We start from the raw sequence: 57,671 nt of genomic DNA on the forward strand, positions 1-57,671 counted from the left end.
CTGGGCGAGTGCACGTGCAGTTTCCGGCAGTTCGATGTCGTAGCAGATCAGAATGCCGATACGCACACCTTTGAAAACGACAGTGCCGAAACGGTCGCCGGGCGTGATGTCGCCCCGCTCTGATGGCCACAGGTGGGTCTTGCGGTAAGCCAATGAAAGCCCATCAGGTGTGATCAATACTGAAGTGTTGTAGAAGACGCCCGCGTCGGTCTCGACCAGGCCGATGACCACCGCAACACTGCGTTCGCGTACTGCCTGTTGCACCGCTTGCAGCGACGGGCCTTCAAGGGTTTCTGCAACCTGCGCCAACTGCTCGCCGGCGACGAAGCCCATCAAATGGGTTTCAGGGAAGACCAGCAGGTCGGTGTCTGCGTCGCAGTGGGCGATGGCTTCTAAGGCGCGCCTCAAGTTATAAGCGGTATCGCCATCGCGACCGGCTAACTGCATGAGTTCAATCTTCATGGCTGATCCTTGCGTATAGTTGAGGCCGTGCTGACACCGTGTGTACGCCGGCCTGAAACAAGTATGGGCGGTACCCACGGGGCAAAAAATCACTTCGATGGGGTACCCCCGAATGGGTAGTGAAACGAATCTGACGCTGCAGGATGTGGCGTGGCATGACGCGGTCGGCCGGTTGATCGAGACCCTGGACCGCCCGCATTTCTGGCGATCAATGGCCCGCCTGCTTGGCCGATATGTGCCGATGGACAACTGGGTGGTGCTGATTTTCGGCGCCGGCAGGCCCCAGGTGCTGGCTGAATCCCAAGATGAAGATGGCGGCAGCGATTCGCTGTTCCAGGACTACCTCAAGGGGCTCTACCTGCTTGATCCCTTTTACCTGGCCAATCGGGAGTCGCCCAAAAGTGGCCTGTTCCAACTCGATGATGTCGCTCCCGAATGTTTTGAGCAGACCGATTATTACCAACGCTACTTTCGCCTGAACGTGGTAGCCGACGAGATCCATATAAACGTACAACTGGACCTTGATCGGACCCTGAGCCTTTCACTGGGCAGCCACTGCCGATTCAGCCAGGAGCAAGTCGCCTTACTGCGGCTGATCCAACCATGGGTGGCCGGGTTGATGCGCCAGCGTTGTGTGTTTGAACAGGAAATCAAGCGCACACCGGAGCCGGCACCGGACTGGCAGGAGCGCCTGCAGTCACCCGCGCTGCAAATCAGCGCCGCGTTGTCGACCCGCGAAGCAGAGGTCGCTCAGTTAATGCTCAGTGGCTGCTCGAATAAAGAGATCGCGCGCAAGCTGGCGATCTCGGCCGAGACTGTGAAGGTGCATCGTCGGCACCTGTACAACAAGTTGGGGATCAAGTCTCAGTCTGAGCTATTCCTGTTGTTTCTTCAGGCTCAGGACTAGGCCTTCAAGGCTGGGGTGCCCAACCGACTTTCGCCATCGCCGCCAACAACTGCTCAGGCTTGAGTGCCAGGGCTTTTCTGCCGCGACCTTGCACGTCGTTGGCGGCCAACATCGCGTTGAGGATCGCTTCTTCGACAGCATCTGCGGCGGCCACGAACAAGGCCGTCATGTAGTCGTTGTTGACCATTTTCAATGGCGTCGTCGCCGGGCCGGGATGCCCCAGGTTGGCAACCGGCAGGCCGCTATTGCCGACCGAGAACGCAATGAAAATATCCCCACTGTCGTCTTCCGTGCCGCCGCCGACCCGCGCCAATCCGATGCTCGCTCGCTGGGCCAGGCGCGTGCACTGGTGAGGCAACAACGGTGCATCAGTAGCGATAGTGATCACGATGGAACCCATGCCAGGCACACCGACGTTCACCGGGCCGTCGTAAGGCGAAGGAATGTCTTTCAACACACTGCCCGCGGGGTAACCTGCAACGCGTAAAGCATCGCGTACACCATAGTTGGCCTGCACCAGTGCACCGACGGTCCAACCGCCCTCCTCGCTGCTCAGTACCCGCGATGAGGTGCCAATGCCGCCTTTGAACTCATGGCAGATCATGCCAGTGCCGCCGCCGACGCAACCTTCCTGCACCGGGCCGCTGCGGGCATCTTCCAGGGCGGCCTGAACATGTTCGGTACTGACGTGTTGGTCCCAGATATCGCTGAGGATGCCGTCGTAGGTTTCGAGCACCACCGGCATGCACCAGTAGGTGTGCTGCTTGCCCATCTCACGCTCGGCGGCCACCAACGCATCACGCACCACACCGACACTGTGAGTGTTGGTGTAGGCGATCGGCGTGGTCAGCAGCCCTGCCTCGCGAATCCATTCCAGGCCTGTGGCGTCACCGTTGCCGTTCAATACGTGAACGCCCGCAAAACACGGCGCCAAATGCGCCGCAACCGGACGCGGCTCGATAATGGTCACACCGGTATGCATCGAGCCATCAGCGCTTTCAGCATTGAGGGTGTGGTGGCCGACGCGTACGCCAGGCACGTCGGTGATGGCGTTGAACGCCCCAGGTGTGCCTGAACCGATTGTGATGCCAAGGTCTCGTAAGCGCATGTTTTAACTCTCATTAGTCGAGTGAAGAATGTGCAGGGAGTCTAGGTTGGAGGCTGGCCATTGGCGATAACCCCCTGTTGTTACCCCAGGGACGTTAGCCAGCTGTCGCTGCGACGATGGCGAGTGGGTCCTGGTGCCTGATGCCGCTGGCAGGTAAAGCGCCTATTTAAGCGTGAAATATGGATGATCTCTGGTATAAACTGCTGATTACTTTATTTTCCGTCCAGCCAGGTGATGCATGGATCCTCTGTCCGACGTCCTCTCATTGTTGAGAGTCCGTAATTACCACTCCGCCACACTCTCCTTGGGCGGCGATTGGGCCTTCACCTTTCCCGAGCGCGAAGGCATCAAGTTCACGGCGGTGGTCAAGGGCAGCTGCTGGCTGCAAGTGGAGGGCGAACAGCAGCCGCAGCGCCTGCAACAGGGCGATTGTTTTCTCATGACCCGCGGCATGCCTTTTTCTCTGTACAGCGATATGTCCCAACCGGTGATGGACTCCGACGGTCACTTTCAAACCCTGGCGGCGGACGAATTGGCCCTGCATTACGGCGGCGACGACATCCAGTTGGTCGGTGGCCGCTTTGACTTCAGCGGTGTCCCCACCCAGTTGTTGCTCAGCAGCCTGCCCTCACTGGTTCACGTGCACGCCAATGATCCGCAGGCATCGCTCCTGCGCTGGGCGCTGGAGCGGTTTACTTCGGAGCTGCAACAGAAGCGCCCCGGTAGGTCGCTGATGAATGAGCACTTGGCGCACCTGATGCTGGTCGAAGTCCTGCGGACCCACCTGGCGACCCTGGACAGCACTGGCATCGGTTGGTTTTACGGCTTGGCCGACCGCAACCTCAGCGTCGCCCTGAGCGCAATCCATGCTGACCCGGCCCATCGCTGGAGCGTCCAGGAACTGGCGCAGCTGGCAACCATGTCGCGCTCGGCATTCGCGTTGCGCTTCAAGCAGGTGGTCGGCGCGGCACCGATGGAGTACCTGACGCACTGGCGTATGTTGCTGGCCAGCGACCGGTTGAAAAACTCCGATGACGCCGTGTCCACCATCGCGTTTTCATTGGGCTATGAGTCCGAGAGCGCATTCAGCACGGCGTTCAAACGCGTCATGTCGCAGTCGCCCCGCCACTATGTGCGCGAGCACACCGCCCAGGCTTAATGCAGGCCGCCGCCGATTATCAGGGTTTCACCGGTAATCCAGCTTGCATCCATTACTTCCTCCGATCATCTCGCCGACGCCGCTTATCCCCATCCCTGGACGATGACGAATAAAGCCTGGGGTTTCGGGCATGGGTGCCAATCGCCCTGGCCCGTATCATTTGCCAATGGGCCAAGCCCACGAAAACCCATCAACATCCCTCTTGCAAACATTCACTCGGCAAAAGCCCTGAGCGCTGGGCTGGGAGACTCATGTCCGTCGATATCACTCAACACAGCTCAAAAGGCCTGTTGTTTTTTCTTGCGCTGTCGCTCACCGCAGCGCTCATGAACAGCAGCGCACCGACGCCGCTGTACCCGTTTTACCAAGACCATCTGCGGCTCAATGCCGTGGACTTGACGTTTATATTCGGTGCCTATGGTGCCGGTGTTTTGCTGGCTTTGATGACCCTGGCGCGCATCGCCGGCCATGTCAAAGACCAGCGTTTTCTGCTGCTTGCTGCCATTGTGCTGGTGCTGATCGGCGCCTGGCTGTGCGCTGCATGTGATTCGCTGTGGGCCCTGTGTGCAGCCCGTGCCATTTCCGGGCTCGGTGCGGGGATCATGACCACCGCGGTGAACGTGACGCTGGTCAGGTTCGGCCCACTCGACAACGGCAAGCTGGCGGCGACGCTGGCCACATTGGCAATGATCATAGGACTGGCTCTCGGCCCAGTGCTCAGCGGCGCCGCGTTGCAACTGAACCTGTACCCGGCCAGCCTGCCCTTCTGGTTGATCATGGCCCTGGTGACTGTCGCCGCCCTCGGCGTATTAATGCTCTGGCCGCGCAACGCGATCCAGGCGCACACCCGCGTGCGCCACGAACAGGCGTCGTTACGTGAAGGTTTGCGCGGTATCGGTCGGCCTTTCCACTTGTGTGCGTGGTCGGTGTTTTTCAGCTGGTCGTTCACGGCCTGCATCTTCGTGATCGGCCCCAGCGCTGCCGAACAGCAACTGGGCCTGAGTGATCGCGGAATCTTTGGCTACAGCATGGCCATTTACCTACTGATTGCCGGCGCCAGCCAGCTGTATTGCAAACGCCTGGATGCAGCGCGTGCGTTGCGTTCGGGATTGGTTGCCCAGTGTGCAGCCTTCCTGCTCCTGCTGACGGCCTTCTCGATCCATTCGCTGACGCTCGCCGCGCTGGCTCTGGTAATCGGTGGCTATGCCTATGGCGCCATTTTTGTCGGCAGTGCGCGACTGATCAATCAACTGGCACCTGCCAGCTGCCACGCCAAGTTGGTGGCGTATTTCTATATGACGATCTACCTGTTCAACGCGGTGCCCATTCCGCTTGGGCTGCTGGTGGACTCGATTGGGCTTGCCCCGAGCGTCCTCGCCGCCTTGATCTTTTTTCTGGGGCTCGGTGCCGTACTGGCGGTGCTCGCCACATGGGTCCGACTGCCTCACGCGCATCCATAACCGCGTTGAATGCTCGCCATCGTTGAGCCCTTCGGGCTCTTAATTTGTTGTCTTACGTTAGTACCGGAATCATGAATAAAAAACTCACAGTGTGCGTCACGATTGCCGCAGTGCTCGCCATTGGCGGCGCCGTCGGCCTGTACCGGCAGTCCACCTCCGCTCGACCTACCGAAGTGGCGCCGGCCGCAGCGGTACCGGCCATTCAGGTGGCCGTCGCCACCGCGACCCAGGCCGATATGCCCTACCTATTGGCAGGCATCGGCGAACTGGAAGCCACCCGGCAAGTGATGGTCACCGCCGAAACCGGAGGCCTGGTGCGTGCCATTCACTTCCAACCCGGCGAGCGGGTAAACGCCGGGCAAACCCTGGTACAGCTCAACGACGCGCCGGAACAAGGCGAGTTGACCCGGCTGCAGGCCCAGGCCACCAACGCCAAGACCCAACTGCAACGCACGCAGCGCCTGCTGCCGCAGCAGGCCGCCACGCAGGAGGAACTGGACCAAGTGCAGTCCACCTATTCCCAGGCGCTGGGCGAAATAATGCGGGTCAAGGCGCTGATCGATCAGAAACGCATCAAGGCCCCTTTCACTGGCGTGCTGGGCGTGCGCAAGGTCAACCTGGGCCAGTTTGTGCAGGCCGGCGATGCGATGGTGTCGCTGACCGACGCGCAGACGCTGTACGCCAATATCACCTTGCCCGAACGTGCATTAGCGCAGCTTAAACCCGGCCAGGAAATGAACGTGAGTGTCGATGCACACCCGCAACGCGTGTTCAAAGGCCGGGTCAGCTCCCTTGAGCCGCGCATCGACCCGGGCACCCGTACGGTGCTGGTCCAGGCCACGCTGCCAAATCCGGACAACCTGTTGACACCAGGCATGTACGCCCGTGGTGAAGTCCGCCTGCCGGACAAACACGACGTTATCAGCGTGCCTGAAACGGCCGTGAGCTACAGCGCCTACGGTGACTTCGTTTACGTGCTCGAGGGCGCCGACACCCAACTGACCAGCACGGTGCGCCAGGTCTACGTGAAGACCGGTGAACGCTGGGCGGGTCGAGTCGTATTGCTCGACGGCGTGAAAGCCGGTGAGCGCGTGGTCACCTCCGGACAACTGCGCCTGCGCAGCGGTGCATCGGTACAGGTCGCGTCCCACGACACCCTCGCGCTCGATCAGGCACCGAACCGCTGATACACCAAGGAACTCAACATGAAATTCACTGACTTGTTCGTACGGCGCCCGGTGTTGGCGCTGGTGGTCAGCACCCTGATTTTGTTAATGGGGCTGCTGGCCATAAACAACCTGCCGATTCGTCAGTACCCCCTGACGGAAAGCTCGACGCTGACCATCACCACGCAATACCCCGGTGCTTCGCCGCAACTGATGCAAGGCTTCGTCACCCAGGCCATCGCGCAATCTGTCGCCACCGTGGAAGACGTCGACTACATGAGCTCGACGTCGACCCAGGGCAAAAGCGTAATCACCGTGCGCATGAAGCTCAACGCCGACTCCAACAAGGCCATGACTCAGGTGATGGCCAAGGTCAACGAGGTCAAATACCGCTTGCCGGAGCAAGCCTACGACCCCGTCATCGTGAAATCCTCCGGCGAAGCCACCGCGGTGGCCTACGTCGGTTTTTCCAGCCCAACCCTGTCAACGGCGGCCCTCTCAGACTACTTGCAGCGCGTGGTTCAACCGCAGTTGTCGTCCATTGAAGGGGTTGGCAGCATCGACCTCAACGGCGGGCAGAAAATGGCTATGCGCATCTGGCTGGATGCCAATCGCATGGCCGCCCATGGCATTTCCGGCAGCGACGTGGCCCAGGCGTTGTTGAATAACAACGTGCAGGCCGCGCCTGGCCAGGCCAAGGGTTTGTATGTGGTATCGGATATCCAGATCAACACCGATCTGGTGGATGTCGCCGAGTTTCGCCAGTTGGTGGTCAAGTCCAGCGCTGCCGGTGTGGTGCACCTGAACGATATCGCCACCGTGGAACTGGGCGCGGCGTCCACCGACACCAGCGCCACCATGGACGGCGTGCAGGCAGTGTTTTTCGGCTTGAATGCTGCGCCCAATGCCAACCCACTGGTGATCGTCAAGAAGCTCAACGAACTGCTGCCGGGGATCCGCGCTAACCTGCCGCCGGACGTAAAAGTCGCCGTGCCGTTTGAGTTGGCGCGCTTTATCAGCGCATCGATCGATGAAGTGGTTGGCACGCTGGGCGAAGCCATCGCCATTGTGGTGCTGGTGATTTTCTTGAGCCTGGGTTCGGCGCGGGCGGTGATTATTCCGGTGGTGACCATTCCCCTGTCGATGCTGGGCGCGGCCGCTTTCATGTCGATGTTCGGGTTCAGCATCAACTTGCTGACCCTGTTGGCCATGGTATTGGCCATCGGCTTGGTGGTGGATGACGCGATCATTGTGGTGGAGAACGTCCACCGTCATATCGAAGAAGGCAAGTCACCCACCCACGCCGCGCTATTGGGTGCACGCGAAGTGGCGGCGCCCGTGATTGCGATGACCCTGACACTGGCTGCGGTGTATGCGCCCATTGGCCTGATGGGCGGGCTGACCGGGTCGCTGTTCAAGGAGTTCGCCTTTACCCTGGCCGGCTCGGTGGTGGTCTCCGGCATTATCGCGCTGACGCTGTCGCCGGTCATGAGCTCACTGCTGCTCAACAGCCAGATGAACGAAGGCTGGATGGCGCGCAAGGCCGAGAGCTTCTTCCATCGCCTCGGCAGCGCTTATGGCCGCGTGTTGGATCTGTCGCTGCATCACCGTTGGGTCACGTTCACGATTGCGATCATCGTACTGATCAGCGTGCCGTGGCTGTACAGCCGTGCCCAGACCGAACTGGCGCCGACCGAAGACCAGTCCACCGTCCTGACGGCCATCAAGTCACCACAGAACGCCAACATCGACTACGTCGAGAAGTTCGGCAAACAATGGAACGACGTCATGGTGACCTTGCCGGAACAGAGCAACCTGTGGCTGATCAATGGCAGCAATGGCGTATCCAACAGCATCGGCGGGGTCAATTTCGTCGACTGGGAACAGCGCAAGCGCAATGCCGACCAGATTCAGGGCGACATGCAAAACCGCGCCAACACCATCGAGGGCAGCAATGTCTTTGCCTTCCAACTGCCGTCTTTGCCCGGATCTACCGGTGGCTTGCCGGTGCAGATGGTGATCAAAAGTGCCGGCGACTACAGCGTGGTCTATGAAGCGATGGAAGCACTCAAGCACGCCGCACGCGCAAGCGGCCTGTTCATGGTGGTGGACAGCGACCTGGACTACAACAACTCGGTGATCAAGATCAAAGTCGACCGCACCAAGGCCAACAGCCTGGGCGTGACCATGAAGGACCTGGGTGACACCCTGGCGGTGCTGGTGGGCGAAAACTACGTCAACCGCTTTGCCATGGACGGCCGCTCCTACGATGTGATCCCGCAGAGTTTGCGCGGCGAGCGGCTGACGCCCGAAGCGTTGTCACGTTTTTATGTGACCAGCGCCACGGGCGGGCAAGTACCGCTTTCCAACCTGGTCAGCGTTTCGACAGGCGTCGAGCCCAATCAACTGACCCAGTTCGACCAACTCAACTCGGCGATCTTCCAGGCGATTCCTGCCCCGGGCGTGGCCATGGGCGACGCGGTGACGTTCCTCGAAGCGCGAGCCAAACTCCTCCCTCCCGGCTTCACCTACGACTGGCTTTCGGATGCGCGCCAGTATCATCAGGAAAGCGGCGCGCTGGTCATGGCGTTCCTGTTCGCGATCATCGTGATCTACCTGGTACTCGCCGCGCAGTATGAAAGCCTGCGCGACCCGTTGATCATCCTGATCAGCGTGCCGATGTCGATTTGCGGTGCCCTGATTCCGTTAGCCCTGGGCATGGCGACCATCAATATCTACACGCAGATCGGCCTGGTGACGCTGATCGGCCTGATCAGCAAGCACGGCATCCTGATGGTGGAGTTCGCCAATGAAATGCAGGTCAAGCAAGGCCTGGATCGTCGCGAGGCGATTTTGCATTCGGCGAAGATGCGCCTGCGGCCGATCCTGATGACCACGGCGGCGATGGTGGCGGGCTTGATTCCCCTACTGTTTGCGTCCGGTGCTGGTGCCCATAGCCGCTATGACCTGGGCCTGGTGATCGTCGTCGGCATGTTGGTGGGCACGCTGTTTACCTTGCTGGTTTTACCGACCATGTATTCGTTCATTGCCGTCGACCATCGTATGGCGGCCACCACACCCCGCGCCCGTGCGCTGGCCGCTGCCGATGCAGCCGACGCCGCCACGGCCCATCCGGTGTAAGGAGACACACATGCATCCCTTCAATACCTTCGTGCTTCGCCCGCTGGCGCTGCTGGCCTGCTTGGCCTGGATAAGCGGCTGCACCGTCGGCCCGGACTACCGGGCCAGCAACGAGCCTGCGGTACAACTGACTCAACGTCCCGACGCGGCGTTGTATAGCAACACACGCCTGCAACAGGACTGGTGGCGACAGTTCCAGGACCCGCAACTGGATGCGTTGATCGATCAAGCGCTGGCGCGCAACCACGACCTGCGCATCGCCCAGGCCCGGTTGCTGGAGGCGCGTGCGGTGCTAAACCAGCGTCAGCTGGACCAACTGCCCACGGTGACCGCGAGCGGGGCTTATTCCCGTAGTCTGTCCCAGGCCAACCCCGGCCCGAGCGGTGAACGCAACCTTGCCAAGACCTATCAAGCCGGACTGGATGCCCAGTGGGAACTGGACTTGTTCGGCAGGCTGCAGCGCCTGTCGCAAGCGTCTTCGGCACGCGCCGAAGCGGTCGCGGCAGACCTGGCACAGACGCGCATCGTGGTGACTGCCGAGGTGGCGCGTCACTACTTCGACATGCGTGGCGCACAACGCCAACTGGCAGTAGCCCGCGCCAACCTGCGCATTCAGGACAAAACCGTCGAACTGGTCCAGGGGCGAGTAGATGCCGGACGCGGCACCGCTGACGAACTGGCCAGCGCCCTGGCCGAGCACGCACGGGTGCAGGCCACATTGCCTGGTCTGGAAACCCGTCAAGCACTCAGCCGTTATCGACTCGCCGTATTGACCGGATCGCGGCCCAGCGACCTGCAAGCGTTGACCGAACTTGAAACCTTGCCGGCTCTGGTCACACGCTTGCCGATTGGCCAGGTCAGCGACTTGCTGCGCCAGCGCCCTGATGTCGCCAGCGCCGAACGTGCCTTGGCCGCCTCGAACGCGGACATTGGCGCGGTGACCGCCGAGCTTTACCCAAGGGTCGACCTCGGCGGTTTTCTCGGCTTCGTAGCCCTGCGCGGTGGGGATTTGGGCGACAGCGGCAGCCGCGCGTTCAGCGTGATGCCCTCGGTCAGTTGGCCGGCGTTGCACTTGGCGAGCGTCAAGGCCCGGCAGCGCGAAGCCCAGGCGCGAGAAGTGGGCAGTCGGGCGCGTTATGAGCAAGTGGTGCTGAATGCAATTGAAGAAACCGAGGGCGCGCTGACCACCTATAGCCTGTCGCAGCAAAGGGTTCGCAGCCTGGCTGAAGCAGCCGCGCAGAGTGAACGCGCAGCGCGCTTGGCATATGCGCGGTATGAGGCAGGTGGCGCGACGTATCTGGTAGAGCTGGACGCTCAGCGCACACAGCTGAACGCGCAGGATGCGCTGGCACAGGCTGAAACTGCGTCGTATCTCAATGTAGTGCTGGTGTATAAGGCACTGGGTGGCGGCTGGCGTGCGCCCTCGTACTCTCTAGATAAACAACCCTAGGGAGCACGAGGGAAAGTTACGGGAGAACCCATTCAAGGTTTTCCCTCCCGGCTCAGCGGCGCAGGAGACGGTCCAGCACCAGCAAAGCCACTGCACCGATCGCGATCGCGGCAACTGGCTTCTCTTTAACGAACGTAGATACGCTATCCAATGCGTCGCCGTAAGCTTGGGTCAGTTGACCAGCAGCTTGGCGACCTGCGCCTTCAGCTTCCAGCTTCGAATCGCCAAGCAGTTTCCCAACGGCGCTCTGCGCTTTACCGGCGACCTTTTCTACAACACCTTCTACTTGTTCACTCTTCATAATTCACCAGACCTTAACATGTGATTGGATAGCTCAGGTTCGACCTGAGCTTGGGGCTATCTGCGCAGTGTTAGGGGGTTGTGCATTATGGTTAGTTCAAACTTGTTTAGGCGCAGGAGCTGTCTGCATGACGACTGATCACAGGTTCAGCACTCGGCTTTGTAGCAGGACAGTCTCATGCATCAATGCCCACGGCGCCATCAATCGCCGCGGACTCTGGCAGGTTTTGCGCTTGAACACGAAGTTGCGGCACTTCTCGGCAAACTGTTGGCGGTTGTGCACCATGTCCAACTGCATCTGCGCCAGTTCGTGTTCGCGGCAGCGTTCAATCTCTTGAATATCCAGCGTGGCTTTACGTGTGCGTGCTGCCCGGTATTTGTCATCGGTCAGCGCGCCTTCGGCCTGCTGCGAGAGCCACAGGCCAAATGCGTCTGGGCAGCGTGGCCCGATGCCCTGAACCATCCCGTATTGTTCGGCCTGGATGGCACTGATTGGCAGGCACTCTTCGGTGAGTTTATGCGCGATTTCACTGCCAACGGCCCGTGGCAGGCTGTAGGTCCAGTATTCTGAGCCATAGAGCCCCATGGTTTTGTAATGCGGGTTGAGCACGACACCCTCCCGGGCCAATACAATGTCGGCAGCCAGTGCCAGCATGACGCCGCCTGCGCCCGCGCTGCCGGTCAGGCCGCTGACCACCAACTGTGTAGCCGTGAGCAGCTCCTGGCACACATCGTCGATGGCCTGGATGTTGGCCCAGGCTTCCAGCCCCGGCTCTTTGGCGGCCTGGATGACGTTGAGATGCACGCCATTGGAAAAGCTGCCGCGCCCGCCCTTGATCAACAACACTTGGGTGTCTTGGGCCTTGGCCCAGCGCAATGCCGCCACCAGCCGTCGGCATTGTTCGGTACTCATGGCGCCGTTGTAGAACTCGAACGTCAGTTCGCCGACTTGACCGCTTTCCCGGTAGCGAATCGGTTGATAGGCCTGCGCATTGAACGTTTGCCGGGCAATCGAGCTATCGAGCACCGGCACGCCGACCAGGCTCTCAGCCAGCACACGCCGTGCCGGCAGCTTGAAGGTGCCCTCCCCTGGCTGGGCTTTGCGCTTGAGCGAGCCGATCCACAGGCTGCAATCGCCGGCCGCAACCAGCACGGCGTCATCCTGTACCGCGAGAATGTCCCCCGGCGTGCCCTGGCGTGAATCCAGGTGTGCGTCATACAGGTAATACTGCCCGCCCTGCAGGCTTGCCAATACACCGGGCTGGCCATCGGCGGCGTCGATACTGCGTTTGATGAAGCTTGCGCAATCGAACCAACTGAAGGTGCGGTCGGCCTGGGTCATGTTCGGCTGCAAACGCCCGATAACACTGGGTTGTATGTAGTCGAGCGGAACCGGCACAAAGCCCTGGGCGAATTTTTCCACCACGTCGCGGATGCAAACGAGCGCGGCGTCACTCACCGGCCCGTTATACAACTCGGATTTACGCACATCGGCGGGCATGTCGAATTCACAGGTGGACCAGATCGGCCCGGCATCCATTTCCTCCACCGCCTGCAGGGCCGTGACACCCCAGCGGCGGGCCTGCAGGGTGATGGCCCAGTCCAGAGCACTGGCGCCACGGTCGCCGACGATGCCCGGATGGATGATCACCACCGGGCGCAGCGGGTTGCTCCACAGCTGCTGTGGCACACGGTCCTTCAGAAAGGGGCAGATCACCAGGTCGGCGCCGGAGTCCTCGATCTGCCGGCACACCGTGGCTTCATCCGTGAACACCACCACGCTGGGTTCGTGACCCGCCTGGCGCAAATCCAGCCAGGCGCGCTGGGTCAAACCGTTGAATGCCGAGGATAACAATAGGATCTTCAATGACCGCATGGTTGACTCTTCCTTGAGAATGCGCGGCCGGAGGCGCTCCTTGAGCCGTCCCTGGCCTTTGATGGAAGCTCAAGGTATAGGGCCGGGCAGCAAGGTCACCTGATCAGGATCAATCTTGCGTCAGCAAATCGGGCGATAAGGAAACCAATCCTCCTCGCTACGCAAATGAGACGCGCAGTTGATCGCTACGTGCCAAGGCGTGACTTGCGCTGCTGTCGGATTGTCTGTTGGCCCAAAGTATTATCAGAAAGCTCTCAGATACCAGTAGATGCTGACTCAAACCAAATAAAAGCCAGCATCTCCTTCAAACCTTACGCGTACGAGTATTGTGCTTCTTTGACCATTGCATACAACTGATCAATTTTCTTAATTTCGCTGTATTTATCATTGGCAAGAAGCTCGCAGATAGCCATTCGAACTAGGGCATTAACCACAATATAATCATCATTTAGTTTTTTATTGCCACCATGCACTAGCGCAGAGCGCATTTGATAAACCTTTTTCAATGTGGCGTTGACATGCAGCCTGGCCTCCTTTTCTTTAGCAACAATAAACGCCATTGTATCAGCCAGTCTGTCAGCTATGCTTTTTTGAAAAAGACTACCTTCATCAAACGAAAATAGTATTTCAAGAGCGATACATGAGTAAAGTATCGAGTTTTTTATATCGCCACTTTTTGCAGACTCGCCTACTGCGATTGCTGCATTTATAATTCTGTTTTCGAAATCTGTTATTTGTTCCCCTGCATGCCTCTTCGCATACAAACTCAAGAGCTTCTCAAACTGTATATTTTTGCAGAAAAACGGGTTGTCAACGGGGATTTTCTCAAGCGTTTTGTTACTTACACTTCCGCTTTCCAGCCGACCGTCAGCATCAGTTATTTGATAGGACGATGTCTGAACATTCATAAGCTCACGACTAATACTTGGAAATGCAGGCAGCCCCGTTTTTATTTGGATTGTTTTGTCATGCTTTCCCGATATAAATATGATTATTCGCACAAAGTCTAAAAAAGATTCCTCAGCAATCTCAATCACTCGCTGATGGTCATATGCTTCCACCACGTCTATTTTTATATACAACTCACCTGACTCAGGGGACGCATTAGAAAGTGGCAAAGCCAACCCTTTGGAAGGACCAATTTCAAAAGCCGAAATAGTGACTTTCTCAACACTATCCAACCTCACTCCTGATATTGGTGCAAACACACTTAAGCAGCGTGGGAGCACCTTCTTCTGCTCTGAAAAAATATTACAATCATCGTCGGATTCAAATGACTCCCCGCGGCGCTTATAGCTAACCAATCGATCTTCAATTATCTTGAAAATCGTTTTCCTACTAAATCTTTCAGAGATTTTTTTGTCTACCAAGTACAGCTCTTCAACTATCTGCGCAAATCTATCGGTATTAATTACTATAATAACGTCATTTGGTCCGACCCACATTTTCTGACTGCCAGGAGTATACCCCTTAGCATGCACCTCAAGTAAGCTCAATGCCTCAGCCAATAATTCCTTAACTACCTTGTTCATTAAATTACTCCAATATTTTCAATATAATTTTAAACTTTCATCCGCCAGCCAGTGAAAGCCAGCAATAATGGCACAATAACTCCTTCGGTAGCCATCTCCAGCAAACAAGTCATGTATCATCTGCCACTCCACGCGCTGCATAGCCGTAGCGGAGATCACGTATGGACTATTTCACCGCCCTCACCGCCTTCGTCGAAGCCGCCGAAGGCAATAACTTCTCCCGCGCCGCCGAGCGCCTGGGGATCAAGGCGTCCACGGTTTCGCGCTACGTGAAGGACCTTGAACAGGACCTGGGCATCGCGTTGTTCAACCGCTCCACACGCACGCTGCACCTGACTGAAGGCGGCCAGACGTTCCTGATGCACGCGCGCAGGGTGTTGGACGAACTGGAATACGCCAAGGCGGCCACCTCTGCACTGAACCAGCAGCCTCGGGGCGTATTGAAACTCAACCTGCCGCCGGCATTTGCCCGTCATCACATCCTCCCGGCCTTGAACGATTTCCGCGTGCAGTACCCGCAAATCAGCGTGGAACTGGTGCTGGATAACGCCCAGGTCAACCTGATTCATGCCGGCGTCGACCTAGCCATTCGTATTGGCGCCCTCGCCGATTCCACGCTCAAGGCACGCAAAATCAGTGACGGCCAGTACCGTGTGGTGGTCAGCCCAGCGTTCGCGATGCAGCACCCGCCGCCGTCAACGCCCACCGATCTGGGCGGTATACCTGCGGTAGTGGGTACGACGACTCCGAGTGCTATCACCTTCGTGAACGGTGACCGGGCATTACCTTTGATGCACGATGGCTGTATCCGCATAAACGATCTCGACGCGCAGCTGATTGCTGCGCGCCAAGGCTTGGGCTTTGCGCTGTTGCCGGATTGGCTGGTGGCCCGCAGTATCGATGCGGGCGAGCTGGTCGTGTGGTTGCCAGAGTGGCGCATCCACGATGTCGAGCGGGCGTTTGCCGTGTGGTTTGTCTACCCGCCCAAGCGCATCGTGTCGTCCAAGGTCAGGTGTTTTATCGACTTTATCGTCGAGCGACTGGGCGAAACACCTGACTGGAAATGACTCAACTGAAGCGAATATCCAAGGCGCGCAGATAGGTTTGCAGCCCGGCATCCTGAATCGGGATCAGGAACGCCTCGGTGTCTGACTCATTGAAGTGCGCATGCCAATACCCCGGCGGCGTGACAAAGGCCAGGCCGGGCGACCAGTCCACCCGCTGCGCATTGCGGATCTGCCCGTCCGCGTCCAACTCGGTGCCCACCAGGGAATAACACCCCACCGGACAATCAATGATGAAATCCAGCGCAATCGACTGATGCCGGTGGGGTTTCTGCACCGATCCCGCCGGCAAAATCCCGTACATCGCCCACAGCACATGGGTCACCGTACGGGTCTGCGGAAAATTGCGATTGCCCAGCAGGATACTGATGCGGCTGCGGTCCTGCGCACGGGGATCATCCGCGGCTTCACGCAGCTTCGCGTTGGCCAGTGCTGCGGGGTACAGGGTCGGTGCAAAGCGATCTGTGCTGCGTGTCACGCCCAGGTAACGCAACAGCGGTTCATCGTGCACATAGTAAAGACGCGCATCCTGGCTGGCGCTGAAGTGCGCCGCCTGCAAGCCTGGCAAGGCGATAAAACAGCCTTTGGACCATCGGATCTCATATTCCCCCTGAATCACGCTGCCCTCCCCGGCAATCACATAAAACACCTGGGACGTCGCGTCAGGTTGCAGGGTCAGCGCGTCACCACGGTTAAGGCGCATGAAGTTTGCGCACAACCCAGGCCCGGTCGCCGGGCCTTCGCAGCTCAAGGCTTCGCTGAGGTCCAGCGGTACCACGCGCGAGGGGCCGCTGGCACACAGCGAGGCGGGAAAGCTGTGGTAGGGAATGCGCGAGATGAGATTGGCACTGATGGGGTTGGCCGCCTTGCTGTACTCAAAGTACTCGGCGTCCAGTTGATTGATATCGGCCAGTGCAGGGTTGAATTCACGGTTCATCAGGCTCACCTCAGTCTTGGGCTGGATACCGCAGCGCTTTTTCGCGCTGCGCAGGTGAATGAACTATAGGCAGTGAGCGCCAGGGGATTAAGCCCTGGTGCTGCACAGCAGTTGTGCGCGATGGGGCAGTTAACGCAACTGAAACCAGGTGCTTTTCAACTGCGTGTACTTATCAAACGAATGCAGCGACAAATCCCGCCCAAAACCAGACTGTTTGCCGCCACCGAACGGCACCGTCACATCCAGCGCATCAATGGTGTTGACCGACACGGTACCGGCATTCAAGGCGCGAGCCACGCGGTGCGCACGGTTCAGGTCGTCGCTCCAGACCGAGGCTGCCAGGCCGTAGATGCTGGCGTTGGCTTGCTGCACAGCCTGCTCTTCGGTGTCGAAAGCGCTCACCGCCAGTACAGGGCCAAACACTTCATCACGGGCAAGGCTCATGTCGTGGGTGACGTTGCCGAATATCGTCGGCTGGATGAAGTTTGAAGAGCCATTGATGGTCAGTTGTTCACCACCGACCAACAGCGTAGCGCCGTCGGCGCGCGCCTGGCCGATGGCTTTCATGATGTGCGCGGTTTGCCCGCTGTCGACAATCGCACCGGCGGCGCTGCCGGGGTTCAGCGGATTACCCGGCATCCAGGCATGGGATTTGTCGATCAGACGCTCGATGAACTCGTCATGGATCGAGCGTTGCACATACAGGCGCGAGTTGGCCGAGCACACTTCGCCCTGGTTGAAGAAAATCCCGAAGGCGGCCTTCTCGGCTGCCAGGTCCAGGTCCTGGCAGTCCGCAAACACCAGGTTCGGGCTCTTGCCCCCACATTCCAGCCAGACCTGCTTGAGGTTGGACTGGGCGGAATACTGCATGAAGTACTTGCCCACTTGCGTAGAGCCGGTAAACACCAGGCAATCGACATCCGGGTGCAACCCCAGGGCTTTGCCGGCGCTCTCGCCCAAGCCCGGCACCACGTTCAATACGCCCTGCGGGATGCCTGCCTCCAGGGCCAGTTGCGCCAGGCGCAGTGCGGAAAATGGCGATTGTTCGGCAGGCTTGAGCACTACGCTATTGCCCGCCGCCAATGCGGGGGCCAGCTTCCAGGCAGCCATGTCCAGCGGGAAATTCCACGGCACCACCGCCGCAATCACCCCCAATGCTTCGCGGGTAATAGTCGCCAATGCATTCGCCGCAGTCGGTGCGACTTGATCGTAGATTTTGTCCAGGGCTTCGCCGTACCACGCAAAGACGTGCGCAGCACCAGGGACGTCGACGTTATAAGCGTCCATTACCGGCTTGCCCATGTTCAGTGAGTCCAGCAGCGCCAGCTCTTCACGGTGGCTCATCAACAGTTCGGAGAGCTTGAGCAGGATTTTCTTGCGCTCGCCCGGTGGCATGCGCCGCCAAGGGCCGTGGTCGAAGGCGCGGCGTGCGGAACACACCGCCAGGTCGACCTCGGCCTCACCGCAGGCGGCGACATGCGCCAGCAGTTGGTTGGTCGCCGGATTAATCGCATCGAAGGTCGCCCCGGACAACGCACTGACCGGCTGGCCGTCAATCAAAGCCGTGTTAATGAAGGTTTGGCCGGCAGCGCGTTGCTGCCAGTAGTCGAGGTTGAACATGCTGTACTCCTGATTGAACCGAGGTGTGTCAGTTGCCAAATTGGGTAGATTTTTCTTATTCGGCCATCTGCAACTCCGGCATCCCCACCCGAAACCCACGCGTGACGCAGAACAAACAAACCAGCCCCAGACCCATCCAGCACAAGCCGATGGCAAACGACATGCCAGACAAACTCGTCCACAACCACAGGGTGCTGAGAAACCCCAGCCCCGGCAGCACGGCGTAAAGCAGATAGTTGCGAGTACCGCGCAGCTTCTGGTCACCCAGGTAATGCTTGATCACCGCCAGATTCACCGCCGAAAACGCAAACAGCGCGCCAAAGCTGATCATGTTGGCCACCGTGTCCAAGGTGATAAACAGGGCAATCAGCGAGAACAGGCTGACCAGCAGGATCGCGTTGGCCGGCACACGTTTGTTTGTCACCAGCTTGCCGAGCCTCCTGGGCAGTGCGCCGTCGCGCCCCATCGCAAACAGCACGCGGGAAACACTGGCCTGGGAGACCATCGCCGACGCGAAACACCCGGCCACGTAAGTCGCGGTAAATGCACTCACCAGCAGTTCACCACCGACGCGCCGCATCACATCTACCGACGCCGAGTCAGGGTCAGCGAAGCTGTTCCATTCCGGAAACACCATCTGGGCGCAATACGAAACCACCAGGAACAACAGCCCGCCGATCAACGACACCGCCATGATCGCCAACGGGATAGTGCGTCGCGGGTTGGGCGTCTCTTCGGCCATGGTCGACACCGCATCAAAGCCCAGGAACGACAGGCACAGCACCGCCGCGCCGGTCATGATCAGCGGCATGCTGAAGCCTTCATGGTGGAACGGTTTGAGCAACGAGACCGGCTCGGCCTGCCCGCTCAGGTTGTGGATCGATAACGCCACGAACACCACGATGAACACCAGTTGCGCGACGATAAGCACCCAATTGACCCGAGTGATGGACTCGATGCCCACCAGGTTGAGGGCCGTCACCAGGGCAATCGAGCCCAGCACCCACACGGCGGTCGGCACGCCGGGAAAGTATTCGGACAGGTAGATGCCAATCAGCAAGTAGCTGAGCAGCGGCAAGAAGATGTAGTCCAGCAGCAAGGTCCAGCCGGCGATAAAGCCAAAACAGGCACCAAACGCTTTGCGCGTATAGGTGTAGACCGAGCCTGAATAAGGGTGCGCCTGGACCATGCGCCCATAGCTGTAGGCGGTCAGCAGCATGGCAGCCAGGGTCAACAGGTAAGCGGTGGGCAGGTGCCCCTTGGTCATCTGGGTCACCAGCCCGTAGGTGGTGAACACCGCCAGCGGCACCATGTAGGCCAGGCCGAACAGCACCAGCCCGACCAGGCCCAGGGGTTGTCGAAAGCGGCGCGGTGAAGAGCCTTGGGGTGGGACGTGAGGGGCGGGAGTATCGGCTGCGTTTGTTATTGTATTCATTGCTGACTCCTGGGAATTGGAATGCAGGGCGCCGCGGCGTTCGATGAAATCGACACCGTTAATGAGTCATCCATTGGGAGCGGTGGGCCGTCCGTTATCCGGCGCCCACCCTGTTCAATCGACCGGCATGCAGGGCGATAGAGCGATGTCGCTCAGCCCTTCACAGCTTTCCCGCGATCCGTGCGGTGTGGTCCACCGCGATGCGGGTCTTGTCGACCAACTCGTCAAGCTCCGCGCGGCTGGCTACCAGGGCCGGCGCCATGATCATGCGGCCCAGGGTCGAGCGAATGATCACGCCTTGCTCAAAACCAAAGGTGCGGCATTGCCAGGCCAGGTCATTTTCATTGGCAAAGCGTTTGCGCGTGCCCTTGTCCTCGGCGAACTGCAAGGCCGCCAGCATGCCGGTGCCTTGGATCTCGCCAATCAACGGGTGGTTGCCGAAGGCTTCGTGCAGGATCTTCTGCAAGTACGGCCCGGTGTCTTCCTTCACCTGGCGCACGATCCCTTCATCCCGCAGGGCCTTGAGGTTGGCCAAGGCCACCGCCGCCGCGACCGGGTGCCCGGAATACGTCAGGCCATGGGCGAAGACCCCGCCCCGCTCCACCAGCGCCTCGGCCATGCGCTTGCTCAAAACCAGGCCGCCCATGGGCAGGTAACCGGAGGTCAAGCCCTTGGCGATCGACAGGGTGTCGGGTTCAAAACCAAAATACTGGTGGGCAAACCACTCGCCGGTGCGGCCAAAGCCACCAATCACTTCATCGGCGCACAGCAGCACATCGTATTGACGGCAGATGCGCTGAATTTCCGGCCAGTAGCTTTCGGGCGGGAAAATCATGCCGCCGGCGCCCTGGAAGGGTTCGGCGATAAAGCCGGCGACGTTTTCCGCGCCCAGTTCCAGGATCTTCTCTTCCAGTTGCAAGGCGCAGCGGCGACCGAATTCGGCCGGCGTCAACTCACCGCCCTGGGCGTACCAATAGGGCTCATCAATGTGCGCGACGTCCGGGATCAAGCCGCCCATCTCATGCATGAACTTCATGCCGCCCAAGGCTGACGCCGCCAGGGTGGAGCCGTGATAGCCGTTCCAGCGGCCGATCATGATTTTCTTCTGCGGCTTGCCGAGCACTTGCCAGTAGCGGCGCACGGTACGGATCAACACCTCGTTGGCTTCGGAGCCTGAGTTGGTGTAGATCACGTGGCTGTAGTGCCCTGGCAAGAGGCTGAACAGCAACTCGGACAGCTCGATCACCGCCGGATGGGTGGTGTGAAAGAACATGTTGTAGTACGCCAACTGATCCATCTGCGCTGCCGCGGCAGCGGTCAAGTCCTTGCGACCGTAACCGAGCTGGGTGCACCACAGGCCCGACATGCCGTCCAGGTAGCGCTTGCCTTCGCTGTCCCACAGGTACAGCCCCTCACCGCGGACCATCACGCGCGGGCCTTCGGCGTTAAGCGCCTTTTGATCCACAAAGGCGTGGATGTGGTGGGCCGCGTCAGACTTCTGATAGTCCTGCGTCTGCCGTTTCGGTTCGAAGGGTAAGTTCATGGCGTGTTCTCTTGTTGTGGGTAGTCATGCAGGGGCCAGCAGCCCGGCTCAGCGGTTCTTGCTCATGTAGCTTTCAAGCGGGTCTTTGCTCAGCCCGCCCTGGGCTTCGGCCAACGAATCGATGAACAGCGAAAACAGTTCCGATTGCGTGCCGATGTCGAGCTTGCTGTAGATGTGCTTACGGTGGGATTTGATGGTGTCTTCGGAGACCCCGAGGCGCTCGGCCAGTGAGCGCGTAGAGTGGCCCCGCAGGATCAACTGGGCGATCCGGCATTCGCGCTCGGTCAGCAGCGACGAGCCAAAATTGTTGAGCGCCGAATGAATACGCTGCTCCAGCAGGCTTTCGAAGCGCGCGCCCTGCGCATCCAGGCCGACAAAGTGCTTGGCCAGCACCGCCAGCACCCAGGGTGCCATGCGCTTGAACTGTTGGCTGGTGGCAGCGTCGAGCTTTTGCGTGAAGGCCAGCGACACCGCCAGGCTCAGGCCCTTGCTCGCCTGCAGGATGTAGTTGAGCTCATCCTCCAGGTGCGAATGCCGGTAGAACGACTGGTAGTACTCGCTGTGCTCGAAGTGATCGGGGGCCACGTCGGCGAGGTCGTAGCAGCCGGAAACGGCGCCTTCTACACAGGCACCGTAGAACGGGTCGAGCAGGTAGAATCCCGACAGGTACTGGCGCACATTGCCTTGTGGCAGCCATGGCCCGTCCAGTTCGAACAAGGCGCTGGGCATGCCGTCGTGGGGGTAAAGGTACAGGGTCGTGGCCTGGATGGGCCAGATACACCCCAGGGCCTCGAACAACGTGGCGGCAAACCCCGCGTGCCCGATACTCTCGGTGACCCTGGCCATCTGTTCGAACCACTGGGCTGAAGAAAATCGATCATTTTCCACTTCAAAGACTCGCCGTCAGAACGGTTGGGTGCGGCACCACGTCACTGGCGCCCGGGACTGGAGTGATAGTCCCACACCCGCTAAGTCATCGAAATCACCCGTTAGGGTGAGGGCTAGCGCCTGAACCGCGGAACCGTCAAGCCCAGGCTTTCGCGCAAGGTCGAACCTTCATAGGCCGTGCGGTAAACACCGCGCTCCTGCAGCAACGGAATGACTTCCCGGGTGAATCGATCAAATTGCCCAGGGTGCCCGATGTAGATATTGAACCCATCCACGGCCCGCGCCTGGAGCCAGTCGGCCATCTTCTGCGCGACCGTGGCGGCGCTGCCAACGAAGGCGCCCGGGCGCAGTTGCCGGCCAAACTCGACGGCCTGGCGCAGGGTGAAGCCTTTGTCCCGCGCCTGGTCGGCGATGCGCTTGGCGGCGGTGAAAAAACTGCTGCGCGCCGCCTCCAGGCTCTCTTGAGGGAATGGCGCATCGAGGTCGTATTGGCTGAAATCATGCCAGCCAAAATTACGCCCAAACTCCTTCAATGCCAGTTCAAAACTATGGTCAATTTGATGGTAGTGCTGCTCGATGTCCCGGGCGTGTGCATCGGTGTCGCCGACGTAGATTTCCGCACCGGGCATGATCAATAGCTGCTCCGGATCGCGCCCCTGTTGCAGCGCCCTGCCCTTGATATCCCGGTAAAACGCCTGGCCCTGCTCGATGCTGGCCGCATGGGTGAAGATGACGTCCGCCGTGGCAGCACCCAGGTCGCGGCCCTGCTCCGAGTCGCCGGCCTGGAAGATCACCGGTTGGCCCTGGGGTGAGCGCTGGATATTCAGCGGGCCTACCACGGAAAAATGCTTACCCTGGTGATTCAGGCTGTGCAGCTTGCTCGGGTCAAGAAACTGGCCCGTGGCACGGTCGCGCACAAAGGCCTCTTCTTCGTAGGAGTTCCACAAACCCTGCACTACCTGCACGTGTTCGGCGGCGCGGCCATAGCGGGTGGCATAGTCATAGTGTTCGTCACGGCTGTAATTGCCAGCGGTCCCGGCATCGCCGCTGGTGACCACGTTCCAGCCGGCGCGGCCTTTGCTGATCAGGTCCAGGGACGCCAGGCGCCGTGCGACGTTATAAGGCGAGTTGTAGGAGGTAGTCAGCGTACCGACCAGGCCGATATGCCGGGTGCTCACAGCCAGTGCCGATAACAGCGTCAGCGGCTCCAGGCGATTGAGGTAATGGGACGGCGAGCCTTCGGTGATGAACTGGCTGTCGACGATAAACATCAGGTCGAACAGCGCCGCCTCGGCCTGGCGTGCAATGTCGATGTACCAGTCGACGTTGACACTGGCATCGGCCGGCAATTGCGGGTCGAGCCACAGGTTATGGCGGCCGGGCCCGCCGCAGCCCATGGTCAGGGCACCCAGTTTGAGCTGTCTTTTAGTCATTGCGCAGGCATTCCTTGAAGCGTTCAGGGCTGGGTCTTGGCGACGGTAGGCTGCAAGGACGCCGCAAATGAAGGGTCAAACAACGTGGCGGCCGAGTAGGACTTGACCAGGCCCTGGCTGGCGAAAAACTCCACGGTCTTTTGCGCCTCCACCGGCGACTGGGCCGTCAGTGGCTCGACGGTGGTGCGCGCGCGGGCAAACCAGGCGCGGGCGATGTCGGCATCGGCACGGGTGCGCTTGGCCCAGGCGTCGGCATATGCATTGGCGTTGTCCGGGTTTTGACGGGCCCAGTCACGGGCCTTTTTCAGGCGCTGGAGAAAGTCGCTGATAGGCCCGCGCTTGGCCTCGACGGCACTGGCGTTGGCGGCAATGAAACTCTGGGCCGGGATCAAGCCCTCAGCGGTTGCCAGCACCCGTGCACCTTGGCGTTCCTGTTGTGTGACGTAGGGTTCCCAGGTGGCGATGACGTCCACCGAACCGCCTTCCAGCGCATGGGAGGCGTCCAGCGCACTGAGATAACGCCACTCCAGCGAATCCCGAGCAACCCCGGCTTGATCCAGCGCAGTCAACAGCAGTTGCTGGCTCCAGGAGCCTTTCCAGATCGCGGCGCGCTTGCCCGTCAGATCGGCCAGGCTGTGGATCGGCGAATCCTTTTTCACCAGGATGGCCACGCCTTCGAGATTTTGCCGGCTGACCGCGATCACCTTGATCGGCGCGCCCAATGCGCCCAGAAACAACACCGGAGCATCACCGAGCAGGCCAATATCCAGGCTGCCGACGTTCAGCGCTTCGGCGACGGGTGAACCGGCAGTGAATTGCTTCCACTCCAGTGTGTAGGGCAGATCATCCAGCACCCCCGCCGCTTCCATCACGGCTTGGGCGTTGTAGCTCTGGTCGCCGACGACCAGGGTTTGCGCCTGCGCCGTCAGGCACAGCAAGGCGGCGGCCAACCCGGCCGCCAGTGTTGTCAGGTAACGCACGTTCGTCTCCAGATGCCTTGAGAGGCACTTCAAGTCGATCCGCGCGTGCGGTCTCGGTTATGTTCGTAGGGATCGATACGATAAGGTTCTAAGGGCTGGACTCAAAATACCCATAATGCATAACGTAATGCATTAATAATGCGCACACCGCATTATGCTATCGAGGCACCTCGACCCGTGCCACCAGCCCCGAGCCACTCACGCGGTTGCTCAAGGTCAGCTCGCCACCCTGCTCTCGCACAATGGCCCGCGCCGCCGAAAGCCCCAGCCCCACGCCGCCGGTAGCGCGGTTGCGCGAGGTTTCGAGGCGAAAGAAGGGATCGAAAACGCGCTCAAGGTCAGCTTCAGGAATCCCCGGGCCTTCATCGCTGACTTCGATGCAGATTCGGTGGTCGTCACCGTTGAGCCTGATGCTGGGGTGGCGAGCATACTTGGCGGCGTTTTCGAGCAGGTTGACGATCACCCGTTTAAGCCCCAGTGGGCGGCCGTGATAGACCAGGTGGGATGGGCCGCTGAAATCGACTGCAAGGTGCTGGTCACGGTAGTCATCGATGATGGTTTGCAGCAATTCAGACAGATCGAATGCGGTGCTTTGCTCCCCCACGGTATCGTCGCGGAAGAACGCCAGTGCGGCGTTGATCATCGCCTGCATTTCCTCGACATCGCGAATCAGCTTGTGCTGATGGTCCAGGTCTTCCATGAACTCGCAGCGCAGGCGTATCCGCGTTAACGGCGCGCGCAGGTCGTGAGAAATCGCCGCGAGCATATGGGTGCGTTCGCCGATGAAGTGCTGGATCTGCGCCTGCATGGTGTTGAAGGCGATGATGGCCTGGCGTATTTCATCCGGGCCTTCAATACCGATGGGCGGTGCGCGCAGGTCGCCGCCGAAGCGCCTGGCGGCACTGGCGAAACGCTGCAACGGCTTGGCCAATTGGCGGGTGGCGAGCCAGGCGACCAGCAAGGTCGCGATCAACCCCAAGGTGATGATCACCGCGATCCGCGTGGGTGCGTCCAGGCCCCAACTGCGCTCGGGGGGGATAAATGACAACCAGCTGCCATCGCGCAGTTGGACGAGCGCTACATAGTGCGCATCGGGACTGCCCTTGGGCCAGTCGGCTGGGCCGTACACCTGGATATCTCGCTGCGTGCCAAACAATGCCTGCAACTGCGGCACCTTGCTGGTTTGAAACAAGGTACCGCCGACGGGAAGGCTAAAATCCGCGGGATCGGCACTCCACGCCACATGCAACGTAGTATCGGTGGCCGCAGCGGCCAACTGCGGACGCAGCGATGCCGGCGCGGCTTCGATCACTTTCGACGTTGCGGCCATTTGTTCCAGCAACCCCGTGCGGTCGATAGGCGGGCGCGCCCACACTCCGGCCACCTGCACGAACAAGGCATTGAGGGCCAGGGAAGCGAGCATCGCGGCGAGAATGGTCAGGGCGATCCGCCGGTTCAGGGTGTCGCGGCGCAACAGGCGGCGGATCATGAACGGGTGACCGGCGCGGTGAACATATAGCCTCCATTGCGTACGGTGCGGATCAGGTCCGGGCGCTTGCAATCGGGCTCGATCTTGCGCCGCAGCCTACTGACCTGCACATCGATGCTGCGGTCGAACGCGTCGTGGCCCTCGCCGCGGGTCAGGTCGATCAATTGATCGCGGGTGAGGATGCGCTGGGGGTGTTCAAGAAACACCACCAGCAGGTCGAACTCGCCACCTGACAGCGGAATCATCACGCCTTCAGGAGAGCGCAGCTCGCGGCAGGTGATATCCAGATGCCAACCGGCGAAGGCAATCACCGGCCGAGAGCGTTCGCTGGCGACGCTGAGCGATTGGCCCGCACGTCGCTGCACGGCGCGCAGGCGTGCCAGCAACTCACGTGGGGCGAACGGCTTGGTCAGGTAGTCGTCAGCGCCCAGTTCCAGGCCGACAATGCGATCACTCAACTCGCCCATGGCCGTGAGCATGATGATGGGAATGCCCATCTGCGCACGCACTTTCTGGCACAGGCTGAGGCCGCCTTCGCCAGGCAGCATGAGGTCGAGAATGATGGTGTCCGGCCGCTGCTGCGCGATGGCTGCCCACATGGCCGCACCGTCCACTGCCACGTCGACTTCATAGGCGTGCTGGACGAAGAACTTCTTCAGCAATGCCAGAATCTCTACATCGTCATCGACGATCAGCAGTCGGCTCACGTTCACAGATCCCCTGGCCAAAAAGGTAGACATCTAAAACCATTCCGGCGCCCGGGTCATTTATTTCAATCGAGCAACATTCCTGCGCCACCGACACAACCCGGACATCTTCGGGAAAACCCGCTCGGGCATCCTGCACGCCTTCCATCCAAGGAGACGTCCATGAAGACTTTGAGCAGCAGGTATACCGAGCAGGCCCAGGACGCCACACGGCCATTGGTGCTGAGCCAGCGCACGTCATCACCCGCGCAAGACAGCCCTGTGTTGTTTCAGGAGTCGTGCCTGGGCCTGACCGCGGATCAGGACCGCATTGTGCTGCGCCGCTACTTCGAACATTACAGCCCCGATGCCGGGCGCTGGGTCGAGTACGCCCATTCCATTTCCACCGCTGAGCTTGTGCACTGGATCATGACCCATGGCCAGTTGCACATCGAATGCTCCCACGACACCCCGGACGAAAAGGTAGCCCATTGATGACCCGCAAACGCTCACTGCCACTATTGATAGCGGCCACCCTGAGCCTGTCGGCCTGCAGCAGTAACACCGTCGAGCCCGAACGATATACCGGGTTTCTTCACGATTACAGCCTGCTCAAGGAGCAACAGAGCCCTTCGGGCGAGACAATACTGAGTTGGGTCAGCCCTGCGTTGAAACGCGGGCGCTACAAGCAGGTTTACCTGGCACCCAGCCAGTTCTACCCTGCCGTTGAGCCGAGCGCCCGGATTCCACAAAGCACACTCTCCCACGTCACCGGGTACTACGACCTGGTACTGAGGTCGGAACTGGGCAAAGTCGTGTATCTGGCCGCAAAGCCGGGGCCCGACATCCTGACGGTGCGGCCTGCAATCACCCGCATCGCCACCAGCACCCAGGGGCTGCGCCTCTATGAGTGGCTGCCGATCACCTTGGTTGCCGCAGGCGTGAGCACCGCCACCGGCATCCGCGACCAGGACAGTGAAATCGCTACGGAGCTGTCCCTGGAAGATGGTTCGACCGGCGATGTGGTGGCCGCCATGGTGCGCAAGGGCACTGGCATTCCCCTGGACAACGACAAGCAAGTCATGGCCGCCGACAACGTCAAGGAAGTGCTCGATGGCTGGGCGCGCGACCTCGGCACGTCTTACCGTGCGATCGCTCAGTAGCGATGATCCATGGGCTGACGCACACGCCCTGCTCAAACGTCATAATCACCTGGACCTCTGCGTGGTAATCTCACGGCACCACGAATAGACATTGATCGTCACTTGACGATGACCAAAGCCAGGAAAGAACATGCCCAAGATTTCTCACTCAGCGCTACGCCGCAACTTCCGTGACCTGCTTGCAACGCCCATCTGCGTTGAAACCGCTTCCGTGTTCGACCCCATGTCTGCCCGCATCGCGGCCGACCTGGGTTTTGAAGTCGGGATCCTGGGCGGTTCAGTCGCTTCCCTGCAGGTACTGGCAGCCCCTGATTTTGCGTTGATTACCCTGAGTGAGTTCGTTGAGCAGGCTACCCGCATCGGCCGTGTTGCCCAGTTGCCGTTCATTGCCGACGCCGACCACGGCTACGGCAACGCCCTGAACGTGATGCGTACCGTCGAAGAACTGGAGCGTGCCGGCGTCGCCGCGCTGACCATTGAAGACACGCTCCTGCCCGCGCAATTCGGGCGTAAATCCACTGATCTGATTTCCGTCGAAGAAGGCATCGGCAAGGTCAAGGCTGCCCTCGAGGCGCGGGTCGACCCTGAGCTGTCGATCATTGCCCGCACCAATGCGGGTGTGCTGCCCACCGCCGACGTGATTGCGCGCACCAAGGCCTATGAAAAGGCTGGCGCCGATGGGATCTGCATGGTCGGCGTCAAAGACTTCGAGCACCTGGAACAGATCGCGGAAAACCTCACGGTACCGTTGATGCTGGTGACCTATGGCAACCCGCAACTGCACGACAGCGAGCGCCTGGCCAGCCTGGGCGTGCGCATCGTGGTAGCCGGGCATGGCGCCTACTTCGCCGCGATCAAGGCCACTTACGACAGCCTGCGTGCCCAACGCCAGCTCACCCATAGCACTTCGAACCTCAGTGCGACGGAGTTGACCCACACCTACACATTGCCTGAGAGCTATGTGGCGTGGGCGGAAGAGTTCATGGATGTAAAAGAGTAATGGCGCACAGGTGCTGATGCGCGTCATCAGCATCTGGCACACTCCGTCTATGCGTGAGCTAAGTGGCTTCTGAAAGAGGTCGTCCACCTGAGCAAAAAATTTATATATTATCAGCCAGCCGCTTCAACGCTGAAAATGCGTTTTCATAACCCGGTTTCCCATTCAGAAATTCACCCAGCTTTTTCACGGCTCCGGCGACAACAGGGTTTACTTGCTCTTTTACGCCATAAATCGATACATCTTTTAAGTGCTCAACGCACAATCTGTCGCCGATGACACTACGAGACTTGAATACACGCACATAAATATGATTTGTTTGAAATAGGATAAAGTCAATGTGATCATTATAATCATGTACTGACGGATGAAAACAATCAAACACATTAGCAGTGTAATCTGCACTTAAGGCAGCCACCCTAAAATAATCCTTGTCACTTTTCAAGGCGTTGCACGTAACACATGCAAGAGCCAGGTTGCTGTACTCAAATGCAAACATGGGGTAACGTGCGATAGGTAAAATATGCTCAATATTTGAATTTTTTCGATGATAAATTTTATCCCGGCAATAGCAGCAAAGAGACATTTGCTTAGCTTGTAAATGCTCGGACAAAGCCTTATGTATGTACGCCCCTTTTGGCTCGTTATAAAACTTTCCCCATACCGCCTTTCTGGGTGGAAATACCTTTCGGCATGCAGCGTGATACCTTAGTATCAACCGCCAGGCCGCAAACCTATTGCTTCTCTGCGTTTTGTATAACCCCCCCAAAAAAGCAGACACATCATGCGTCATAAGATAGACTCACCTTTGAATGTCTATTCAAGATTTCCGCAATGGCTCCTTCAAACTCTAGCGCAGCATTATCAACTTCTAATTGGCTCGCATCTGTTGCGGAAACTTTGCGCATGTGTTGACTCAAACGTGCAGCCTGATCTTTTATATCGGCCTTTGAATAAGCTCGATCGTTGACGTGATCAATAGCCATGCCCAGAATACGCGCAAACGACTCAAATAAAGCTTTATTTTTTGGCGTGTAAGTATGAAATTCTTTCAGCATAAGCGCTTCAACGTTAATCTCATCTTTAGTGATAACTCTTAGCGCCTTGTACTTTTCCATATTAAAACATGCCCCTCCTTCCAATATCGCACTTGAAATTAATACTGGAGAGTGCGTGGCGACGATCAAGCGGCAATTATTCGCGCAGGCGATTACGTCATGTATAAGTGCTGGCCATGCAAGCTGCCATTCCACATGAAGACTTATTTGAGGCTCATCCAAAATGAATACAACATCATTCTTTATTTGTGAAGTAATCTTCAGAACAGTGGAAATTATATTTTGCTCTCCGGAGCTTAGGCCTGAGAAAGCAATGGTGCCGCCATCCTTGCCAATTACGAGTTCAAAAGGTCGCGCCGGATCGTCAAAAATAGACGAGAACTTTTCAACAAACTCATGATTAAGAACTGAGGATGAAAAGCCTGCCGCTTTGAAACTCTTGCGTTTGGTTGCACGAGGCTCTATATAGAGAATAGGGTCGAATCCCAGTCGCTCTAGAAACTCAAGAAGAACAACTGAACCGCCATTAGCCAAGGATTTTACGTAATGCAAAACTGCATTCGCCGACAGTGCGGTTAAATGGCTTGCGTTTCCAACGGTACGACTTCCTAGATAGGTATAGCTCCCTTGCTTTTCACGCCGGGTAGTTTTCCCGAACCGAAACCTATCAGTGAGCCCGTAGGAAATAACTACCACATCATGGCTAGCGGACAGATACTTTGCGTTGAATTCAAGCATTCTACTTTTACCCACACCGTTATTGCCGATAACGTAGGTAAACTTATTTGTTACATCTACAAGAGGGAATGTAGCGTCTGAGATGTCCATATCCAAGGAGTCCGATCATGAGCGGAGAAAAAGTGGCATTATGCCACGCTTTAATAGCGCTGATATCTCAAATTTTCCTAAACTTCAGACCATAGCAATTTTCTGACTCAGGAGATTTAATATCGTCCTACGCTGGCCGTTGGCCGGCCTGTTCCACTTTCAGATATGAGGTCCCTCATGGCCAACCACGACCTGTCCTACACCCCCGACCCGGATGCCGACTCCATCTCCTCCGATGTGATCGGCTTCAACGGCATCCTGGTCTCCACCCAAGTGCCAACCCGCGCCGACGGCAGCCTGGAGCTGGGGGATATCACCCTGCAAAGCGAGTGCACCCTGCAAGCGCTGAAAGTCGCGCTGGAGAAAGCCGGCAGCTCCATGGACCGGGTCATGCACCTGACCATTTACCTCACCGACATGGCTGATCGTGCGGTGTTCAACGAGGTCTATAAGCGCTTCTTCGCCAAGCCATGGCCGGTGCGGGCTGCGGTGGGGGTTGCGGCGTTGGCGGTGGAAGGTATGCGGGTTGAAGTGACGGCTATGGCTGCCAAGGCTTGAATCTGTGGTGGCCTCAGGGCTGACGAGGATGTTGGTTTTCAGACCGGGTACATATCCATTGCTGCGGTAACGGCCGCTTAGGGTTCCGCTCTTACAGCGGCTCACTTTTGAACAGCGCAAAAGTAAGCAAAACGCTCTTGCCCCACCACTCGGCACCTCGCCTAGGCTCGGTGTGCCCGTAATCCGACATTGATTTGGGGGGCCGCCGCCACGCGCCATCCATGGCGCGGGGCGGCTAAACCGGCATCCCTGCCGGTTTACCCCCCAAATCAATATCGAATTGCGGCCAGCGTGGTTTAACGGGGCGCCTAAGATCAAAATCAAGATCAAGATCAAAAGCAAAAGCGAGGCGGCCTTATAGCCGACCTGATCGATGCTGCGTGCACGTACCCCCCTGTGGGAGCGGGCTTGCTCGCGAAAGCGGTGGGTCAGTCAACCTCACTGTTTGCTGGGCCGACGCCTTCGCGAGCAAGCCCGCTCCCACATTTAGCTCGGTGATGCTCATGCTGCAAGGCGCCCCATGACCCCGACAGCCCTGCGGTAGATGCCGCCCAGGCATTTCACGGCTACAATGCGCGCCTCAACCGTGACAAGCCTGACTTAAAAAACTATGTCCTTGCCCAAGCATCACCTGGAATTGCTCAGCCCTGCCCGCGATGTCGCCATTGCCCGCGAGGCTATCCTGCATGGCGCCGACGCCATCTACATCGGCGGGCCGAGCTTCGGCGCGCGCCATAATGCCTGTAACGAGGTGAGCGATATCGCTCAACTGGTGGAATTCGCCCGGCGCTACCACGCCCGCGTCTTCACCACTATCAACACCATCTTGCATGACAACGAGCTGGAGCCGGCGCGCAAGCTGATCCACCAGCTCTACGATGCCGGTGTCGACGCGCTGATCGTGCAGGACCTGGGCGTCATGGAGCTGGATATTCCGCCCATCGAGCTGCATGCCAGCACCCAGACCGACATCCGCACCCTGGGCCGCGCCAGGTTTCTCGACCAGGCCGGTTTCTCGCAGCTGGTGTTGGCCCGCGAGCTGAACCTGCAAGAGATCCGCGCCATCGCCGATGAGACCGATGCCGCCATCGAGTTCTTTATCCACGGCGCCTTGTGCGTGGCGTTCTCGGGGCAATGCAATATCTCCCACGCGCAGAATGGCCGCAGCGCCAACCGTGGCGACTGCTCCCAGGCCTGCCGCCTGCCGTACACCTTGAAAGATGACCAGGGCCGCGTGGTCGCCTTTGAAAAGCACCTGCTGTCGATGAAGGACAACAACCAGAGCGCCAACCTGCGTGCCCTGGTCGAAGCCGGTGTGCGCTCGTTCAAGATCGAAGGCCGCTACAAGGACATGGGCTATGTGAAGAACATCACCGCCTACTACCGACAGCGCCTCGACGAGATCCTCGAAGACCGCCCGGACCTGGCCCGCGCGTCCAGTGGCCGTACCGCGCATTTCTTCCTGCCCGATCCGGAAAAGACCTTCCACCGTGGCAGCACCGACTACTTTGTCAGCGATCGCAAGATCGACATTGGTGCGTTCGACACCCCAACCTTCACCGGCCTGCCGGTGGGTGTGGTGGAGAAAGCCGGCAAGCGTGACTTGCAGGTGGTCACCCATGAGCCGTTGTCCAACGGCGATGGCCTGAATGTGCTGGTCAAGCGTGAAGTGGTGGGTTTCCGCGCCAATATCGCCGAGCCCAAGGGCGAGTTCGAAGAAGACGGCGAAAAGCGCTACCGCTACCGCGTCGAGCCGAATGAAATGCCGGCCGGCCTGCATCAGTTGCGCCCGAACCACCCGCTGAACCGCAACCTGGACCATAACTGGCAACAGGCGCTGCTGAAAACGTCCGCCGAGCGCCGTATTGGCCTGTCGTGGGTCGCGCGCCTGCGTGAAGACCAGCTGGACGTCACCGCCACCAGCGAAGAAGGCATCAGCGCCAGCGTCACCCTGCCCGGCCCATTTGGCGTGGCGAACAAGCCGGAACAGGCGCTGGACACCCTGCGTGACCTGCTCGGTCAGCTCGGCACTACCGAGTACCACGCAACTCGCATCGAGCTGGATGCACCGCAAGCGTTCTTCATCCCCAACTCCCAGCTCAAGGCCTTGCGCCGTGAAGTGATCGAGGCGCTGACCGCTGCACGCATCAAGGCGCACCCACGTGGCGGGCGCAAGGCTGAAACCTCGCCGCCGCCGGTGTACCCGGAAGCGCACCTGTCGTTCCTGGCCAACGTCTACAACCAGAAGGCCCGGGACTTCTACCACCGTCACGGCGTGAAGCTGATCGACGCGGCCTTTGAAGCCCACGAAGAAACCGGCGAAGTGCCGGTGATGATCACCAAGCACTGCCTGCGTTTCTCGTTCAACCTGTGCCCTAAACAAGCCAAGGGTGTGACCGGGGTGAAAACCAAGGTGGCGCCGATGCAATTGATCCACGGTGACGAAGTGCTGACCTTGAAGTTCGACTGCAAACCCTGCGAGATGCATGTGGTGGGCAAGATCAAGGGGCATATCCTCGGGCTGCCGCAACCGGGCAGCACCGTGGAGCATTTCAACCCGGAAAACCTCATCTTTCAGGGCACGCACTGACCCTGCGGGAGCGGGGCCACCACCAGCCCCGCTGCAACCCTGCCGCCGCCAGCAAAATGGCCGCCACACCCAGCCATTGCAACCACCCCAGGCGATGCCCGAAGGCAATCCAGTCGACGAAAATCGCCGCAATCGGGTAGATGAACGACAGTGCCCCAGTGATCGCGGTCGGCAGTTTCTGGATCGCGCCATACAGCAGCACGTACATCAAACCAGTGTGCACCACCCCTAAAGTCACCAGCGCAGCCCAGGCGTTTGCGGATGCCGGCAAGCCATTCCAGGGCACCAGCGGCGCCAGGAGTATCGCGCCAGTGGTCACCTGGATCAGCGCCATCAAATGCGGCGGCACCTCCTTGAGGCGCTTGATGATCAACGCGGCTATCGCGTACAAGAATGCCGCGCCCAGGGCCAGCGCAATGCCCACCAGGTAATCGCCGCCACCCGTCTGCTCGCCATGGGCGGTGACAATCGCCAACATGCCCAGGAATGCCACGCTCAACCACGCCAGTTTCTGCACGGTGATTTTTTCACCGAGAAACAGCGCCGCCAGCATCACCAATATGAACGGTTGCACGTTGTACACCGCCGTACTGATGGCAATCGAAGCGCGGGAATAGGATTCGAACAGCAGCAGCCAGTTGCCGACGATGGCCACGCCGCTGAGTACCGCCAACCCGAGTTTCGCCCAGTTGAGCAGGTCCAGTCGCAGATAACCCAGCCATGCGCAAACCAGCAGCAGCGTCAGCGCGCCGATCACGCAGCGCCAGAACACCACTTCGATCACCGACACGCCAGACACCAGTACAAACCAGCCAATGCTGCCCGAGATCAGCATGGCGGCGACCATTTCCCACGACCCGCGACGGATGGATGAATCCATGATTGAGGCTCCTCAAGTGAGGCTCAATTATGGCAATCTGCTCGATACAGCTACAGCGCCTAAAAAAGGCAAAACCCGACAATCACCTTTTCTTATTAGGCGGATCGCATGATCGACACCATCGACCAGCAACTGATCGCCGCCTTGATGGACGACTCTCGACTGTCCCTCAAGGCCCTGGCGGGCATCACCGGGCTGTCCTCGCCCAGCGTCAGCGAACGCCTGCGGCGTTTGGAAGAGCGCGGTGTGCTGACCCACTACACCGTTGACATCGACCCCAAACACTTCGGCTACCTGCTGCAAGCCATCGTGCGCATCCGCCCCCTGCCCGGCAAACTGCAGGAAGTGGAACGGCAAATCCAGGCGATCCCCGAGTTCACCGAGTGCGACAAGGTCACCGGCGATGACTGCTTTATTGCACGCCTGCATGTGCGCACCATGGAGCATCTCGACACGCTGCTCGACCGGCTTAATACCTACGCCGAAACCAACACCGCTATCGTCAAGAAAACGCCGGTGAAGCGGCGTTTACCGCCCTTGGCTGATTAGCTACAAACTGCACAATCCGCCGGCAGGCCTCGACCAGGCGTTCTTCGCCCAAGGTAAACGATAGCCGGACGAACCCCTGTGCCGGCTCGCCAAAGGCCGCCGCATCCAGCACCGACACGCCGGCTTCACGAAACAGGCGCCAGGCGAAATCCAGGGAGCTGAGGCCTGTGCCACGCACATCCACCAGCACAAACATACCCGCTTGTGGCGCCTGCACCCGGATGCCCGGGCAGTCACTCAGGCCAGCCACTACCAAGTCGCGTCGGCGCCGGTAGACCTCGCGCATGCCCTCAGTCACCTGGTCATGGGCCAACACCGCAGCCGTCGCCGCCTCCATCACAAAGCCAGGCAAGCCATACAGCATGCTCAACACCAGCGTTTCGGCGTGCGTCACCATCTGCGGTGCAGCGATGAGCCAGCCGATACGCCAGCCAGTCATGGCGTGGGACTTGGACAAGCTGCCGATCACGATGCAGCGCCGTGCCATACCCGGCAACGCCGCGAGGCTGTGGTACTCGCCGTCAAACACCAGGCTTTCGTAGACCTCATCCACCACCACCCACAGATCATGGGCGATGGCGAGGTCGGCGATGGCTTGCAGTTCCTGCGGGTTAAGCACCACGCCAGTGGGGTTGTTCGGGTTGGAAAAGAATATCGCCCGGGTGCGCGGGGTAATCGCGGCGGCGAGCAATTGTGGGTCCAGGCGAAAGCCGGATTGCGCGCTGCACGGCACCCGCACCAAGGTCGCGCCGCTGGCCTTGAGTGTGGCTTCGTAGGTGACGTACATCGGGTCGAGCACCAGCACCTCGTCGCCAGCCTGCAACAGGCACAACGAGCTGATGAACAGTGCGTTCTGTGCGCCGGGCACGATGATCACGTTGTCAGCAGTCAGCGGGCGGTCGAGGGTTTGGCTGTAGCGCGCAGCGACCGCTTCGCGCAGGGCCGGGCGACCGGCGATCTCGGTGTAATGGGAATCTCCTGCCTGCAGGGCGTCGACGGCGGCGTCGGTGATGAAGGACGGCGTGGCGAAGTCCGGGTCGCCGACGCTGAGGATGATGATGTCTTCACCCTGGCTGGCAGCGTTGAACGCAGCGTGGTGGATGTCCCAGGCGGCGACGCCCTGCCCTGCAATACGCTCAACAAAGGGGGAAAACCGCATGCCAGAGCCTCTGGTTCAAGATGGAAAAGCGTGAACCCGTTATTGTGCGACGGGAAGGATGGGCTTCAACATAGTGCAAACCTGACCATGGTTCAACGGCTGACTTGAGCCTGCGCCAGTGGATGCAATCACATTGAACCTGCGTCCAGCGCCCGTCCTCAAACCTGTACAGACCACGGCCCTGGAACACGCTCGATGACTTTTATTCTATGGATGGCCGTGCTCGGCGCCGTATTGCTCACCCTCGCCCTCACGTCCTCCTACCTGCGCTGGATGCCAGTCACCACTTCGGCAGTCTGTTTGCTGCTGGGCATCGCCATCGGCCCATTGGGCGCGGACTTGTTGTACTTGGATATCAAGGACTCGGCACGCTGGATGGAGCACTTGACCGAAGTCGCGGTGCTGTTTTCGCTGTTTGTCAGCGGCTTGAAATTGCGCCTGCCACTGCGCCATCGCACCTGGCGGATCGCCTTTGGCATGGCTGGGCCTGTGATGTTGCTGACGATCCTTGGCACCTGCCTGGTGCTGCATTACCTGTTGCAGTTGTCGTGGGGCGTCTCGCTGCTGGTGGGCGCAATGCTTGCGCCGACCGACCCGGTGCTGGCCGGCCTGGTGCAGGTCAACAATGCCCAGGACTATGACCCCCTGCGCTTCGGCCTGTCCGGCGAGGCCGGCTTGAACGATGGCACGGCGTTTCCCTTTGTGATTTTCGGCCTGCTGTTTATGCAGCACGGCGGGTTTGACGGCGACTGGCTGGGCGGTTGGGTGCTGAAAAACCTACTGTGGGCGGTACCGGCGGGGCTATTGATTGGCTACTGGATGGGCCGCGGCATCGGCCGGGTCACGTTGCGCATGCGCATCACCAATGCCGACAGCACCTTGTCGCCCAATGATTACCTGACCCTGGCGTTGATCGCCCTGGCGTACGTGACGGCTGAAGCCGTCGGCGGCTACGGTTTCCTCGCCGTGTTTGCCGCGGGTTTGGGCCTGCGCAAGGCCGAGGTCAAATCCACCGGCAATGCCGATACGCCCGCCGAACACCTGGCGCAGCCGGTGGTGGGCCACCTTGAAGTGGAGCCGGAACGGGCCCTGCACGGCGACGTCAGCCAGTTGCAGGACACACAAATCGCCGCCGGGGTGATGATGAACGACATGCTGTCGTTCGGCAGCCTGGTCGAGCGCTCGATGGAAGTGTTCCTGGTGACGCTGTTGGGCATCGTGCTGGTCAGCCACTGGGATTGGCGTGCACTGGCGGTGGCGGCGTTGTTGTTCGGGGTGATCCGCCCGGTGAGTGTGTTTGCCATGCCATGGGGCAGCCTGCTGGACCGCCGGCAACGGGGGCTGATGAGTTGGTTCGGGATTCGCGGGATCGGCAGCATCTACTACCTGTTTTACGCGCTCAACCACGGGCTGATCGGCACCAGCAGCGCGGTGGCGGTGAACCTCACCCTGTCGGTGATCGCCCTGAGCATCGTCGTTCACGGCCTGAGTACCCAACCGATGCTGGGCTGGTATGAACGACGTGCCGGGGCGAAGGTTCAGTCCTGATTTTCGGTATTGCCGACGTCCGCCGCTTCATCCAGATCGTTAAGCGGTACTTCGGCATCATCCATCAATGAGCCCGGGTCTTCGTTGCCCGGGTCGTTGAGTTCTTCGTCGAGTTCTTTTGACATGAGCATCTCCACTAACCGCCTTGGGTATCGATATCCGCATCGGTTTCAGGCTTGGGCTCGCGCTCAGGCTTGAAGTCTGGACTGTAGTCGTTTTCCTTGGCCTTGGGGTCGCTGTCGGCCTTGGGGTCCTTGGGCGCATCAGCAGCGGTACCGGGGGCCGGCTCGCCACCGTCGATGGCTGGATCGTTGCGGTTCTCTGTCTGGGGATCATTGCTTGTGGTCATGGCGCACCTCTTTGCAGCGCTAGGGGAATCTGTACGGCATAGAGGTAGGGCGCCACCGCAAGCAGTGAAGTTCCTTTCAATTTTTCAACGCAGCGGGTTGTCGACCTGGATGTAAAACGCATAGATCCCCAACACCAGCCAAAACACCATGAACAACCACGGCGCACGCATGGAAAACAACAGCGATTTGCGATAGCCCTTGTGAGACGACTCCATTTCGGAAAACAGCGGTGACTCATCGTAGGCCATGCCCATCACCGGCTCACTGCGCAGCAGCTCGCTTTGCTTGTAGTGCCAGTGGTCGATGATTTCATAGGCGGCACGTATGCCGGGCCAGGCGTTGAGCGAGCTGAGGATACCCAGTGCGACCAGGAAGACCGGCACCACCAGGGTGAACAGCTTGCCCCACTCCGGGTTGAGGTTGCCCATGCCGGAGACAAAGGCGATAACCAGGAATGACTGCGCCGTGAGGTAGGCGTCAGTGCGGTTGGCCAGGATGGAGGTTTCGTACTGGATTTCGCGGCGGTAGAAGTCGAGGCGGTCCTTGGGCGAGCCGAAGATCTTCGCGTTGTGTTCGCTGTGGTCGTTCAGGGCCGCTTCCGGCGTGTTTGGAGAGATGATTCTGGGCACGACGGTGCTCCACACGATGACTAATCTGGTTAGAAGAAGCGCGTCGCAATGAAGTTCAAGTTTGTTCACGCCTAGGTTGGAACGAACACGGTTTGAATGTGGGAGGGGGCTTGCCCCCTCCCACATTTTGACCGCCGTACGTCTGTCAGATATCGATCGCCCACCAACGCGGCAGCAACTGCCGCACACGTGTCTCGCCAAAGCGGTCATCGATCAACATCACCACCCCATGGTCTTGCTGGCTGCGAATCACCCTCCCCGCCGCCTGCACGACTTTCTGCAAGCCGGGATACAGATAGGTGTAGTCATAACCTGCACCAAAGATCGCGCCCATGCGCGCCTTCATTTGCTCGTTGACCGGGTTCAATTGCGGCAAGCCCAGGGTGGCGATAAAGGCGCCAATCAGGCGGGCACCGGGCAAGTCGATACCTTCGCCAAACGCGCCACCCAGTACAGCAAAGCCGATGCCCTGGCTGTGTTGGGTGAATTGGTCCAGGAAGGCCTGGCGCTCGGCCTCGGCCATGCCCCGTGATTGCAACCACAGCGCAATCTGCGGGTGCCGCTCGGCCAGTAACTGCGCCACTTGTTGCAGGTAATCGAAGCTGGAGAAAAACGCCAGGTAGTTGCCCGGCTGCTCGATGAATTGCCGCGCAATCAGTTCGACAATCGGCTCCAGCGATGCCTGGCGATGCACGAACCGGGTGGAGATGGCATCGACGATACGCACCTGCAATTGCTCGGCCTTGAACGGCGACTCCACATCGACCCAGGCGGTATCCGCCGGCATGCCGAGCAGGTCGGCGTAATAGCGGCGCGGGCTCAAGGTCGCGGAGAACAGCACGCTACTGCGGGCTGCGCTCAATCGCGGCCGGATGAATTCGGCCGGCACCACATTGCGCAGGCACAGGGTCGAGCTGCTGCGTTTGCCACTGAACTGGCGCTTGCTGATATCGAAAATGAAGTGCTCGTTGAACAGCTCCGCCACCTTGGCCCATTGCAGCGCCTCGAAGTAGAAGGTTTGCAGGTCGCCGCTGAGGGATTCGGGGTGATCGTTGAAGTAGTCGCCCATGGCGCTGGTGCACAGGCTCAGGGCCTGGAGCAGTTTTTCGGGCCGGGCGGCATAGGCCTGGTACGGCGCGACCTGGTCCTTATGCAAGGCGTTCCACTCGCGGTTCAGGCGCTGCAAGGGTTTGTTCAGCGGCTCGGGCGCGGTGTCGCGCAGAGCCTTGAGGCTGTATTGGTCGAGGCTGGCGCTGTACATCGAACGGGCGCGCTCCACCAGGTTGTGCGCCTCGTCCACCAGCACAGCGACGCGCCATTGGTTCAGCTGGGCCAGGCCGAACAGCATGGCGCCAAAATCGAAATAGTAGTTGTAGTCGGCGACCACCAGGTCGCTCCAGCGTGCCATTTCCTGGCTCAGGTAATACGGGCACACCTCATGGGCCAGCGCCACACTGCGCAGGCTGCGTTGATCGAGCAGGCGCACCTGGGACGCGGCCTGGCGCGCAGCGGGCAGGCGGTCGTAAAAGCCCTTGGCCAGTGGGCAGGACTCGCCATGGCAGGCTTTGTCCAGGTGTTCACACGCCTTGTCCCGGGCCACCAGTTCAAGTACGCGCAGCGGCAGGTCGGGGCTGCTGGCGTACAGCACCTGGGCGGCATCCAGGGCGAGCTTGCGCCCGGGCGTCTTGGCGGTGAGGAAGAACAGCTTGTCCAGTTGCTGCGGCGCCAGGGCCTTGAGCATCGGGAAGATCGTACCGACGGTCTTGCCGATGCCGGTGGGCGCCTGGGCCATCAGGCAACGGCCAGTGCTGACCGCCTTGTAGACCGATTCCGCCAAGGTGCGCTGCCCGGGACGAAAGTCAGCATGGGGGAACGCCAGGCTGTGTGCTGCGTTGTTACGTGCCGTGCGGTGTTGCATTTCCTGGCGGGCCCAGTCCAAGAACAGCGCGCACTGCTGTTTGAAGAAGTGCTCAAGGTCTGGCGCGCTGAAGCGCTGGTTCAGCAGGGTCTCGCCTTCGCCGACGATATCGAAGTACACCAGCGCCAGGTCGATTTCGCCCAAGCCGAGTTTCTGGCACATCAGCCAGCCATACACCTTAACCTGAGCCCAATGCAGTTGCCGATGGTTGGCAGGCTGGGCAGCGAGGTCGCCGCGGTAGGTTTTGACTTCTTCCAGACGGTTGGCGTCCGGGTCATAACCGTCTGCCCTGCCCCGCACTTTGAGCTGCTGGTACTCACCCTCGAGGGCGACTTCATGCTGATAGTGCGCGCTGCGCCGGGAAGCCACCGTGCGGTGACCAACGATCCCTTCCTGGGCGCTGGGCGATGGGGTAAAGCGCAGGTCGAGGTCACCGACCTTGGCCGTGAACTCACACAGCGCCCGCACGGCCACGCTGTAACTCAAGCGGGTTGCTCCGCCCAGCGCACGTAGCAGACGGTGACCGGCATCTGGTATTCGGCGCAGAACTCCAGCCAACGCAATTGGTTGTCTTGCAGGCGGTCGCCGGGGCCCTTGACCTCGATCATGCGGTAGGTCTTTTGTGCGGGCCAGAACTGGATCAGGTCCGGCATCCCGGCGCGGTTGGCGCGAATATCCAGCAGCAGGCGTGCAAACCAATGGCGCAGGTGTTCGGCGGGCAGGCAGGCCAGGGCTTGCTCCAGCAACGCTTCGCTGAGCAGGTTCCAGAACACGAAAGGTGACTGGATGCCCCATTTGTCCACATAACGTTGGCGAATGGTGACCTTGTAGCGCTCATCCTCCAGTTGCTCGAAGCACGCGGCAAACAAGGCTTCTCGGCGTTGATGGAAGTCCTCGCTGTGCAGGTCTGCCGGCCCACGCTGGAACGGGTGAAAGAACGCCCCCGGCAGCGGTGCGAAAATCGCCTCCCAACACAGCAGGCCGAACAGCGAATTGATCAGTCCATTCTCGACATAATGCACCGGTGCGTCCGGCTCGCTCAGATGCGCCTGGACGCAGAACTCCACCGACATCAGCGGCTCCGGGACCAGTGCCAGGTCCAGGCGCGCAACGGCCTGCGGCTTGGCCTTGGGCAGCGCCGGCTCGCCCAGCTTACGGCGTAGACGGGGCAATACCCGCAGCAGGTGCTGTTGTTCGGCGGGACTTTCCGGGGCCTGTTGGGCCATGGTCGCCAGGGCCGTGGCTTGCGCGTAATCCTCCTGGCGCTCCAACACGCGGATCAAGCGCGCCCGGGCGCCGGGATAAGTGCAACTGCGGTAAATCTGTTCTGCCAGCGCCAGCTCGGCGCAACGCTCGCAATACTGGCCGATCTGGAACAGCAGCTTGGCACGGCGTTTTTCCAACCAGGGGTTATCGGTGCACAGCGCAGCGATCTGCGCCAACACGGTATCCAGCCCCTCACCGGCTTCAAAGGCTTGCTGGCACTGGTGCAGGAACAGAAACCCGTGCACGTCGTCACGGCTGCGTAAACCGCGGGACTCGGCGCAGAACTCGACTTTTTCGTAGGTGTAGATGCCCAGGTCTGCGAGCACGAACTCCGACCAGTCCTGGTACAGGTTGCCGAAGAACATCAGGCGCAGGCGATCACACAGTTCCATCACCGTGAGGCTATAGAGCACATCGTCCACATCGGGGCACCACTGGGCAAAACTACGCTGTTCGTTGAACTGCGCGGCCAGTGGCGCAAGCCAGGCGGCCTTGTTGCCCTTGGGCTGGTCGATCCAGGGCCTGAACGTGCCGAGGATTTCGCCTTTTTGCAGCAAGGTGAACAAGGTTGCAAACGACAGCGGGCTTTGAACCTCCACCCAGCCCAGTTCGCGCAATGGGCCGGCGGCTGCATGGGGGCAACCGATTTCCAGGTAGTTGAGCTTGGCGCCGCGAAAATGCACACCCTTGCGCATCACCATGCGCACCAATAACGCCTGGGAGGCCTGGGGCAAGCTGTCAAATTGCTGAATGAAATGCGCTTCGTCCGGATCAAGCAAATCGGCATAGCGCTGCCCCAACCAAACCAACACTTGGCGGAAGTTATGCAGGTAGTACAAGGGGTCTTCGAGGGGGTTGGCCATAGCGCAATGCAATCAAATACTGGTTATGCATACAGAGTGCCGACGCAAACAGCTTGTTGCAATCGGTAATAGATAAATGGTGCCTGCAACTTTTTGCAAAAAAACGATCAGATGAGTGGGTTGATCGCGTAAGATTTATCGCCTCCAGCCATGGTTGGCGGGACTTTTCAGGGTTAAAGGTAAGGGTTATGAACATGAAGAATTTGGGGCTGCCACTGGTTGCGCTCACTGTTCTGGTATTGGCCGGTTGCTCCACGCAAACGGTAGTGACATTGCAAAATGGCACGCAGTATTTGACCAAGGACACACCCAACGCCAAGACAGCCGACGGCTTCTATGAGTTCACCGACATCGCGGGCAAGCGCATTCGCATCAAGGCGGATGACGTGGCCACGGTGCGCAAGGAAAACTAATCTTTCCAGGCCAACTGGGATCAAATGTGGGAGGGGGCTTGCTCCCGATGAGGGAGTGTCAGTAAGCACACCTGTGACTGCCCCACCGCCATCGGGAGCAAGCCCCCTCCCACATTTTCTTGATCGCATTCCAACTTAGCTGATCACTATCCCCTCCCCTGACAAACTGCTCACACCCACCAGCGTCACCGAATCGGCGCCAAAGCTGATCACCGTATCCCCGCCCACCACCTTGGCATGATCGCGATAATCCGTACTGCCCTGCACATCGGTGAACACCAGCTTGTCCGTCGCTTGATAGCCAATCACCCGGTCATTACCAAACTGCCCGCTGAACAAAAACGTGTTATGCCCGCTGCTGTCGCGGATCGTGTCATTGCCTTTGCCGCCTTCGATAAAGTCCGCGCCCCTGCCGCCCTTGATCAGGTCGTTGCCGTCGCTGCCAATGATAAAGGTGTTGCCCTTGTGCGCCTCGGCGTTGCGGTTGAGGTCCTGCACCCAGGTGTTAGCCCGTGCCGGATCGGACAGGTTGGCGACGATCACCGTGGAGTCGCGGGTCATCTGGTCGTAGAAGCCGGAGTCGAGGATGCGCGTCATGCCGTCGCCATATCCGGTGGGCAAGTGCGAGACCCAGGTCGGCAGGTTGAGGATGGAGAAAGGCAGCACGTTCCACAGTGTCGAGGCGTAGTGGTCGTTGAAGCTGACGATATTGTCGGTGCTCGATTCGTGGGGCTTGTCGTGCACGCCCAGGGACGACAGGGTGAATGACGAGCCATCCAGCGCACGGAATACCGGGTCGTTTTCGTAGCCGACGTTCAGCACCTTGTCGCCGGCGCTTTGGGTGGGCGAAGCGTAGGCCACGTAGTTGGAATCCTTATAGAACCCCGACCATTTGCTGTCGCTCAAGTCAGCCATGCTGTTGACCGCCAGGCCGCCCAGGCTGTGGCCGCTGACCACTACGTCCTTGCCGCTCAGGCCTTGGGCACTGGCGTAGTCAGCGATGTTCTTGAGCAAGTTGCCAAACGCTTCGCCTGCGTAGTTTTGCGCATAATGTTTGGGGCCAAACGCGGCGAGCAGGTCGCTGATCACGTCACCAATGGAGTCTGTGATCAAGCTTTCCCGAGGCCCCGACGTACCGCGGAAACCGATGCCGATTTCCAGCAACTTGCCAGCGTCATCGTATTTGCCCAGCACTTCCACCTGGGCCGTGCCGTAGGCGATCTTTTCGCCAAAGAAGGTGCCGCGTGCATCGACCTTGCCGTTGTAGCCCAGGGTGCTGGCGCTGATGGGCGTCCAGCCGGCGGCTTGCACCGCGTCGAGGGCGGCTTTTTCCGAGTCGGGGTTCCACGGGATACCGGGGATCACCCCTTGGGAATTGCCGCTGCCAATCAGTGCGCCGACCAGTGTGGCTGGCAGCCCTAGGCCGAGGCCGTGGTTCTGGTAGCCGACGGCAAAGCCGTTGTCCAGGTTGTGGTAGGAATACATCGTGATCGCCATGGCATCGGCGAATAACGCCTTGGAGCCCTCAGTGCCGAGATTTTTGTAGTCAAAGATACCCATTGGTAGTGCCTCTCTGTTGTTGGATTTGTAGAGAAAGCCAAAACACCAGTACCCCCTGATGGGCACCCTGCCTATGCGGGCGCTCCATCAGGGGCGTGAAACCTTTAGAACGCCCAGTCCAGGCTCAAGCCGACGCCATGCACCTTCTCTTTGCTGGCCAGCAGGCCGTTGTAGTCGAAGTTCACCCGCGCATCCTTGCTCAATGCCAGGCTGACCCGCGCCCCGACCAACGCGGCATCGCGCACCATCGGCGCACTTTCCACCGTGAACGAAGGGCCACCCGAGGCAAATGCCAGGTGCTGCTCGGAATCGGTGCTGCTCAGGTTGTGCTGCCAGCCCAGGGTGCCGGACACCTCCAGTTGCTGGTGGTCGTTGACGTTGAAGGTCTTCAAGGCGCGCATACCCAGGGTGCTCAGCACCAGGTCGCGGCTGTCGCTGCCACTTTTCAGCGCCGCGGCATCGCCCTTCTCTTTGAAGCTGTCAGTGTCCAGATGCACGTAGGCCAGGTTGGCGAACGGCTCCAGCGCCAGCGGTTGCAGGTTGATGCGGTATGCCGCTTCGGTGAACACCTGGGTGCTGTGTGCATCGACCTTGGCCTTTTGCTTGCCGCTGACATCGCCGTATTGCAGGTCGCGCTTCACATCGGCGCGGTGCCAGCTGTAGGTCGCGCCACCACTCAGGCGCCAGGCGCCGATTTGATGCCCGGCATAGGCACCGAAGTGGTAGCTGTCGACCGAGGCGCGGCTGTGGGTGTCGCTGCCCATGTTCAGCGAGGTATCGCTGTAGCCTGCCACCAGGCCGATGCGCGTCGAGTCGTCGAGGGCACCGTCCACACCGGCGAGCATGCCGCCGATGGAGGTGTTATAGCCCGCCGTGTCGCTGCGGCTATCGGTCTTGCCCCAGGCGCCCAGGGCCTTGACCCACACGTTGCCACGGCTGTCGATGGCCTGGCTGGTAGCGCCCATCTCACCATTGCGCAGGCGCTCGCCCACCGCTTCGCGAACGTAGCGGCTGTCATTGACCAGTGCGGTTTGCAGCGCCGGGTAGACTTCCCCGCTCAGTTGCTGGAACGCGCCCTGGGCCGAAGCTGCCGTCGGAGCCAGCAGCAAGCTTTCATACACGCCGTTGCCCGCGCCCAATTGCTCGGCGGCTGCGGCCACTGCGCGTTGGTTCGGCGTCGCGGCCACACTGGCGAAGCTGTTGGTGCGCGCTACGTCCAACTGCACACCGTTGGCCGCGTAGTTCAAGGTGCCGCCGACAAACAGGTAGTTGGGCAGTACCGCGCCAAAGCTGCCGGTGACACCGCCCGCCGCTTGCAGGATGTTGTATTGGCGGCCAATCAGGCTTTGGGCCTGGGTCGCGCTCAGCAACGTGGGGCTGTTTTCCAGGGCCAGGGTCACGGTACCGCCGTTGAGCGTGGCGGTGCCGCCGGCGACGATGCGGTCGCTGCTGGTGGGCGACAGCTCCACCGCGTAGGTCGAGCCCGCATCAAAGGTGACGTTGCCCGCCACGTTCAAAGTGCCGATGGAATTGCCGGGCGCCACGGTACCACCACTTTTTGCGGTCAACGAACCGATACGCCCCGAGCCACCGAGCACACCGGTCGAATTGACAGTGACGTCGGAGGTGACCGAGCCATTGATCGCCAGCAAGCCTTGGTTGACCAGGGTCGGGCCGCTGTAGGTGTTGCTGCCAGTCAGCAACAGCGCGCCGATGCCCTGCTTGGTCAGGCCACCATGGCCCGAAATGTCGTTGCTCCACACATCCAGCCCACAGTGCACATCGTTGCAAATCCGCTGGGTCGGTTTACCCGCGTCCACCACTGCGCCGATGCCCGGCAGGTCGGCGACGAATTGGCCGCTGCCATAGGCGCCATCGATGCGAAACTCAGCGGGGATATCCTCGGCGGTGATAAACATACCCGGCCCGTTGACTGCCTTGCCCAGGTTGATCATGCCCCAGCCATACAGTGAGTCGATGCCCGGCGCACCGAGGTCGGTGGCGGTGGTCTTGAGCAGCGTGGAGATCTGGTCGCCGCTCATGTACGGGAAGCGCTCCATCAGCACCGCGGCTGCGCCAGCCACATGGGGCGCGGCCATGGAGGTACCGTTTTTGTTGGCCCAGTCGACGGTGAGGTTGCCCAGGTCGGTGCCGTTGATGATCGAGCTGTAGATCTTGGTGCCGGGCGCCGACACGCAAAAACTCGCCGCATAGCCGCAGCGCGAGGAGAAGGTACTGATCACATACGGATTGGGGCTGGCGGTATCCGGGTTCTGCTGCAACGCCGCTACCGACAGCCAGTTCGGTGCGATCTCTGGCACAAAATAGGCCAGGCCGGATATGGCATCCGGGTTGTTGCGGTTGTAGTCGTTACCGGCAGCAAAGATGGTCAGCACCCCGCTGCGGGCCGCGTCGATGGCGCCTTGGTAAGCACCGCCGGCGATGGTGCCGAGGATCGGCCGGATGTTATTGAACTGCGCCTGGGCTTCATTGACGGTGAAATTGGGGAACGCCGGATCGCGGCCGCCCTTGGCGTACTGATCGCCGATGCCGATGCCCCAACTGTTGTTGATGATGCGTGCGCCGCTGGCGACCAGCCCATCCCAGCCCGCTTTGTATACGGCGCCGTCGTTGCCGAGGATGATCCCGTCTTCCGGGCCTGGGTCACCGTTTTCGGCAGTGAGGATTTGCGCATTGAACGCCACGCCATGCATCGGCCCGCCATCGCGGTTACCTGCTGCAATGCCGCCGACGTGGGTGCCGTGGTTACCCAGTTTGCCGTTGGAGTCCTTGGACGGCGTGCCGTCGTAACGGAACGCATCGCCGGCCTTCACGGGAATATACGGGTCGGTGTATTGGCGGATGCCCTCGGTGACAATCGTCACCACCTTGTTGGGGCTGGCGAATTCCGGGTGCTGGGCGTACACCGGCTGGTCGAAGATCCCCAGCTTGACGCCCTTGCCGGTGTAGCCGGCGGCATACGCAGTGTCGGCGTGCACGGCGCCCAGGCCCCAGTCGGCCTTGAACTCATTGCTGCGCCAGCTGGCGGCGTCGCCCAGCTTGCCGGTTTCCACATAGGGTGCAGCCTGGGCGGTCCCCAGGCTTGCCAGGCAACACAGCAGCGCGCCGTATGGCACGCAGCTCAGCGCCTTGAGCGGGTAGCCCGGGCCGGTGTGGATGGCGGTTGTTAACCCTGACTTGCGTTTTTTCACGGTGACCTTCCTTAGTTTTCTTATTGCACGTGTGTAAATTGCCTTCTCCAGAACACCGCCGATTCAATGTGGGAGCTGCCAGCTCCCACATTCTTTAGTTCGCGGTGTCTTCAGAATTGCCAGTTCAGGCTCAAGCCCACGCCTTGGGTTTTCTCGCGCCCACCCAACTGGCCGTTGTAATCGAGGTTGACCCGCGTCGATGCGTTCAGCGCCAGGCTTGCTTGCACGCCTACCAACGCGGCGTCACGCAGCAACGGTGCACTGCGCACGGCAAATGAAGGCCCGCCTGCGACAAACGCCAACTGCTCTTCGGACTCCACCGCGGTCAGACTGTGTTGCCAGCCCAACGAGCCAGACAGTTCCAATTGCTGGTGGTCATTGAGGGCCAGGGTTTTCAGCGCGCGTACGCCAAGGGTGCTGAGCACCGCGTCACGCCGGTCACTGCCGCGTTCCAGGGCGGCGGCATCGCCTTTTTCGTGGAAGGACTCACTGTTCAGGTGCACGTAGGCCAGGTTGGCGAACGGCTCCAACGCCAGCGGTTGCAAGTGAATGCGGTACGCGGCTTCGGTGAACAGCTGCGCCGTGGTCGCGTCCAGCTTGGTTTTTTGCTTGCCGCTGACGTCACCCCATTGCAGGTCGCGCTTCACGTCGCCGCGATGCCAGCTGTAGGCACCGCCGACACTCAGGCGCCAGTCGCCCAGCTCGCGCCCGGCGTACGCGCCAAAGTGGTAGCTGTCGATGGACGCCGATGAATGCGTGCCGCTGCCCATATTCAAAGAGCTGTCACTGTAGCCGGCGACCACACCGATGCGGGTCTGCTCATCCAACGCGCCATCCACGCCCGCCAGCAGGCCACCGATGGAGGTGGTGGAGCCCGCCGTTTCGCTGCGGCTGTCGGTTTTGCCCCAGGCGCCAAGGGCTTTGAACCACAGGTTGCTTTCGCCGCTCACCGGCACATGGCGCAGGCGCTCGCCCACGGCGTTGCGCAGTTGCAGGCTGTCGTTGATCAGCATCGCGCCCACCGCGGGGTAGATCTCACCCGACAGTTGCTGCAAACCCTGTTGAGCCGTGGCGACCGACTGCGACTGCAGCAGGCTTTCATACACCGGGTTGCCACTGCCCAGTTGCTCGGCGGCCGCCGCTACGTTGCGCTGGTTGCGGGTGGCGGCGACGCTGGCAAAGCTTGCGTCGTTGCGCCCCACGTTCAGTTGCACGGCGTTGGCGGCGTAGTCGAGGGTGCCTCCGAGGAACAGATAGTTGGGCAGCACTTGCCCGAACTGGCCCTGGATACCGCCTGCCGCTTCCAGGATCGAGTACTGCCGGCCAATCAGGCCTTGCACCTGGCTTTGGCTAAGCAAGGTTGGGCTGTTTTCCAGCGCCAACGTGACCGTGCCGCCGCCCAGTACGGCCTTGCCGCCCGCGACAATGCGGTCGCTGCTGGTGGGCGTCAGTTCCACCGCATAGGTGGAGCCCGCGCCGAGGTTCACATCCCCCGCCACCTGCAAGGTGCCCACGGAATTGCCCGGTGCCACGCGGCCGCCACTGTTCACCGTCAACGCGGCGATACGCCCGGAACCACCCAGGGTAGCGCTGTTGTTCACGGTCACCGCCGAGGTCAGCGAACCATTCACCGCCAACAGGCCCCCGTTGACGGTGGTTGCGCCGCGATAGGTGCTGTCGCCGTTGAGCGCCAAGCTGCCGGCGCCGGATTTGATCAGGCTGCCCTCGTACACACGGTTGGCGGCGGCCTGGTCGCGGGCGCTGCCGATGGCGTAGTCGGTCTGGTCCTGCTGGCTGGCATTGGCGCCCACGCCGTTTTGCCAGCCCTTGTCGATCAGGGTCTGCTGCCAGGCGGTATGCTCGGCACGGTCTTCGGCCTGGCGCTGGAGCAAGGCCTGGTCAGAGATGCCATTGCTCCACACATCGCCCTGCCCGGCTGCCAGACTCACGTCCATCGCCCCGAGCAATTGCCCCGGGCCTTGCATCGCCCGGCCCAGGTCCGGTACACCCCAGCCGACAATGGCGTTAGGCGCCTGGGTGAGCGAGCCATCGAGTTGCGTGGCGGTGGTCAACAGCACCTGCAACGCCTGCTCGTTGGTCATATAGGGATAGCGTTCCATCACCAGTGCCAACGCGCCGGTGGCATGGGGCGCTGACATCGAGGTACCGGACTTGACCCCATAACCGCCGTCGGGAATGGTGCTGTTGATCAGCGCGCCCGGGGTGGAAATGCACCAGTACTTGGCGATGCCGCACTTGTTGTATTTCTGGTTATTGGCTTTATCCAGCCCCGACACCGCGAGCCAGTGGCCTTCCAGTTCCGGCTGGAAATACGGCAAGGCCGAACGCACGCTGGCATTTGCATAGCCACTGTTGCCGGCGCTGAACACGTTGATCACGCCCGCCTTGGCCACATCTGCCGCGGCGTCCAGCCAGGTACTCTGGTTGTAATGCTGGGCGTAGGCTTTGTGCAGGTCGCCCAGGGTCTGGTAGCTGACGTCCTTGGGCTGGCTGCCCCAGCTGTTGTTGATGGCGCGCACGCCGGAATCCACCAGGGCGGTGTACACCGCCTTGAAATACTTGGGATCGGGGGTCGGGCCGAACAGGAAGCTGTCGTTGGCGTTGGTGTTGCCCACATAGACTTGCGCGTTATACGCCACGCCATGCATGCCCACGCCGTCGCGGGCGGCGCCCATGGTGCCGGTGACGTGGGTACCGTGGGAGTCGTTGTTGGGGTTGAGCGCGCCGGTGGTGCTGAACGCGCTGCCATCCACATAACTGCCGGCGGCGGTGACCGCATGGAAGCGGTCTTTGGAGGCTTCTGGGTGAATGGGGTCGAACCCCGAGTCCAGCGCGCCGATTTTCACGCCTTTGCCGCTGATTCCGGCAGCGTAGGCTTCATCGGCCTTCATACGCCCCAGGCCCCAGTCGCTCTGGTACTCGGCCGAACGCCAACTGGCCGGGTTGCCCGGCTGGCCGGTCTCGGCGTATTGCGCCTGCGCCGCAACGGACAGCAGTAGCAAGGAACCTGCGGTGAAGGGTTTGAAACGCGATGAATCAGTGATCATTTAAACCATCCTTATTTGTTGTTATGGATGCTCATTTCACGGGGCCGAACGCCTCGTCCACCTTCGCCAGGTCGGTGTCACGCAAGTTGCCCGCGTAGTAGTGCAATTTGGTCCAGGCCATCAGGTAGTCATACCGCGCCTGGGCCAGATCGCGACGGGTGCTGTACAGCTGCTGCTCGGCGTTCAACGCGTCGAGGTTGACCCGCTCGCCGCCGAGGATGCTTTGCTTGGTCGACACCACCAACGCTTCAGCGGAGACCAGGGCTTTCTGGTAGGCGCGCAGCTTGCTCACGCCGGACAGGCAGGCACTGAACTGGCGCCGCAACTCGATCAGGGTTTCGCGGGTCTTGCCTTCCAGCTCGTACTCGGCCTGCTCCATGGCGCGGCTGGCCTGGCGGGTGGAGGCCGAGATGCCGCCACCGGCATACAGCGGCATGCTCACTTCGACGCCGATGGTGTTGGTGTCGTAGCGCTGGTTGTAGGTGTTGCCGCTGTCGGATTCCTGCTTGCGCGAACTGGCATAGGCGGTGATTTTCGGCAAATGCCCGGCGCGGTTGCGTTCCACTTCATAGCGCGCCACTTCCAGGGCCTGGCGCTGTGAGGCGAGCGTCGGGTTATTGCTGATCGCCAGTTCATGCCAGGTGTCGTAGTTGGCCGGGCTCAGGGTGAACGCGGCAAAGCTCTGGTTCAGCGGTGCCAGGTCGTTGATGTTGACGCTTTGCACGCCGATCAACGCGCCCAACTCCCGCAGCGAGGCGTCTTGCTCATCCAGGGCCTGGATCTCTTCGGCGGTGGCCAGTTCATAGCGCGATTCAGCTTCAAGGATATCGGTACGGGTGCCCTCGCCTTGCTGGAACAAATGCTGGTTCTGCTGGAACTGTTGCTCGAACGCCTTCTTCTTGGCCCTGGCGATGTCGATCTGGTCCTGGGCAAACAGCGCCTGGGTGTAGTAGCTCAACACCCGCACCAGCAACGCCTGGCTCTTGTCGCGAAAGCTTTCATCGGCGAACAGCGCCTGGGCCACGCCCTTGCGGTAGTTGGCATAGGCTTCGTAGTCGAACAGCGGCTGTTGCAGGCTGAAGGTCGAGCCGTAGCTGTTGTAGTTGCGGTCGTCGCGATAGCTGCCACCGCGCCCATCAGGCAAGTGCGCCTCGGAATTGTTGCGCCCCTTGTTGTAGTTATAGGACAGCCTCGGCAACAGCCCGGCGCGGCCGATGGTGCGGTTTTCCAGGCCGGCGTCGCGCTCCTTGATGGCGCCGAGGAATACCGGGTCGTTGCGCAGGGCCTGCTCATACACATCGAACGGGCCCATGGCGGCCTGGGCACTGCCGCACACCAGCAACAGCGAAATGAACACTGACTTCATGCTCATTCCTCAGTCAACGCGGAGCCGGCGCGATCCAGCAGCGGCTTGAACAGGTAATTGAGCAATGACCGCTCGCCCGTGCGCACGAACATCTCGGCGGGCATGCCGGGCTTGATCACCAAGCCGTGGAGTTTTTCCAGCGCCGCCTCGCTGACCGTGGTGCGCAGCACGTAATACGGCTGGCCGGTTTTTTCATCGAGCATCTGGTCAGCGGAAATCAGGCTGACCTCGCCCGGCACCCGCGGCGTACGGCTCTGGTTGAAGGCGGTGAACAGGATGTCGACCGGCAAGTGCGTGCCGACCTTGTCCACCAGATGCACCGGCAGATGCCCTTCCACTTCCAGGCGCGTGCCCTGGGGCACGATCTCCAGCAGGGTTTCACCGGCGCGTACCACGGCGCCTTCGGTGTGCACGCTGAGGTTGACCGCGATGCCATCGGCCGGGGCATTGATTTCGCTGTGTTGCAGGTTGAAGCCGGCGGAGGTCAGTTGCTGTTCCAGGGTCAGGCTGCGCAGTTGCGCGTCGGCCAATTGGCTGCGCACTTCCTTTTGGTATTCCTCGCTGTGCTGCTGCAACTTGAGGCGCGACTCGAGGATGCCCTGCTCGATGCGCCCGCTTTCCCCGGCGTTCTGCGCCAGGTCCTGTTGCACCTGGGACAACTGACGCTGGTATTCCATCAGGCGGTTGCGCGGGATATAGCCGTTGTCGGCCAACGGTTGCAGGTTGCCGAGCTGATCGCGCAGCGATTGCGCCTGGGCGGTCAGGTCACTGCGGGCACGGCGCATGCCGCCCAACTGTGAGGTGGCACCCTCGATGCTCGCGCGAATACCGGCTTGTTCACGGGCGAAGGCGTCGCGGCGGCTGCTGAACAATTGGCGCTGGCCCTCCAGCACCAGCATCAGGGCAGGATCGGGATTGGCGCTCAGTTCAGCGGGAAAAGTGATGCCGGGCAGGTTGTCACGCTCGCTCTGCCAGCGCGCCACGCTGGCCCAGGCCATGCGGTACTGGGCTTGCAGGGATTGCACATCGGCCTGGTTCTGGGTCTGGTCGAGACGGAACAGCGGCTGGCCTTGTTTGACCAACTCGCCCTCCTTCACCAGGATCCGACTGACCACGCCGGGGCTGAAGGTTTGCACGGCCTTGCGCTTGCCGGACACCACTACGGTGCCTTGTACCGGAATGCCTTGATCCAACGGTGCGAGACTGGCCCAGAGGAAAAAACTGCCGGCACCGACAATGGTCAGCAGCCAGCCCATTTTTACGAAGAAGCCGGCGTTGCGCTCTTTAAAACGAGGTTCAACAGTAATGCTGCTCATGCGCCTGGATTCCTTCCGGCCTGGTACTGACGACTGAAGCTGACACCAGTTTTTTCTTTCGGCGCTTCCTGCTGCCCGGCCAACGCCCGCAGCACTTCCTGGCTCGGCCCGAACGCCTGTAGATGGCCTTCACCGAGCACCAGCAACTTGTCGGCCTGGGCCAGCGCCGAGGATCGGTGGGTGACCAGCACCACGCTGCTGCCCTGGGCTTTCATCTGCATGATGGCGCTGGCCAGCGCGGCTTCGCCGACGGTGTCGAGGTTGGAGTTGGGCTCGTCCAGCACGATCAGCCGCGGCCCGCCGTACAGGGCGCGAGCCAGGGCTACGCGTTGCTTCTGGCCGCCGGACAGGCCGCCGCCGCTGTCGCCCAACACGGTGTCGTAGCCTTGAGGCAGGCGCAGGATCAATTCATGTACCCCGGCCTGCTGCGCGGCCTTGACCACCAGCTCCGGGTCGGCCTCGCGAAAACGCGCGATGTTGTCGGCGATGCTGCCGCTGAACAGCTCGATATCCTGGGGCAAGTAGCCGATATGCGGGCCGAGGTCGTCGCGGTCCCAGCGGTGAATATCGGCGCCGTCCAGGCGCACGGTGCCGGCCAGGGTCGGCCAGACACCCACCAGCACGCGGGCCAGGGTGGACTTGCCCGAGCCCGACGCGCCCAGCACGCCGAGCACTTCGCCGGCTGCCAGGGTGAAGCTGACTTGATGCAAGGTCGCCATGCGCCGCCCTGGCGGGCCAGCGCTGACCTGCTCGAAACTGACCTGGCCCTTGGGGGCCGGCAACGCCATCTGCTCGACTTCCGGCGGGAACTCGCGCAGCAGTTCATCCAGGCGCTGGTAGGCCAGTTTGGCCGAGCTCCATTGCTTCCACACCGCAATCAACTGGTCGATGGGGCTGAGCACGCGACCCATCAGGATGGAGCCGGCGATCATCATCCCGGCGGTCATCTGGCCCTTGATCACCAGGTAGGCGCCAAGGCCCAGCACCAGGGATTGCAGGCACAGGCGCAGGGATTTGCTCAGGGAGCTGATCACCGAACCGGTGTCGCTGGCCTTGTTCTGGAAGCCCAGGAATTGCGAATGCACCGCGAACCAGCGTTTGCGCAGCGCGCCGAGCATGCCCATGGCCTGGATCGTCTCGGCGTTGTGCAAGTGGCTGGTGGCCAACTGGGTCGACTGCTGGGAGAAGATACTCGCCTCGCCCAATGGCTTTTTAGTCAGGTATTCATTCAGGCAGGCCAGCACAATCAACAGCACCGCGCCGACTGTGGCCAGCACGCCAAGCCACACGTTGAAGAGGAAAATCACGAACAGGTAGATCGGGAACCACGGCGCATCGAAAAACGCGAACAGCGCAGGCCCGGTGATGAATTGGCGGATAGCGGTCAGGTCGCCCAGGGATTGCCCGGCATGCCCCTGGCCGCGCTGCAGGTTGCGTTCGAACGCGGCCTTGTACACGCGCAGGTTGAAACGCCGCTCCAACTGGCTGCCGATGCGGATCACGACAAAACTGCGCACCACTTCCAGCAGGCCGATAAACGCAAAGAAGCCCACGACCATCAGCGTCAACATCACCAGGGTGGTTTCATTCTGGGAGGACAATACGCGGTCATACACTTGCAGCATGTAAATCGACGGCACCAGCATCAACAGGTTAATCAGTGCCGTAAAGCAGCCGACGCTGATCAAAATACTCTTGTATTCACCCAACGCCCTGAATAAGGGCGCAACCCCATGGGACTTCGCCATATTATTTAATCTTCCTTGGAGCGAATTGCGCGCAATAGTCACCCTTGCCCAAAAACAGGGCACGGCCAACTATTAAATCGAGTTATATGCTTATAACTTTAACTAAGGTATTCGTTGCAGTACAACCACTTCACCGGTCTTAGTGCGAGCTTCATACTCACCTTCTTTCTGGCGATTCAGATGAGTAATACCGCTGCCTTCGGCATTCATCAGCCAGATACCGTCGGGGGTAGGTGACCAGGTCAACGGCTTTTCCCCCAGCCACTGCGCCACACACGCGATATCGCCTTCCAAGGCGTTGGCTTGCTCCAATAACTCCAGCGCGCACACCTTGCCCTGCTGCTTCAACTCCCAATGCCCGGCCAACTGGGCGGGGGTCGGTAATACCAGACTGCTAGCCATTGCGTGGGCTCCTGCCGACACGAACAACACCTGCGAAGCACAGGCGATCAAATGAGAAAAACGCGGCATTTTCTGCTCCATCCTGGAGCGCGGCGCCGGGGCGCCGCGCTTTACATCACGCCACGATGTCGCTGGCGACTGCCTGGCCAACGGTGGTGACGAGGAAATCCGCCACGCCGTGCCCGGAGAAGTCGACGGCCAAGGTGCCCAGGTTGGTACCCGAGGCATAGCTCAGCACAGCATCGCCGGCATGCCCGGTAAATGCATTGACGAAGCTCAAGCCTGCACCTTTGGTAATGCCCGACAGGTCGATCTTGTCGGAACCCGAGGTGAAGTCAAAGATCTTGTCCGCAGCCGATCGCGTGGAGTCGGAAATGGCACCGTACACGAACGTGTCGTTGCCGGCGCCGCCCCACAGTTGGTCCGCACCGCCACCGCCGTAGATGAGGTCGTTACCGGCCCCGCCCTTGATGAGGTTGGCGACTTGGTTACCAATGATCAGATCGTTGCCCGCGCCGCCAAAGGCGTTTTCGACGGTCACGCCCTTGGCGATGGACACGTTGCCCACCAGGCCGCCAACGTCGGAGAACGAGGTCTCATTGAGGTTGATTTTCTGGTTCTGGGTAAAGCCAGAGAAGTCCAGGGTGTCGTTGCCGCCACCGTCCCATACCGAGAACACCAGCTTGTCGGCATTGGATGTGGCGCTGAGGAAATCACGCCCGGTGTTGGAGTTGAACCCGTAGGTGGTGTCACCGGCGCGGGTGCTGTAGTTGGCACCGTAGAGCTTCTGGATCGCGGCGATGTCGTCGATCAGCGGGCCTGAGGAGTAAGCCTCGACGCCACCTTTACTGAAGTTCTGGTTGGTATTGCTCTCGCTCCAGTAACTCATGACGCTGTAGCCACGCGTGTCCTGTCCATAGTCCGCGTCTTTGTAGGAAGGGTTGCCGGTCCCGGCGTTGTAGTCGCCAGGGTGGTCCAGGCCCAGGGTGTGGCCGATTTCGTGGGTCAGGGTCTGACGGCCATAGTTGTTCAGGTCTGGCGTCTTGTTCGGCGTATAGCTGCTGTTGGTCAGGTACCAGGAGGTGCCATCAAGTCCGCTTTGATGGTACTTGTCGTTGGTGCCCGGCAGGTAGGCAAACGCCGCTGCGCCGTCCTGGCCGCCGCTGTAGTTGCCGAACGTCATGTGGAAGTCACCGCCCGAGGCTTTCTCGGTGAAGGTCACGTTGGCCACATCAGCCCAGGATTGCATGGCCAATACGGCCTGTGCTTTCTGCTGGGTGTTGAACTGGCTGAACCCGGTGATGCCATGTTTGTTCATGGTTGCCTGGGAAGCCGAGGTGAGAAACGTATAGGTCAGATCAATCTTGCCGTTGCCATCTACGTCCCGGTACGCGGCATTCTCGCGCAGCAGGTGGTCAGCCGCCTGGTCCACAGTGAACGACGGTTTACCGTTGACCGTCAGGTTGCCGCCGCGGTCATAAAGATGGCTGAAGCTATCGATTTGCGAGTAAGCAGTGCTGGCTTGCGCGGCAGATACAATAGCCTTGTCTTTTACTTTTGACATAAACGTACTTCCTTGTTTGCAAGTGCATCA

General features: G+C 60.2%; 44 protein-coding genes and 2 pseudogenes (1 of these 46 only partly in view). 15 read left to right on the forward strand and 31 right to left on the reverse strand.

Annotated features, from left to right (window positions below):
- Positions 1–462, reverse strand: a pseudogene (locus FRT59_RS18710) (carbon-nitrogen hydrolase family protein); its annotated part reaches 327 nt to the left of the window's first position; the annotation flags it as partial.
- 112 nt (positions 463–574) lie between these two features.
- Between FRT59_RS18710 and FRT59_RS18715 the strand changes: the two are divergent.
- Positions 575–1,369, forward strand: coding sequence for a helix-turn-helix transcriptional regulator (locus tag FRT59_RS18715; protein WP_153871976.1), 795 nt, complete (start codon positions 575–577; stop codon positions 1,367–1,369).
- Positions 1,370–1,373: 4 nt separating this feature from the next.
- Here the strand turns inward: FRT59_RS18715 and FRT59_RS18720 are convergent, their stop codons facing one another.
- The gene (locus FRT59_RS18720) at positions 1,374–2,477 is read right to left on the reverse strand and encodes a DmpA family aminopeptidase (RefSeq protein WP_153871977.1); all 1,104 of its coding nucleotides are present in this window, start codon (positions 2,475–2,477) and stop codon (positions 1,374–1,376) included.
- Positions 2,478–2,715: 238 nt separating this feature from the next.
- Between FRT59_RS18720 and FRT59_RS18725 the strand changes: the two genes are divergently transcribed.
- The 5 genes from FRT59_RS18725 (at position 2,716) to FRT59_RS18745 (ending at position 10,853) form a co-directional block, all read left to right on the forward strand.
- Complete coding sequence (locus FRT59_RS18725; protein WP_153871978.1) at positions 2,716–3,636, forward strand: AraC family transcriptional regulator; 921 nt, start codon at positions 2,716–2,718, stop codon at positions 3,634–3,636.
- Between the two features lie 251 nt (positions 3,637–3,887).
- A complete protein-coding gene (locus FRT59_RS18730) occupies positions 3,888–5,096 on the forward strand; it encodes an MFS transporter (protein WP_153871979.1) in 1,209 nt (402 codons plus the stop codon).
- Between the two features lie 71 nt (positions 5,097–5,167).
- Positions 5,168–6,283 carry an efflux RND transporter periplasmic adaptor subunit gene (locus tag FRT59_RS18735; protein WP_153871980.1) on the forward strand — a complete coding sequence of 372 codons (1,116 nt, stop codon included), beginning with the start codon at positions 5,168–5,170 and terminating at the stop codon, positions 6,281–6,283.
- Positions 6,284–6,301: 18 nt separating this feature from the next.
- Complete coding sequence (locus tag FRT59_RS18740) at positions 6,302–9,403, forward strand: MexW/MexI family multidrug efflux RND transporter permease subunit (RefSeq protein WP_153871981.1); 3,102 nt, start codon at positions 6,302–6,304, stop codon at positions 9,401–9,403.
- Positions 9,404–9,413: 10 nt separating this feature from the next.
- Positions 9,414–10,853 (forward strand): efflux transporter outer membrane subunit, encoded by a 1,440-nt coding sequence (locus FRT59_RS18745; RefSeq protein WP_153871982.1) that lies wholly within the window; start codon positions 9,414–9,416, stop codon positions 10,851–10,853.
- 52 nt (positions 10,854–10,905) lie between these two features.
- Here the strand turns inward: FRT59_RS18745 and FRT59_RS18750 are convergent, their stop codons facing one another.
- The 3 genes from FRT59_RS18750 to FRT59_RS18760 all read right to left on the reverse strand — a co-directional run bounded on the left by FRT59_RS18750 (position 10,906) and on the right by FRT59_RS18760 (position 14,561).
- Positions 10,906–11,154 carry a CsbD family protein gene (locus FRT59_RS18750; protein ID WP_034119567.1) on the reverse strand — a complete coding sequence of 83 codons (249 nt, stop codon included), beginning with the start codon at positions 11,152–11,154 and terminating at the stop codon, positions 10,906–10,908.
- A 138-nt stretch (positions 11,155–11,292) separates the two neighbouring features.
- Entirely contained in the window at positions 11,293–13,029 is a 1,737-nt protein-coding gene (locus FRT59_RS18755) for a hydrogenase maturation protein (RefSeq protein ID WP_153871983.1), read from the reverse strand.
- A 311-nt stretch (positions 13,030–13,340) separates the two neighbouring features.
- Positions 13,341–14,561: a HEPN domain-containing protein gene (locus FRT59_RS18760; RefSeq protein ID WP_153871984.1), complete on the reverse strand. Its 1,221-nt coding sequence runs from the start codon at positions 14,559–14,561 to the stop codon at positions 13,341–13,343.
- A 161-nt stretch (positions 14,562–14,722) separates the two neighbouring features.
- Between FRT59_RS18760 and FRT59_RS18765 the strand changes: the two genes are divergently transcribed.
- Positions 14,723–15,628, forward strand: a complete 906-nt coding sequence (locus FRT59_RS18765) for a LysR family transcriptional regulator (protein WP_153871985.1) — start codon at positions 14,723–14,725, stop codon at positions 15,626–15,628.
- Position 15,629: 1 nt separating this feature from the next.
- Here the strand turns inward: FRT59_RS18765 and FRT59_RS18770 are convergent, their stop codons facing one another.
- The 9 genes from FRT59_RS18770 to FRT59_RS18810 form a co-directional block, all read right to left on the reverse strand.
- Positions 15,630–16,562: a cupin domain-containing protein gene (locus tag FRT59_RS18770; RefSeq protein ID WP_153871986.1), complete on the reverse strand. Its 933-nt coding sequence runs from the start codon at positions 16,560–16,562 to the stop codon at positions 15,630–15,632.
- Positions 16,563–16,691: 129 nt separating this feature from the next.
- Positions 16,692–18,182: an aldehyde dehydrogenase gene (locus tag FRT59_RS18775; protein WP_153871987.1), complete on the reverse strand. Its 1,491-nt coding sequence runs from the start codon at positions 18,180–18,182 to the stop codon at positions 16,692–16,694.
- 55 nt (positions 18,183–18,237) lie between these two features.
- A complete protein-coding gene (locus FRT59_RS18780) occupies positions 18,238–19,617 on the reverse strand; it encodes an APC family permease (protein ID WP_153871988.1) in 1,380 nt (459 codons plus the stop codon).
- A gap of 160 nt (positions 19,618–19,777) precedes the next feature.
- The gene (locus tag FRT59_RS18785) at positions 19,778–21,160 is read right to left on the reverse strand and encodes an aspartate aminotransferase family protein (protein WP_153871989.1); all 1,383 of its coding nucleotides are present in this window, start codon (positions 21,158–21,160) and stop codon (positions 19,778–19,780) included.
- Between the two features lie 48 nt (positions 21,161–21,208).
- Complete coding sequence (locus FRT59_RS18790) at positions 21,209–22,006, reverse strand: helix-turn-helix transcriptional regulator (RefSeq protein WP_153872071.1); 798 nt, start codon at positions 22,004–22,006, stop codon at positions 21,209–21,211.
- A gap of 155 nt (positions 22,007–22,161) precedes the next feature.
- Positions 22,162–23,481 carry an LLM class flavin-dependent oxidoreductase gene (locus FRT59_RS18795; RefSeq protein ID WP_153871990.1) on the reverse strand — a complete coding sequence of 440 codons (1,320 nt, stop codon included), beginning with the start codon at positions 23,479–23,481 and terminating at the stop codon, positions 22,162–22,164.
- Between the two features lie 23 nt (positions 23,482–23,504).
- Positions 23,505–24,461, reverse strand: coding sequence for an ABC transporter substrate-binding protein (locus FRT59_RS18800; protein ID WP_198809735.1), 957 nt, complete (start codon positions 24,459–24,461; stop codon positions 23,505–23,507).
- A gap of 157 nt (positions 24,462–24,618) precedes the next feature.
- Positions 24,619–25,950 (reverse strand): ATP-binding protein, encoded by a 1,332-nt coding sequence (locus FRT59_RS18805; protein ID WP_153871991.1) that lies wholly within the window; start codon positions 25,948–25,950, stop codon positions 24,619–24,621.
- A complete protein-coding gene (locus tag FRT59_RS18810; protein WP_153871992.1) occupies positions 25,947–26,690 on the reverse strand; it encodes a response regulator in 744 nt (247 codons plus the stop codon). Before FRT59_RS18810 ends, FRT59_RS18805 begins: the two co-directional genes overlap by 4 nt.
- Positions 26,691–26,819: 129 nt before the next feature.
- Here FRT59_RS18810 and FRT59_RS18815 point away from each other — a divergent pair, with 129 nt between their 5' ends.
- The 3 genes from FRT59_RS18815 (at position 26,820) to FRT59_RS18825 (ending at position 28,799) form a co-directional block, all read left to right on the forward strand.
- The gene (locus FRT59_RS18815) at positions 26,820–27,131 is read left to right on the forward strand and encodes a hypothetical protein (RefSeq protein ID WP_153839732.1); all 312 of its coding nucleotides are present in this window, start codon (positions 26,820–26,822) and stop codon (positions 27,129–27,131) included.
- Complete coding sequence (locus tag FRT59_RS18820) at positions 27,131–27,799, forward strand: DUF3313 domain-containing protein (protein WP_153871993.1); 669 nt, start codon at positions 27,131–27,133, stop codon at positions 27,797–27,799. Before FRT59_RS18815 ends, FRT59_RS18820 begins: the two co-directional genes overlap by 1 nt.
- A gap of 130 nt (positions 27,800–27,929) precedes the next feature.
- Positions 27,930–28,799 carry an isocitrate lyase/PEP mutase family protein gene (locus tag FRT59_RS18825; RefSeq protein ID WP_034119553.1) on the forward strand — a complete coding sequence of 290 codons (870 nt, stop codon included), beginning with the start codon at positions 27,930–27,932 and terminating at the stop codon, positions 28,797–28,799.
- Between the two features lie 100 nt (positions 28,800–28,899).
- Here the strand turns inward: FRT59_RS18825 and FRT59_RS18830 are convergent, their stop codons facing one another.
- A complete protein-coding gene (locus FRT59_RS18830; RefSeq protein WP_080752977.1) occupies positions 28,900–29,589 on the reverse strand; it encodes an HNH endonuclease in 690 nt (229 codons plus the stop codon).
- Positions 29,579–30,682, reverse strand: a complete 1,104-nt coding sequence (locus FRT59_RS18835; protein WP_153871994.1) for an AAA family ATPase — start codon at positions 30,680–30,682, stop codon at positions 29,579–29,581. Before FRT59_RS18835 ends, FRT59_RS18830 begins: the two co-directional genes overlap by 11 nt.
- Positions 30,683–30,859: 177 nt before the next feature.
- On the opposite strand from FRT59_RS18835, the gene FRT59_RS18840 reads away from it, so the two are divergent.
- Both FRT59_RS18840 and FRT59_RS18845 read left to right on the forward strand, forming a co-directional pair.
- The gene (locus FRT59_RS18840; RefSeq protein ID WP_034119550.1) at positions 30,860–31,240 is read left to right on the forward strand and encodes a RidA family protein; all 381 of its coding nucleotides are present in this window, start codon (positions 30,860–30,862) and stop codon (positions 31,238–31,240) included.
- A gap of 610 nt (positions 31,241–31,850) precedes the next feature.
- On the forward strand, positions 31,851–33,830 hold the full coding sequence (locus tag FRT59_RS18845) for a peptidase U32 family protein (protein ID WP_034119701.1): 1,980 nt from the start codon (positions 31,851–31,853) through the stop codon (positions 33,828–33,830).
- On the opposite strand, the gene FRT59_RS18850 is transcribed toward FRT59_RS18845, so the two are convergent.
- Complete coding sequence (locus tag FRT59_RS18850; RefSeq protein ID WP_153839866.1) at positions 33,808–34,710, reverse strand: DMT family transporter; 903 nt, start codon at positions 34,708–34,710, stop codon at positions 33,808–33,810. The two genes, FRT59_RS18845 and FRT59_RS18850, sit on opposite strands and share 23 nt — an antisense overlap.
- A gap of 108 nt (positions 34,711–34,818) precedes the next feature.
- Here FRT59_RS18850 and FRT59_RS18855 point away from each other — a divergent pair, with 108 nt between their 5' ends.
- Complete coding sequence (locus FRT59_RS18855; RefSeq protein ID WP_034119698.1) at positions 34,819–35,259, forward strand: Lrp/AsnC family transcriptional regulator; 441 nt, start codon at positions 34,819–34,821, stop codon at positions 35,257–35,259.
- Here FRT59_RS18855 and FRT59_RS18860 read toward each other — a convergent pair.
- Positions 35,231–36,418, reverse strand: a pseudogene (locus FRT59_RS18860) (pyridoxal phosphate-dependent aminotransferase); the annotation flags it as partial. The gene FRT59_RS18855 and the pseudogene FRT59_RS18860 overlap by 29 nt on opposite strands.
- A 195-nt stretch (positions 36,419–36,613) precedes the next feature.
- Between FRT59_RS18860 and FRT59_RS18865 the strand changes: the two are divergent.
- Positions 36,614–37,966: a cation:proton antiporter gene (locus tag FRT59_RS18865; RefSeq protein WP_153871996.1), complete on the forward strand. Its 1,353-nt coding sequence runs from the start codon at positions 36,614–36,616 to the stop codon at positions 37,964–37,966.
- Here FRT59_RS18865 and FRT59_RS27390 read toward each other — a convergent pair.
- From FRT59_RS27390 to FRT59_RS18885, 5 genes are all read right to left on the reverse strand, one after another.
- A complete protein-coding gene (locus tag FRT59_RS27390) occupies positions 37,957–38,091 on the reverse strand; it encodes a hypothetical protein (RefSeq protein WP_003191171.1) in 135 nt (44 codons plus the stop codon). The two genes, FRT59_RS18865 and FRT59_RS27390, sit on opposite strands and share 10 nt — an antisense overlap.
- Positions 38,092–38,102: 11 nt before the next feature.
- On the reverse strand, positions 38,103–38,315 hold the full coding sequence (locus FRT59_RS18870) for a hypothetical protein (protein ID WP_153839863.1): 213 nt from the start codon (positions 38,313–38,315) through the stop codon (positions 38,103–38,105).
- Positions 38,316–38,399: 84 nt separating this feature from the next.
- Positions 38,400–38,945, reverse strand: coding sequence for a hypothetical protein (locus FRT59_RS18875; protein WP_034119693.1), 546 nt, complete (start codon positions 38,943–38,945; stop codon positions 38,400–38,402).
- A 145-nt stretch (positions 38,946–39,090) separates the two neighbouring features.
- Complete coding sequence (locus FRT59_RS18880) at positions 39,091–41,349, reverse strand: ATP-dependent DNA helicase (RefSeq protein ID WP_153871997.1); 2,259 nt, start codon at positions 41,347–41,349, stop codon at positions 39,091–39,093.
- Positions 41,346–42,992: a VRR-NUC domain-containing protein gene (locus FRT59_RS18885; protein ID WP_153871998.1), complete on the reverse strand. Its 1,647-nt coding sequence runs from the start codon at positions 42,990–42,992 to the stop codon at positions 41,346–41,348. The genes FRT59_RS18880 and FRT59_RS18885 overlap by 4 nt, the downstream gene beginning before the upstream one ends.
- A gap of 188 nt (positions 42,993–43,180) precedes the next feature.
- Here FRT59_RS18885 and FRT59_RS18890 point away from each other — a divergent pair, with 188 nt between their 5' ends.
- Complete coding sequence (locus FRT59_RS18890) at positions 43,181–43,405, forward strand: YgdI/YgdR family lipoprotein (protein WP_034119690.1); 225 nt, start codon at positions 43,181–43,183, stop codon at positions 43,403–43,405.
- 135 nt (positions 43,406–43,540) lie between these two features.
- On the opposite strand, the gene FRT59_RS18895 is transcribed toward FRT59_RS18890, so the two are convergent.
- The 8 genes from FRT59_RS18895 to FRT59_RS18930 form a co-directional block, all read right to left on the reverse strand.
- Entirely contained in the window at positions 43,541–44,965 is a 1,425-nt protein-coding gene (locus FRT59_RS18895; RefSeq protein WP_153871999.1) for a polyurethane esterase, read from the reverse strand.
- A 104-nt stretch (positions 44,966–45,069) separates the two neighbouring features.
- Positions 45,070–48,177, reverse strand: a complete 3,108-nt coding sequence (locus FRT59_RS18900; RefSeq protein WP_198809734.1) for an autotransporter outer membrane beta-barrel domain-containing protein — start codon at positions 48,175–48,177, stop codon at positions 45,070–45,072.
- A gap of 110 nt (positions 48,178–48,287) precedes the next feature.
- Positions 48,288–51,245: an autotransporter serine peptidase EprS gene (gene eprS, locus FRT59_RS18905; protein ID WP_153872001.1), complete on the reverse strand. Its 2,958-nt coding sequence runs from the start codon at positions 51,243–51,245 to the stop codon at positions 48,288–48,290.
- 31 nt (positions 51,246–51,276) lie between these two features.
- A complete protein-coding gene (locus FRT59_RS18910) occupies positions 51,277–52,611 on the reverse strand; it encodes a TolC family outer membrane protein (RefSeq protein ID WP_034119683.1) in 1,335 nt (444 codons plus the stop codon).
- A 2-nt stretch (positions 52,612–52,613) separates the two neighbouring features.
- Positions 52,614–53,927 (reverse strand): HlyD family type I secretion periplasmic adaptor subunit, encoded by a 1,314-nt coding sequence (locus FRT59_RS18915; protein ID WP_153872002.1) that lies wholly within the window; start codon positions 53,925–53,927, stop codon positions 52,614–52,616.
- Positions 53,924–55,675: a type I secretion system permease/ATPase gene (locus FRT59_RS18920; RefSeq protein WP_153872003.1), complete on the reverse strand. Its 1,752-nt coding sequence runs from the start codon at positions 55,673–55,675 to the stop codon at positions 53,924–53,926. The genes FRT59_RS18915 and FRT59_RS18920 overlap by 4 nt, the downstream gene beginning before the upstream one ends.
- Before the next feature lie 102 nt (positions 55,676–55,777).
- Positions 55,778–56,146 (reverse strand): protease inhibitor Inh/omp19 family protein, encoded by a 369-nt coding sequence (locus tag FRT59_RS18925; protein ID WP_153839855.1) that lies wholly within the window; start codon positions 56,144–56,146, stop codon positions 55,778–55,780.
- 46 nt (positions 56,147–56,192) lie between these two features.
- Positions 56,193–57,641, reverse strand: coding sequence for a serralysin family metalloprotease (locus tag FRT59_RS18930; protein ID WP_153872004.1), 1,449 nt, complete (start codon positions 57,639–57,641; stop codon positions 56,193–56,195).
- Positions 57,642–57,671: the final 30 nt, after the last annotated feature.

Origin of the sequence: Pseudomonas haemolytica (genome assembly GCF_009659625.1) — a bacterium.
GTDB classification, from domain to species: Bacteria; Pseudomonadota; Gammaproteobacteria; order Pseudomonadales; family Pseudomonadaceae; genus Aquipseudomonas; species Aquipseudomonas haemolytica.

What these genes read in the sequence shown, in the direction of transcription:
- FRT59_RS18715 (WP_153871976.1), top strand. Translation starts at nt 575, where the DNA reads ATGGGTAGTGAAACGAATCTGACGCTGCAGGATGTGGCGTGGCATGAC.
- FRT59_RS18720 (WP_153871977.1), bottom strand. Translation starts at nt 2,477, where the DNA reads ATGCGCTTACGAGACCTTGGCATCACAATCGGTTCAGGCACACCTGGG.
- FRT59_RS18725 (WP_153871978.1), top strand. Translation starts at nt 2,716, where the DNA reads ATGGATCCTCTGTCCGACGTCCTCTCATTGTTGAGAGTCCGTAATTAC.
- FRT59_RS18730 (WP_153871979.1), top strand. Translation starts at nt 3,888, where the DNA reads ATGTCCGTCGATATCACTCAACACAGCTCAAAAGGCCTGTTGTTTTTT.
- FRT59_RS18735 (WP_153871980.1), top strand. Translation starts at nt 5,168, where the DNA reads ATGAATAAAAAACTCACAGTGTGCGTCACGATTGCCGCAGTGCTCGCC.
- FRT59_RS18740 (WP_153871981.1), top strand. Translation starts at nt 6,302, where the DNA reads ATGAAATTCACTGACTTGTTCGTACGGCGCCCGGTGTTGGCGCTGGTG.
- FRT59_RS18745 (WP_153871982.1), top strand. Translation starts at nt 9,414, where the DNA reads ATGCATCCCTTCAATACCTTCGTGCTTCGCCCGCTGGCGCTGCTGGCC.
- FRT59_RS18750 (WP_034119567.1), bottom strand. Translation starts at nt 11,154, where the DNA reads ATGAAGAGTGAACAAGTAGAAGGTGTTGTAGAAAAGGTCGCCGGTAAA.
- FRT59_RS18755 (WP_153871983.1), bottom strand. Translation starts at nt 13,029, where the DNA reads ATGCGGTCATTGAAGATCCTATTGTTATCCTCGGCATTCAACGGTTTG.
- FRT59_RS18760 (WP_153871984.1), bottom strand. Translation starts at nt 14,561, where the DNA reads ATGAACAAGGTAGTTAAGGAATTATTGGCTGAGGCATTGAGCTTACTT.
- FRT59_RS18765 (WP_153871985.1), top strand. Translation starts at nt 14,723, where the DNA reads ATGGACTATTTCACCGCCCTCACCGCCTTCGTCGAAGCCGCCGAAGGC.
- FRT59_RS18770 (WP_153871986.1), bottom strand. Translation starts at nt 16,562, where the DNA reads ATGAACCGTGAATTCAACCCTGCACTGGCCGATATCAATCAACTGGAC.
- FRT59_RS18775 (WP_153871987.1), bottom strand. Translation starts at nt 18,182, where the DNA reads ATGTTCAACCTCGACTACTGGCAGCAACGCGCTGCCGGCCAAACCTTC.
- FRT59_RS18780 (WP_153871988.1), bottom strand. Translation starts at nt 19,617, where the DNA reads ATGAATACAATAACAAACGCAGCCGATACTCCCGCCCCTCACGTCCCA.
- FRT59_RS18785 (WP_153871989.1), bottom strand. Translation starts at nt 21,160, where the DNA reads ATGAACTTACCCTTCGAACCGAAACGGCAGACGCAGGACTATCAGAAG.
- FRT59_RS18790 (WP_153872071.1), bottom strand. Translation starts at nt 22,006, where the DNA reads ATGGCCAGGGTCACCGAGAGTATCGGGCACGCGGGGTTTGCCGCCACG.
- FRT59_RS18795 (WP_153871990.1), bottom strand. Translation starts at nt 23,481, where the DNA reads ATGACTAAAAGACAGCTCAAACTGGGTGCCCTGACCATGGGCTGCGGC.
- FRT59_RS18805 (WP_153871991.1), bottom strand. Translation starts at nt 25,950, where the DNA reads ATGATCCGCCGCCTGTTGCGCCGCGACACCCTGAACCGGCGGATCGCC.
- FRT59_RS18810 (WP_153871992.1), bottom strand. Translation starts at nt 26,690, where the DNA reads ATGTCTACCTTTTTGGCCAGGGGATCTGTGAACGTGAGCCGACTGCTG.
- FRT59_RS18815 (WP_153839732.1), top strand. Translation starts at nt 26,820, where the DNA reads ATGAAGACTTTGAGCAGCAGGTATACCGAGCAGGCCCAGGACGCCACA.
- FRT59_RS18820 (WP_153871993.1), top strand. Translation starts at nt 27,131, where the DNA reads ATGACCCGCAAACGCTCACTGCCACTATTGATAGCGGCCACCCTGAGC.
- FRT59_RS18825 (WP_034119553.1), top strand. Translation starts at nt 27,930, where the DNA reads ATGCCCAAGATTTCTCACTCAGCGCTACGCCGCAACTTCCGTGACCTG.
- FRT59_RS18830 (WP_080752977.1), bottom strand. Translation starts at nt 29,589, where the DNA reads ATGACGCATGATGTGTCTGCTTTTTTGGGGGGGTTATACAAAACGCAG.
- FRT59_RS18835 (WP_153871994.1), bottom strand. Translation starts at nt 30,682, where the DNA reads ATGGACATCTCAGACGCTACATTCCCTCTTGTAGATGTAACAAATAAG.
- FRT59_RS18840 (WP_034119550.1), top strand. Translation starts at nt 30,860, where the DNA reads ATGGCCAACCACGACCTGTCCTACACCCCCGACCCGGATGCCGACTCC.
- FRT59_RS18845 (WP_034119701.1), top strand. Translation starts at nt 31,851, where the DNA reads ATGTCCTTGCCCAAGCATCACCTGGAATTGCTCAGCCCTGCCCGCGAT.
- FRT59_RS18850 (WP_153839866.1), bottom strand. Translation starts at nt 34,710, where the DNA reads ATGGATTCATCCATCCGTCGCGGGTCGTGGGAAATGGTCGCCGCCATG.
- FRT59_RS18855 (WP_034119698.1), top strand. Translation starts at nt 34,819, where the DNA reads ATGATCGACACCATCGACCAGCAACTGATCGCCGCCTTGATGGACGAC.
- FRT59_RS18865 (WP_153871996.1), top strand. Translation starts at nt 36,614, where the DNA reads ATGACTTTTATTCTATGGATGGCCGTGCTCGGCGCCGTATTGCTCACC.
- FRT59_RS27390 (WP_003191171.1), bottom strand. Translation starts at nt 38,091, where the DNA reads ATGTCAAAAGAACTCGACGAAGAACTCAACGACCCGGGCAACGAAGAC.
- FRT59_RS18870 (WP_153839863.1), bottom strand. Translation starts at nt 38,315, where the DNA reads ATGACCACAAGCAATGATCCCCAGACAGAGAACCGCAACGATCCAGCC.
- FRT59_RS18885 (WP_153871998.1), bottom strand. Translation starts at nt 42,992, where the DNA reads ATGGCCAACCCCCTCGAAGACCCCTTGTACTACCTGCATAACTTCCGC.
- FRT59_RS18890 (WP_034119690.1), top strand. Translation starts at nt 43,181, where the DNA reads ATGAACATGAAGAATTTGGGGCTGCCACTGGTTGCGCTCACTGTTCTG.
- FRT59_RS18895 (WP_153871999.1), bottom strand. Translation starts at nt 44,965, where the DNA reads ATGGGTATCTTTGACTACAAAAATCTCGGCACTGAGGGCTCCAAGGCG.
- eprS (WP_153872001.1), bottom strand. Translation starts at nt 51,245, where the DNA reads ATGATCACTGATTCATCGCGTTTCAAACCCTTCACCGCAGGTTCCTTG.
- FRT59_RS18910 (WP_034119683.1), bottom strand. Translation starts at nt 52,611, where the DNA reads ATGAAGTCAGTGTTCATTTCGCTGTTGCTGGTGTGCGGCAGTGCCCAG.
- FRT59_RS18915 (WP_153872002.1), bottom strand. Translation starts at nt 53,927, where the DNA reads ATGAGCAGCATTACTGTTGAACCTCGTTTTAAAGAGCGCAACGCCGGC.
- FRT59_RS18920 (WP_153872003.1), bottom strand. Translation starts at nt 55,675, where the DNA reads ATGGCGAAGTCCCATGGGGTTGCGCCCTTATTCAGGGCGTTGGGTGAA.
- FRT59_RS18925 (WP_153839855.1), bottom strand. Translation starts at nt 56,146, where the DNA reads ATGCCGCGTTTTTCTCATTTGATCGCCTGTGCTTCGCAGGTGTTGTTC.
- FRT59_RS18930 (WP_153872004.1), bottom strand. Translation starts at nt 57,641, where the DNA reads ATGTCAAAAGTAAAAGACAAGGCTATTGTATCTGCCGCGCAAGCCAGC.